57 protein-coding genes, 1 tRNA gene and 1 pseudogene (2 of these 59 only partly in view) are annotated in these 55,097 nt (G+C 67.3%); 37 read left to right on the forward strand and 22 right to left on the reverse strand.

Annotated elements, in window-relative coordinates:
- Positions 1-663, reverse strand: partial view of a Na/Pi cotransporter family protein gene (locus N5I32_RS13670; protein ID WP_261496429.1) — the beginning only. Its footprint begins 1,002 nt before the window's first position; only the first 663 of its 1,665 coding nucleotides appear in the window; the start codon lies at positions 661-663; the stop codon falls past the left edge of the window.
- 150 nt (positions 664-813) lie between these two features.
- Between N5I32_RS13670 and N5I32_RS13675 the strand changes: the two genes are divergently transcribed.
- The 7 genes from N5I32_RS13675 to N5I32_RS13705 all read left to right on the forward strand — a co-directional run bounded on the left by N5I32_RS13675 (position 814) and on the right by N5I32_RS13705 (position 7,780).
- Complete coding sequence (locus N5I32_RS13675) at positions 814-1,716, forward strand: LysR family transcriptional regulator (protein ID WP_261496430.1); 903 nt, start codon at positions 814-816, stop codon at positions 1,714-1,716.
- Between the two features lie 127 nt (positions 1,717-1,843).
- On the forward strand, positions 1,844-2,335 hold the full coding sequence (locus tag N5I32_RS13680; protein WP_261496431.1) for an ester cyclase: 492 nt from the start codon (positions 1,844-1,846) through the stop codon (positions 2,333-2,335).
- Between the two features lie 28 nt (positions 2,336-2,363).
- Entirely contained in the window at positions 2,364-3,518 is a 1,155-nt protein-coding gene (locus N5I32_RS13685) for an ABC transporter substrate-binding protein (protein ID WP_261496432.1), read from the forward strand.
- A gap of 85 nt (positions 3,519-3,603) precedes the next feature.
- Positions 3,604-4,596 carry an ABC transporter ATP-binding protein gene (locus tag N5I32_RS13690; RefSeq protein WP_261496433.1) on the forward strand — a complete coding sequence of 331 codons (993 nt, stop codon included), beginning with the start codon at positions 3,604-3,606 and terminating at the stop codon, positions 4,594-4,596.
- Positions 4,596-5,528, forward strand: a complete 933-nt coding sequence (locus tag N5I32_RS13695) for an ABC transporter permease (protein WP_261496434.1) — start codon at positions 4,596-4,598, stop codon at positions 5,526-5,528. Before N5I32_RS13690 ends, N5I32_RS13695 begins: the two co-directional genes overlap by 1 nt.
- A complete protein-coding gene (locus N5I32_RS13700; RefSeq protein WP_261496435.1) occupies positions 5,518-6,327 on the forward strand; it encodes an ABC transporter permease in 810 nt (269 codons plus the stop codon). Before N5I32_RS13695 ends, N5I32_RS13700 begins: the two co-directional genes overlap by 11 nt.
- A gap of 25 nt (positions 6,328-6,352) precedes the next feature.
- Positions 6,353-7,780: a gamma-aminobutyraldehyde dehydrogenase gene (locus N5I32_RS13705; RefSeq protein ID WP_439648203.1), complete on the forward strand. Its 1,428-nt coding sequence runs from the start codon at positions 6,353-6,355 to the stop codon at positions 7,778-7,780.
- 93 nt (positions 7,781-7,873) lie between these two features.
- Here the strand turns inward: N5I32_RS13705 and N5I32_RS13710 are convergent, their stop codons facing one another.
- The 3 genes from N5I32_RS13710 to N5I32_RS13720 are packed head-to-tail and all read right to left on the reverse strand — an operon-like array spanning position 7,874 to position 11,477.
- Positions 7,874-8,566 carry a CbiX/SirB N-terminal domain-containing protein gene (locus N5I32_RS13710; RefSeq protein WP_261496437.1) on the reverse strand — a complete coding sequence of 231 codons (693 nt, stop codon included), beginning with the start codon at positions 8,564-8,566 and terminating at the stop codon, positions 7,874-7,876.
- A 60-nt stretch (positions 8,567-8,626) separates the two neighbouring features.
- The gene (locus N5I32_RS13715) at positions 8,627-10,033 is read right to left on the reverse strand and encodes an amidase (RefSeq protein ID WP_261496438.1); all 1,407 of its coding nucleotides are present in this window, start codon (positions 10,031-10,033) and stop codon (positions 8,627-8,629) included.
- A gap of 4 nt (positions 10,034-10,037) precedes the next feature.
- Positions 10,038-11,477 carry an amidase gene (locus N5I32_RS13720; protein WP_261496439.1) on the reverse strand — a complete coding sequence of 480 codons (1,440 nt, stop codon included), beginning with the start codon at positions 11,475-11,477 and terminating at the stop codon, positions 10,038-10,040.
- Between the two features lie 186 nt (positions 11,478-11,663).
- Between N5I32_RS13720 and N5I32_RS13725 the strand changes: the two genes are divergently transcribed.
- From N5I32_RS13725 to N5I32_RS13745, 5 genes are all read left to right on the forward strand, one after another.
- Positions 11,664-12,299, forward strand: coding sequence for an ATP-dependent Clp protease proteolytic subunit (locus tag N5I32_RS13725; RefSeq protein WP_261496440.1), 636 nt, complete (start codon positions 11,664-11,666; stop codon positions 12,297-12,299).
- 130 nt (positions 12,300-12,429) lie between these two features.
- On the forward strand, positions 12,430-13,698 hold the full coding sequence (gene clpX / locus N5I32_RS13730) for an ATP-dependent Clp protease ATP-binding subunit ClpX (RefSeq protein ID WP_261496441.1): 1,269 nt from the start codon (positions 12,430-12,432) through the stop codon (positions 13,696-13,698).
- Positions 13,699-13,788: 90 nt separating this feature from the next.
- Positions 13,789-14,163 carry an NADH:ubiquinone oxidoreductase subunit NDUFA12 gene (locus N5I32_RS13735; protein WP_261496442.1) on the forward strand — a complete coding sequence of 125 codons (375 nt, stop codon included), beginning with the start codon at positions 13,789-13,791 and terminating at the stop codon, positions 14,161-14,163.
- 1 nt (position 14,164) lies between these two features.
- On the forward strand, positions 14,165-14,632 hold the full coding sequence (mlaD, locus tag N5I32_RS13740) for an outer membrane lipid asymmetry maintenance protein MlaD (protein WP_261496443.1): 468 nt from the start codon (positions 14,165-14,167) through the stop codon (positions 14,630-14,632).
- Complete coding sequence (locus N5I32_RS13745; RefSeq protein ID WP_261496444.1) at positions 14,629-15,009, forward strand: DUF2155 domain-containing protein; 381 nt, start codon at positions 14,629-14,631, stop codon at positions 15,007-15,009. Before mlaD ends, N5I32_RS13745 begins: the two co-directional genes overlap by 4 nt.
- Here N5I32_RS13745 and aat read toward each other — a convergent pair.
- Both aat and N5I32_RS13755 read right to left on the reverse strand, forming a co-directional pair.
- The gene (gene aat, locus N5I32_RS13750) at positions 14,955-15,602 is read right to left on the reverse strand and encodes a leucyl/phenylalanyl-tRNA--protein transferase (protein WP_261496445.1); all 648 of its coding nucleotides are present in this window, start codon (positions 15,600-15,602) and stop codon (positions 14,955-14,957) included. The genes N5I32_RS13745 and aat overlap by 55 nt on opposite strands.
- Position 15,603: 1 nt before the next feature.
- Complete coding sequence (locus N5I32_RS13755) at positions 15,604-16,446, reverse strand: LysR family transcriptional regulator (protein ID WP_261496446.1); 843 nt, start codon at positions 16,444-16,446, stop codon at positions 15,604-15,606.
- A 92-nt stretch (positions 16,447-16,538) separates the two neighbouring features.
- Here N5I32_RS13755 and N5I32_RS13760 point away from each other — a divergent pair, with 92 nt between their 5' ends.
- A complete protein-coding gene (locus N5I32_RS13760; protein WP_261496447.1) occupies positions 16,539-17,462 on the forward strand; it encodes an NAD(P)-dependent oxidoreductase in 924 nt (307 codons plus the stop codon).
- Positions 17,463-17,527: 65 nt separating this feature from the next.
- On the opposite strand, the gene accC is transcribed toward N5I32_RS13760, so the two are convergent.
- Both accC and accB read right to left on the reverse strand, forming a co-directional pair.
- A complete protein-coding gene (gene accC, locus N5I32_RS13765; protein ID WP_261496448.1) occupies positions 17,528-18,880 on the reverse strand; it encodes an acetyl-CoA carboxylase biotin carboxylase subunit in 1,353 nt (450 codons plus the stop codon).
- A gap of 7 nt (positions 18,881-18,887) precedes the next feature.
- Positions 18,888-19,388, reverse strand: coding sequence for an acetyl-CoA carboxylase biotin carboxyl carrier protein (gene accB / locus N5I32_RS13770; RefSeq protein WP_261496449.1), 501 nt, complete (start codon positions 19,386-19,388; stop codon positions 18,888-18,890).
- A 208-nt stretch (positions 19,389-19,596) separates the two neighbouring features.
- Between accB and N5I32_RS13775 the strand changes: the two genes are divergently transcribed.
- The 4 genes from N5I32_RS13775 to N5I32_RS13790 all read left to right on the forward strand — a co-directional run bounded on the left by N5I32_RS13775 (position 19,597) and on the right by N5I32_RS13790 (position 23,399).
- On the forward strand, positions 19,597-20,940 hold the full coding sequence (locus N5I32_RS13775; protein WP_261496450.1) for an NAD(P)-dependent oxidoreductase: 1,344 nt from the start codon (positions 19,597-19,599) through the stop codon (positions 20,938-20,940).
- Between the two features lie 139 nt (positions 20,941-21,079).
- Positions 21,080-21,481 (forward strand): DUF1036 domain-containing protein, encoded by a 402-nt coding sequence (locus N5I32_RS13780; protein WP_261496451.1) that lies wholly within the window; start codon positions 21,080-21,082, stop codon positions 21,479-21,481.
- 101 nt (positions 21,482-21,582) lie between these two features.
- Entirely contained in the window at positions 21,583-22,884 is a 1,302-nt protein-coding gene (gene preA, locus N5I32_RS13785) for an NAD-dependent dihydropyrimidine dehydrogenase subunit PreA (RefSeq protein ID WP_261496452.1), read from the forward strand.
- A 158-nt stretch (positions 22,885-23,042) separates the two neighbouring features.
- Positions 23,043-23,399, forward strand: coding sequence for a hypothetical protein (locus tag N5I32_RS13790; RefSeq protein ID WP_261496453.1), 357 nt, complete (start codon positions 23,043-23,045; stop codon positions 23,397-23,399).
- Here the strand turns inward: N5I32_RS13790 and N5I32_RS13795 are convergent.
- Both N5I32_RS13795 and N5I32_RS13800 read right to left on the reverse strand, forming a co-directional pair.
- A complete protein-coding gene (locus N5I32_RS13795) occupies positions 23,384-24,022 on the reverse strand; it encodes a TetR family transcriptional regulator C-terminal domain-containing protein (protein WP_261496454.1) in 639 nt (212 codons plus the stop codon). The two genes, N5I32_RS13790 and N5I32_RS13795, sit on opposite strands and share 16 nt — an antisense overlap.
- Before the next feature lie 115 nt (positions 24,023-24,137).
- A complete protein-coding gene (locus tag N5I32_RS13800) occupies positions 24,138-25,055 on the reverse strand; it encodes a LysR family transcriptional regulator (protein WP_261496455.1) in 918 nt (305 codons plus the stop codon).
- Between the two features lie 112 nt (positions 25,056-25,167).
- Between N5I32_RS13800 and speB the strand changes: the two genes are divergently transcribed.
- From speB to betA, 7 genes are all read left to right on the forward strand, one after another.
- On the forward strand, positions 25,168-26,139 hold the full coding sequence (speB, locus tag N5I32_RS13805; RefSeq protein WP_261496456.1) for an agmatinase: 972 nt from the start codon (positions 25,168-25,170) through the stop codon (positions 26,137-26,139).
- 3 nt (positions 26,140-26,142) lie between these two features.
- On the forward strand, positions 26,143-26,925 hold the full coding sequence (locus tag N5I32_RS13810) for an SDR family NAD(P)-dependent oxidoreductase (protein ID WP_261496457.1): 783 nt from the start codon (positions 26,143-26,145) through the stop codon (positions 26,923-26,925).
- Positions 26,922-27,626 carry an SDR family NAD(P)-dependent oxidoreductase gene (locus N5I32_RS13815; protein WP_261496458.1) on the forward strand — a complete coding sequence of 235 codons (705 nt, stop codon included), beginning with the start codon at positions 26,922-26,924 and terminating at the stop codon, positions 27,624-27,626. The genes N5I32_RS13810 and N5I32_RS13815 overlap by 4 nt, the downstream gene beginning before the upstream one ends.
- On the forward strand, positions 27,623-28,513 hold the full coding sequence (locus N5I32_RS13820; protein WP_261496459.1) for a polysaccharide deacetylase family protein: 891 nt from the start codon (positions 27,623-27,625) through the stop codon (positions 28,511-28,513). The genes N5I32_RS13815 and N5I32_RS13820 overlap by 4 nt, the downstream gene beginning before the upstream one ends.
- A gap of 64 nt (positions 28,514-28,577) precedes the next feature.
- A complete protein-coding gene (locus tag N5I32_RS13825; RefSeq protein ID WP_261496460.1) occupies positions 28,578-28,742 on the forward strand; it encodes a hypothetical protein in 165 nt (54 codons plus the stop codon).
- Between the two features lies 1 nt (position 28,743).
- Positions 28,744-30,213 carry a purine-cytosine permease family protein gene (locus N5I32_RS13830; protein WP_261496461.1) on the forward strand — a complete coding sequence of 490 codons (1,470 nt, stop codon included), beginning with the start codon at positions 28,744-28,746 and terminating at the stop codon, positions 30,211-30,213.
- A gap of 83 nt (positions 30,214-30,296) precedes the next feature.
- Entirely contained in the window at positions 30,297-31,991 is a 1,695-nt protein-coding gene (gene betA / locus N5I32_RS13835; protein ID WP_261496462.1) for a choline dehydrogenase, read from the forward strand.
- 241 nt (positions 31,992-32,232) lie between these two features.
- Here betA and N5I32_RS13840 read toward each other — a convergent pair whose 3' ends face one another.
- Positions 32,233-32,676 (reverse strand): Rrf2 family transcriptional regulator, encoded by a 444-nt coding sequence (locus tag N5I32_RS13840; RefSeq protein WP_261496463.1) that lies wholly within the window; start codon positions 32,674-32,676, stop codon positions 32,233-32,235.
- Positions 32,677-32,835: 159 nt separating this feature from the next.
- Between N5I32_RS13840 and N5I32_RS13845 the strand changes: the two genes are divergently transcribed.
- Positions 32,836-33,867 (forward strand): NAD(P)H-dependent flavin oxidoreductase, encoded by a 1,032-nt coding sequence (locus N5I32_RS13845; protein ID WP_261496464.1) that lies wholly within the window; start codon positions 32,836-32,838, stop codon positions 33,865-33,867.
- The gene (locus tag N5I32_RS13850) at positions 33,864-34,565 is read left to right on the forward strand and encodes a 5-formyltetrahydrofolate cyclo-ligase (RefSeq protein WP_261496465.1); all 702 of its coding nucleotides are present in this window, start codon (positions 33,864-33,866) and stop codon (positions 34,563-34,565) included. Before N5I32_RS13845 ends, N5I32_RS13850 begins: the two co-directional genes overlap by 4 nt.
- 29 nt (positions 34,566-34,594) lie before the next feature.
- Here the strand turns inward: N5I32_RS13850 and N5I32_RS13855 are convergent, their stop codons facing one another.
- On the reverse strand, positions 34,595-35,506 hold the full coding sequence (locus tag N5I32_RS13855) for a LysR family transcriptional regulator (RefSeq protein ID WP_261496466.1): 912 nt from the start codon (positions 35,504-35,506) through the stop codon (positions 34,595-34,597).
- A gap of 111 nt (positions 35,507-35,617) precedes the next feature.
- Between N5I32_RS13855 and cuyA the strand changes: the two genes are divergently transcribed.
- The 9 genes and pseudogenes from cuyA to N5I32_RS21425 all read left to right on the forward strand — a co-directional run.
- Positions 35,618-36,637 carry a D-cysteate sulfo-lyase gene (gene cuyA, locus N5I32_RS13860; protein ID WP_261496467.1) on the forward strand — a complete coding sequence of 340 codons (1,020 nt, stop codon included), beginning with the start codon at positions 35,618-35,620 and terminating at the stop codon, positions 36,635-36,637.
- Positions 36,638-36,639: 2 nt separating this feature from the next.
- Positions 36,640-37,845 (forward strand): DegT/DnrJ/EryC1/StrS family aminotransferase, encoded by a 1,206-nt coding sequence (locus N5I32_RS13865; protein WP_261496468.1) that lies wholly within the window; start codon positions 36,640-36,642, stop codon positions 37,843-37,845.
- Positions 37,842-38,558: a cysteate racemase gene (gene cuyB / locus N5I32_RS13870; protein ID WP_261496469.1), complete on the forward strand. Its 717-nt coding sequence runs from the start codon at positions 37,842-37,844 to the stop codon at positions 38,556-38,558. The genes N5I32_RS13865 and cuyB overlap by 4 nt, the downstream gene beginning before the upstream one ends.
- 42 nt (positions 38,559-38,600) lie before the next feature.
- On the forward strand, positions 38,601-39,587 hold the full coding sequence (gene tauA, locus N5I32_RS13875) for a taurine ABC transporter substrate-binding protein (protein ID WP_261496470.1): 987 nt from the start codon (positions 38,601-38,603) through the stop codon (positions 39,585-39,587).
- 60 nt (positions 39,588-39,647) lie between these two features.
- Positions 39,648-40,436, forward strand: coding sequence for a taurine ABC transporter ATP-binding protein (locus N5I32_RS13880; protein WP_261496471.1), 789 nt, complete (start codon positions 39,648-39,650; stop codon positions 40,434-40,436).
- Positions 40,433-41,341 (forward strand): ABC transporter permease subunit, encoded by a 909-nt coding sequence (locus N5I32_RS13885; protein ID WP_261496472.1) that lies wholly within the window; start codon positions 40,433-40,435, stop codon positions 41,339-41,341. The genes N5I32_RS13880 and N5I32_RS13885 overlap by 4 nt, the downstream gene beginning before the upstream one ends.
- 9 nt (positions 41,342-41,350) lie before the next feature.
- On the forward strand, positions 41,351-42,667 hold the full coding sequence (gene hisD, locus N5I32_RS13890; RefSeq protein WP_261496473.1) for a histidinol dehydrogenase: 1,317 nt from the start codon (positions 41,351-41,353) through the stop codon (positions 42,665-42,667).
- 676 nt (positions 42,668-43,343) lie between these two features.
- Positions 43,344-43,766, forward strand: coding sequence for a c-type cytochrome (locus tag N5I32_RS13895; RefSeq protein WP_261496474.1), 423 nt, complete (start codon positions 43,344-43,346; stop codon positions 43,764-43,766).
- 81 nt (positions 43,767-43,847) lie between these two features.
- Positions 43,848-43,931: pseudogene (locus N5I32_RS21425) on the forward strand (IS6 family transposase); the annotation flags it as partial.
- Here the strand turns inward: N5I32_RS21425 and N5I32_RS13900 are convergent.
- From N5I32_RS13900 to N5I32_RS13910, 3 genes are all read right to left on the reverse strand, one after another.
- Entirely contained in the window at positions 43,894-44,262 is a 369-nt protein-coding gene (locus tag N5I32_RS13900; protein ID WP_439648204.1) for a DUF6538 domain-containing protein, read from the reverse strand. The pseudogene N5I32_RS21425 and the gene N5I32_RS13900 overlap by 38 nt on opposite strands.
- Positions 44,263-44,362: 100 nt before the next feature.
- Positions 44,363-44,438, reverse strand: a tRNA-Ala gene (locus N5I32_RS13905).
- A gap of 156 nt (positions 44,439-44,594) precedes the next feature.
- Entirely contained in the window at positions 44,595-44,921 is a 327-nt protein-coding gene (locus N5I32_RS13910; protein WP_261496476.1) for a TIGR02300 family protein, read from the reverse strand.
- Between the two features lie 158 nt (positions 44,922-45,079).
- On the opposite strand from N5I32_RS13910, the gene N5I32_RS13915 reads away from it, so the two are divergent.
- Together N5I32_RS13915 and N5I32_RS13920 are read left to right on the forward strand one after the other, a co-directional pair.
- The gene (locus N5I32_RS13915; RefSeq protein WP_261496477.1) at positions 45,080-45,778 is read left to right on the forward strand and encodes a M48 family metallopeptidase; all 699 of its coding nucleotides are present in this window, start codon (positions 45,080-45,082) and stop codon (positions 45,776-45,778) included.
- Positions 45,779-45,810: 32 nt separating this feature from the next.
- Positions 45,811-46,461 (forward strand): GntR family transcriptional regulator, encoded by a 651-nt coding sequence (locus N5I32_RS13920; RefSeq protein ID WP_261496478.1) that lies wholly within the window; start codon positions 45,811-45,813, stop codon positions 46,459-46,461.
- 33 nt (positions 46,462-46,494) lie between these two features.
- Here the strand turns inward: N5I32_RS13920 and lpdA are convergent, their stop codons facing one another.
- The 7 genes from lpdA to N5I32_RS13955 form a co-directional block, all read right to left on the reverse strand.
- A complete protein-coding gene (lpdA, locus tag N5I32_RS13925; RefSeq protein ID WP_261496479.1) occupies positions 46,495-47,883 on the reverse strand; it encodes a dihydrolipoyl dehydrogenase in 1,389 nt (462 codons plus the stop codon).
- Positions 47,884-47,994: 111 nt separating this feature from the next.
- Positions 47,995-48,993 (reverse strand): glycosyltransferase family 2 protein, encoded by a 999-nt coding sequence (locus N5I32_RS13930; protein WP_261496480.1) that lies wholly within the window; start codon positions 48,991-48,993, stop codon positions 47,995-47,997.
- A 7-nt stretch (positions 48,994-49,000) separates the two neighbouring features.
- Complete coding sequence (locus N5I32_RS13935) at positions 49,001-49,396, reverse strand: MAPEG family protein (RefSeq protein ID WP_261496481.1); 396 nt, start codon at positions 49,394-49,396, stop codon at positions 49,001-49,003.
- Between the two features lie 89 nt (positions 49,397-49,485).
- Positions 49,486-51,021 (reverse strand): 2-oxoglutarate dehydrogenase complex dihydrolipoyllysine-residue succinyltransferase, encoded by a 1,536-nt coding sequence (gene odhB / locus N5I32_RS13940; RefSeq protein ID WP_261496482.1) that lies wholly within the window; start codon positions 51,019-51,021, stop codon positions 49,486-49,488.
- Positions 51,022-51,023: 2 nt separating this feature from the next.
- Positions 51,024-53,984 carry a 2-oxoglutarate dehydrogenase E1 component gene (locus N5I32_RS13945; protein WP_261496483.1) on the reverse strand — a complete coding sequence of 987 codons (2,961 nt, stop codon included), beginning with the start codon at positions 53,982-53,984 and terminating at the stop codon, positions 51,024-51,026.
- A 48-nt stretch (positions 53,985-54,032) separates the two neighbouring features.
- The gene (gene sucD, locus N5I32_RS13950) at positions 54,033-54,917 is read right to left on the reverse strand and encodes a succinate--CoA ligase subunit alpha (RefSeq protein ID WP_261496484.1); all 885 of its coding nucleotides are present in this window, start codon (positions 54,915-54,917) and stop codon (positions 54,033-54,035) included.
- Between the two features lie 30 nt (positions 54,918-54,947).
- Positions 54,948-55,097, reverse strand: partial view of a glycosyltransferase family 25 protein gene (locus tag N5I32_RS13955; RefSeq protein ID WP_261496485.1) — the final stretch only. 723 nt of this gene lie beyond the right edge of the window; only the last 150 of its 873 coding nucleotides appear in the window; its start codon lies beyond the right edge, outside the window; the stop codon is at positions 54,948-54,950.

Genomic DNA, 55,097 nt, shown 5'->3' on the forward strand with positions numbered 1-55,097 from the left:
CGCGCCCAGAACCATGGCCAGCCCCGCGGTCACCGGCAGCACGCCCTGCGCCGCAAGCGTCACGAAGAGGAGGACCGCGGCGACGGAGGAATGGACGGCCCAGGCGAAAAGCGCGCCGATCGCGAAAGCGGTCACCGGGTCGCCGCCAAGGTAGCGCATCGCCACCACAAGGCCCGGTGCGTCACGCAGCGGTTCGGTCGCTTCGCGGATCATGGAGAGCGACACGAAGACGAGCGCCAACCCGATCAGCACCCGGCCGGCCTGCCGGAACTCCTTCCGCTCGGCCTTGAGGAAAAGCCCAACCCCCGCCACCAGCAGGAGTGGCACGGCCCAGTCGGCGCGCGACAGGAGGATCTGCGCGACAACGGCCGATCCGACGTCGGAGCCGAGCAGGATCGCAAGGCCGGCCGCGGAGGCCAGCGTGCCGGCAGAGACGAAGTTGGAGGTGAGGATCGCCACCGCGGTGGAGCTTTGCAGAAGGATCGCCGCCCCGGTTCCCGACAGTGCCGCGATCCAGCGATTGTCACCCCCGCGCCTCAGCCAGCGGCGCAACTGCACGGACCAGCCGCGCTCCACCCCGGTGCGGACCAGCCGCACGGCCCAGATCAGCAGCGCGGCGGCGCCGGCGATGTGAAGGATGAAGAGAAGGGGGGAACTTTCCAACTTGCCTGACCTCGCTCGACCGCTTCGGGTTCCGTTACAGGGTTGTCATGAAAGCGTCACAAAAGGCCGCAGAACGCAAGGGCCCCGGCCGACATATCCATTGACCAAGACAGTCAGAAGACGCCTGATTGGGTGCAATGGGGGACAGCCTTGGCATTCACGCTCAGACAATTGCAGTTCTTTGTCGCCGCTGCCGAACGTGGCAGCGTTTCGGGGGCGGCGCGCGCGCTGTCGATCTCGCAATCCTCGGTGACCGAGGCGATCCAGTCGCTCGAGGACGATCTGGGCGTCGCGTTGTTCGAGCGCCGCGCGCGCGGGCTGGATCTCACGCACAAGGGGTCGCTCTTCCTGCGCCACGCGACGCAGATCCTCGGCGATGTCTCGAATGCCCGCATGGCCTTCCGGGAAGAGGTGGATGCGACCGGCGGGCGCCTGTCGCTGGGGGTCACGTCGCTGGTGGCGGGCTACGTGCTCTCCGACATCCTGTCGCGCTTCCGCCGGGCCTGGCCACAGGTGGAACTGTCCGCGATCGAGGACAACGGCGACTATCTGCAGCACCTCCTCATCGGCGGCGAACTGGATGTGGCGGTGATGCTGACCTCCTCGATCCGCGACCGCGCCGCGTTGAACGTGGAATCGCTTCTGGTGTCGCCCTACCGGCTGTGGCTTCCCCTTGGTCACCGCCTGTCGGACGCGGAGGTGATCACGCTTGACGACCTGGCGGGCGAACAGCTGATCGTGCTGATGGTGGACGAGATCGAGGAATCGACCCGCAGCCTGATGGGCGCGCTTTCGGTCAAGCCCGACATCGCCTTCCGCACCCGCTCGGTCGAGGCGGTGCGCTCGCTCGTCGCTACCGGGGCGGGGGTGGCGCTCCTGCCGTCGCTGGTCTACCGGCCCTGGTCGCTGGAAGGTGACAGGATCGAGATCCGCGACGTCTCGGGCGACCTGCCCTCGGTGCAGGTGGGTCTGGTGTGGCGAAAGGGGGCGCCCCTGTCGACGGTGGCGCGGAACTTCATCCGCTCGGCGCAGGGGGCCGTGCCCGAACGCTGATTTCCATCGGTTTTGCCGATACCACATTTCTTCCTTTTGATATTGCGAATGATGGCCGGCGGGCGCAGTCTCGCCCTCGGAGGCTGCCCGGGAGAGGGAGCCCCGTCCTTTGCTCAGGGGGAATATCATGTTCACGTCAGTTACGGCCGCATTCCGTGCCGCCGCCATCCCCGCCGCCATCCTCTGGAGCGCGACTGCCGCGCTCGCGCAGGACGCGCTGGCGGTGGTCGATGGCTACATGGCAGCCTGGAACGCCCATGACAGCGCCGCCGCCGCGGAATTCCTGGCCGAGGGGGCCGTCTATTACGATGCCTCGGTCGGCACCCCGGTCGAGGGTCGCGAGGCCGCGAAGACCCAGGTGATCGACGCCTTCCTGAACGCCGCCCCCGACGCGGCCTGGACGCGCGACGGCGATGCGGTCGTCTCCGGCAACTCGGTCGCCTTCGAATGGACCTTCGGCGGCACCAACACCGGCGCCTGGGCCGACGGCACCGCCGCGACCGGCAAGGCGTTCAGCTTCCACGGCATGTCCATGTTCCGGGTCGAGGACGGCAAGATCGTTCACCAGGCCGACTATTACGATGCGCTTGGCTTCTACAAACAACTCGGCCTGATGTGACAGGCCCGATCCAAACGGGAGGACCACGATGAAGACACTTCTCATTTCCACCACGGCGCTGGCGATGGCCGCCTCCAGCGTCTCTGCGGCAGAGATGCTGACGGCGCTGGGCACACCGGAAGGGCAGGTGAACATCGTCGCCTGGCCGGGCTACATCGAGCGCGGCGAAACCGACCCGGCCTTCGACTGGGTGACGAAGTTCGAGGAAGCCTCCGGCTGCAAGGTCAACGTCAAGACCGCCAACACCTCGGACGAGATGGTGGCGCTCATGAACGAAGGCGGCTTCGACCTCGTCACCGCCTCGGGCGACGCCTCGCTCCGGCTTGTCGCGGGCGGGCGCGTGCAACCTGTGAACGTCGACCTGATCCCGTCCTGGGCCTCGGTCGATGACCGCCTGAAGGATGCGCCCTGGCACACCGTCGAGGGCGTCCATTACGGCACCCCCTACATGTGGGGCCCGAACGTCCTGATGTACAACACCGAGGTGTTCAAGGAGGCGCCGACCTCCTGGAACGTGGTGTTCGAGGAAATGACGCTGCCCGACGGGCAGCCGAACAAGGGCCGCGTGCAGGCCTATGACGGGCCGATCCATGTCGCCGACGCGGCGCAGTACCTGATGTTCCACAAGCCGGAACTGGGGATCACCTCGCCCTACGAACTTAACGAGGACCAGTACAAGGCCGCACTCGACCTGTTGCGGGGGCAGCGCGAACTGGTCAGCCGCTACTGGCATGACGCCTTCATCCAGATGGACGACTTCAAGAACGAAGGCGTCGTCGCCTCCGGTTCGTGGCCGTTCCAGGTCAATCTGCTGAAGTCCGAGGGCCTGCCCATCGCCAGCGTCATCCCGCAGGAAGGCGCCACCGGCTGGGCCGACACCACGATGATGCATGTCGATGCCGCGAACCCGACCTGTTCCTACCTGTGGATGGAACACTCGCTGGCGTCGAACCTGCAGTCCGACCTGTCGGTCTGGTTCGGCGCGGTGCCGTCGGTGCCGGCTGCCTGCACCGACGGGCGCGGCATGCAGAACCAGGAAGGATGCGACGCCAACGGTCTGGCCGATTTCGAGAAGATCCGCTTCTGGACCACGCCGGTTTCGAACTGCGGCCAGGGTGAAGGGGCCTGCGTGCCCTACTACCGCTGGGTCAGCGATTACATCGGTGTGATCGGCGGACGCTGAGACAACCAGAAACGCCCGGATCAACCGGGGCCACCACTCAAACTTCCCCCGGCGTTCCGCCGGGGGCCTTACGGAAGTTTGCCGCATGAACGCCGCCGTCGAGTTCCTCTCCGTTTCCCGCCACTTCGGGCAGGTCCGCGCCGTCGACCGGGTCGACATGACCATCGCCGAGGGATCCTTCTTCGCGATGCTCGGTCCCTCCGGGTCTGGCAAGACCACGTGCCTGCGCCTGATCTCGGGGTTCGAGAAGCCTTCGGGCGGCGCGATCCGCATCTTCGGCGAAGACATGGGCGAGGTGCCCCCCAACCGGCGCCATGTGAACACGGTATTCCAGGACTACGCGCTGTTTCCGCACATGAATGTGCGGGACAACGTGGCCTACGGGCTGATGGTGAAGGGCGTTGATCGCCGCGCCCGTCATGGCAAGGCCGAGGAGATGCTGGCGCTGGTGAAGCTGGACGGTTTCGGTGACCGCAAGCCGGCGCAGCTTTCGGGCGGCCAGCGCCAACGCGTCGCGCTGGCGCGCGCGCTCGTCAACGAGCCGCGGGTCCTTCTTCTCGACGAGCCCCTTGGCGCCCTCGACCTCAAGCTGCGCGAGGCGATGCAGGACGAGTTGAAGGCGCTTCAGCAGCGTCTGGGCATAACCTTCGTCTTCGTCACCCACGACCAGGGCGAGGCCCTGTCGATGGCCGACCGGGTCGCGGTCTTCAACGAGGGGCGGATCGCGCAGATCGGCACCCCGGCCGAGGTCTACGACCGACCCGCGACCCGCTTTGTCGCAGACTTCGTCGGCTCGTCCAACGTGCTGCCGCCCGCACTGACCCAAGCCTTCGGCGGGCCCGCGCGCTGGGCCAGCCTCAGGCCCGAGGCGATCCGCCTGAGCACCGGGCCGGAGGCGCGTGCCAAGGGCCGTGTCACCGCGTTGCGCTATCTTGGCGCGGGCACGCGCGTCGCGCTGGAGACCGGCGGGCAGGAGATTGCCGTGCTGGTGCCCGCAGGCGTGCCGGTGCCCGAGGTCGGCGCGACGTCGGGCCTGACCTGGGACGCCTCCGCGCTCCATGTGATGGAGGAGGCGTGATGGACAGCGCCCATCCCGCCCGCGGGCCCGGCGACCGCCTGACCGGCCTGTTCTGGAGCCGCCCGAAGCTGCTGACCGCGCTGCTGATCGCGCCGCCGATCCTGTGGCTGGGCGTCGTCTACGTCGGTTCGCTCGCGGCGCTGCTACTGCAAAGCTTCTATTCCATCGACGAGTTTTCCGGCGTCGTCGTGCCGGAATTCACGCTCAAGACCTATGCCGAACTGCTGGTCCCGTCGAACTACGACGTGATCCTGAGGACGGTGGCGATGGCCGCCGCGGTCACGCTCGCCTCGGTCGCGCTGGCCTTCCCCGTCGCCTTTTTCGCGGCGCGCTACGCCAAGGGCCGGTGGAAGGCGGTCTTCTACCTCGGCATCATGCTGCCTCTGTGGTCCTCCTACCTCGTCAAGGTCTACGCCTGGAAGCTGATCCTCGCGAAGGAAGGGATCATCACCTGGGCGGCCGAGGGGATCGGCGCGGGCAACCTTCTGAACGCCGTGCTGGCGATTCCGGTGATCGGCGGCAACTCGCTCTCCACCTCCTACATCGGCACGTTCCTTGTCTTCGTCTACGTCTGGCTGCCCTACATGATCCTGCCCATGCAGGCCTCGCTGGAGCGGGTGCCGACCTCGATGCTGGAGGCGTCGGCGGACCTTGGCGCGGGGGGCTGGCGGACCTTCCGCAGCGTGATCCTGCCGCTGGCCCTGCCGGGCGTGGTGGCCGGATCGATCTTCACCTTCTCGCTGACGCTGGGCGACTACATCATCCCCCAGATCGTCGGGTCGAGCCGGTTCTTCATCGGCCAGGCCGTCTATTCGCTGCAGGGCACCGCGGGCAACATCCCGCTGGCCGCCGCCTTCGCGGTCGTGCCCATCGTCATCATGCTGGTCTACCTGACCGTCGCGCGGAAGATGGGGGCGTTCGATGCACTCTGACGCCCGCCCGCCCCTTGGCCTCACGCTCGCGGCGATCGGCGGGCTTCTCTTCCTGCACCTGCCGATCGTGCTGATCTTCCTCTATGCCTTCACGACGGAGGACCGGAGCTATCAGTTCCCGCCCCCCGACCTGACGACCAAGTGGTTCGGCGTCGCCTGGAACCGGGCCGATATCTGGCCGCCGCTTTACCTGTCGCTGCGCGTGGCGGCGATCTCCTCGGGCCTCGCGCTGGTCCTCGGCACGCTTTGCGCGGCGGCGATGGCACGGGCGCGGTTCTTCGGGCGCGATACGGTGTCGCTTCTGGTGGTGCTGCCGATCGCGCTGCCCGGCATCATCACCGGCATGTCGCTCAGGTCGGCCTTCGCCATCGCCGACATCCCCTTCTCGACCTGGACCATCGTTCTGGGGCACGCGACCTTCTGCATCGTCATCGTCTACAACAACGCCGTGGCACGGTTCCGGCGGCTGGGGTCGTCGATGCTGGAGGCGTCGGCGGACCTCGGCGCCAATTCCTTCCAGACCTTCCGCCATGTGATCCTGCCCAACCTCGGCTCGGCGTTGCTGGCCGGCGGCATGCTGGCCTTCGCGCTCTCGTTCGACGAGGTGATCGTGACGACCTTCACCGCGGGTCAGCAGTCGACCCTGCCGATCTGGATGCTGAACGAGCTGGTGCGGCCCCGGCAGCGACCCGTCACCAACGTGGTGGCAATCGTCGTATTCATGGCGACGTTCCTGCCCATCCTCGCGGCCTATTACCTGACCCGCGGCGGTGAAGAGACCGCCGGCGGCGGCAAATGAAAGGAGACATGGGATGACCATGCACATCGACACCTCGCTTCTCATCGGTGACGCGTTCGAGGCGGGACAGGAACGCGCGGAAAAGGTGCTGAACCCGAGGACCGGCGCACTGATCCTCGAAGTGCCGGAGGCTTCGACAAGCCAGGTCGACCGCGCCGTCGCCGCGGCGCGGCGCGCCTTCGACGGCTGGTCGCGCACGACGCCCGCCGAACGGTCCGCCGCCCTTCTGCGCATCGCCGACCGGATCGAGGCCGAGGCGGAGGGGTTCGCCGCGCTCGAGGCGCTGAACTGCGGCAAGCCGATCAATGCGGCAAGGGGTGACGAACTGCCGGCCGTCGTCGACTGCTTCCGTTTCTTCGCGGGTGCGGTGCGCTGCCTTCAGGGTGCGGTTGCGGGTGAATACCTGGCCGGCCACACCTCGATGATCCGGCGCGACGCGGTGGGCGTTGTCGCCTCCATCGCGCCCTGGAACTACCCGCTGATGATGATGGCGTGGAAACTCTGCCCGGCCGTGGCGGGGGGCAATGCCGTGGTCTTCAAGCCCTCCGAGCAGACCCCGCTGACGGCGCTGAAACTGGCGCACATCCTGGCGGAGGAGCTTCCTTCGGGCGTGGTCAACGTCATTCCCGGCCGCGGCGAGACGGTCGGCAACTACCTGATCAACCACCCCGGCGTCGACATGATCAGCCTGACGGGCGATGTGGCCACGGGCAAGAAGATGCTCGACGCGGCGGCGAAGTCGGTCAAGCGCACGCATCTGGAACTGGGCGGCAAGGCGCCCGTTGTCGTCTTCGACGATGCCGACGTGTCTGCCGTGGTCGAGGGCATCCGCGCCTTCGGCTTCTACAACGCCGGGCAGGACTGCACCGCCGCCTGCCGCATCTACGCGGGCCGGAAGGTCTATGACACCCTCGTCGCAGACCTCAGCGCGGCGGTGTCGACGATCCGGCTTGGCAATGCCGATGACACCACCAACGAGATCGGGCCGCTGATCAGCCCGCGTCAGCGGGACCGGGTGGCAAGCTTTGTCGAGCGTGCCCGCGAGCAGAGCCACATCGAGGTGACGGCGGGCGGCGCGCTTCTGGGCAACGAGGGGTTCTATTACAAGCCCACCGTCATCGCCGGCGCCCGGCAGGAGGACGAGATCGTGCGGCGCGAGGTCTTCGGCCCGGTCGTGTCGGTGACGCCCTTCTCCGATGTCGATCAGGCGGTGGCCTGGGCCAATGACAGCGACTATGGCCTGGCCTCCTCGGTCTGGACGCGGGACGTGGGCCGGGCCATGTCCACGGCGGCACGGCTGCGCTACGGCTGCACCTGGATCAACACGCATTTCATGCTGACGAACGAAATGCCGCATGGCGGCCTGAAGCAGTCGGGTTACGGCAAGGACATGTCGTCCTACGCGCTTGAGGATTACACGGTTGTGCGGCATGTGATGGTCAAGCACGGCTGACGTGGCGTCGGCCTGCAGCAGAACGCCGACGGGTCGGAGCAGCCGCGCGCCCTCGGCGCGGGGCGCGTTCCGGTGGAGCGGACGCGCCCCGACCTAACCCCGAATCGCCGCCGCAAGGATCGCCGGAACCCCGGGCAGGGTGCCCAGCGGGGGCAGGCTCGGCCCGCTGAACCCGGCAGCACCCAGTTCCGCCGGCAGGTCGGCGACGACATGGCCCCAGCGCGCGACGAACAGCGGCAGGCAGATCGCCTTTGCCCCCGCGTCGCGGGCGGCGTCGGCGACCGAAGGCGCCTCCTCGATGAAGCCGAGCCGGATCGCGCGGAAGGGCAGCGCTTCGGCGATCGCGTCGCGGATGCGGCCCGCCGCCTCGGAGGGTGCGCGGCTGCGGCCCGATCCATGCGCGGCCAGGACCAGCGTCGTTTCCTCTGTGCGCCAGTCCTGTTCCCGCACGGCTTCGCCGGCTGTGCGGGCGGCCAGCGCCGCGGCTTCCGGCATCAGTCCGAAGGCAGGAAGGGTGGTGAAGCCCTCAGCCCCCGCCGAGGCAAGCCGCCGGGGCAGTTCGGTCCGGGTGAACCAGCCATCCGCCATGAAGAACGGCAGGACCCGCGCGGCCGACAGACCGCGCACCGCCTGGTCGAGCGCGCCCGGCGCGGCCAGCGTCACCGCCCGCACCCGCCAGCCCGGCAGCAGTGCCGCGACCGCCTCGCCAAGGCGGGCCATGTCGGCCTCCGCCGGGGCGGGGTCGGAGGGCTGGCCATGCGCGACGATCAGGGCATCGTGAGACATGCCGCCCGTGCTATCGCAAGGCGGGCCGGGCGTCCAGCGCGGCGGTCAGAACAGGGGCGATCACAGCGGGGGCGGGCGGCGTGCGGGCCAGTCGGTCGCGCGATGATAGGTTTGGCCAAGGGCCAGTATCGCCGCGTCCGCGCCATGCGGGCCGATCAGTTGCATCCCCATCGGCAGGCCGGCCTCCCCGAACCCCGCGGGAACGCAGAGTGCCGGCAGGCCGATCAGGCTGGCGGGGATGACGACCTCCATCCAGCGATGGTAGGTGTCCATCCTCCGTCCCGCGATATCTTCCGGCCAGCGCCAGTCGGCGGGGAAGGGCCAGACCTGTGCGGCCGGCAGGGCGAGCGCGTCGAAGCGGGTGAACAGCCGGTGCGCGGCGGCGTACCACTCGGAGCGGGCGACACTTGCGGCATAGGCAGCCTGCGCCGACAGCCCCAGACCCTGTTCGATTTCCCAGACCGCTTCGGGCTTCAGGACCGCGCGCTTGGCTGCATCGTCGTAGAGCGAGCGCATGGAATTGCCGTTCAGCATCGCGCGGAGCCGCACCCAGGCATCCCAGAGCCGTTCGGCGGGGAAGGGCGGTGCGAGCGGCTCGACCACCGCGCCGAGACGCTCCAGCACCTCAAGCGCGCCTTCGCAGGTTTCCAGCACGCCGGGCTCCATCGCATAGGCGCCGCCCCAGTCCGAAAGCCAGCCGATGCGCAGGCCCTTGACGGGCCGCTCCAGCCGGTCGGCGAAGGTCTGGGCCGGCAGGCAGAAGGGGGTTTCCGGGTTCGGCCCGGCGATCACCTCCAGCAGGCGGGCAAGATCCTCGACGGTGCGCGCCATCGGCCCCGCGGTCGAGAGCGTGTGCAGGAAGGTGTCGCCCTGTGCGTCATGCGGGACGCGCCCGTAGCTTGGGCGGAAGCCGTAGACGTTGCAGAAGGCCGCGGGGTTGCGGAGCGAGCCCATCATGTCCGACCCGTCCGCCACCGGGACGAGCCGGGCCGCCAGCGCTGCCGCCGCCCCGCCCGAGGACCCGCCTGCCGCGCGCGTCGGGTCGTAGGGGTTCACGGTCGCGCCGAAGACCGGGTTGAAGCTGTGCGACCCCAGACCCCATTCCGGCGTGTTGGTCTTGCCGATGAAGATCGCGCCCGACGCGCGCAGCCGCGCGGCCAGCAGGTCGTCCGCCTCGGGCACATGGTTCGCAAAGATCGGCGAGCCGTGGGTGGTGCGCAGGCCCTTCGTTTCGGTCAGGTCCTTGACCGCGAAGGGGACGCCATGCAGCCAGCCCCGCCGCGGGGTTGCATCCGCTGCGCGCGCCTCGGCCATGAGGTCGTCGCGCGGGCGCAGCGACACGATGGCGTTGATCTTCGGGTTCACGGCCTCGATCCGGTCGAGCACGGCGGCCATGACCTCGGCGGCGGAAACCTCTCGGGCGGCGAGGCGCGCGGTCAGTTCGGTGGCGCTCAGGTCGGTCAGCATGGCGTCACGCGAACAGGGGCGGGCGGCGATGGGCCCAGGGGCGGGCGGCTTCCAGTTCTGCGCAGAGCGCCATCAGTTCCTCGTCGGCGCCGAAGCGGGCCGCCAGATGGGCACCTATGGGCAACCCGCCGTCGCTCCAGTAAAGCGGCAGCGAGGCTGCGGGCTGGCCAGAAGCGTTGAAGGCCGCGCAGAAGGGCGAATAGTCGAAGACCATGCCCGCGCCGGTGCGGAAATGGACGAAATCGCGGTCGGTGTGGGCGAAGCGGCCAACCAGCGCGGGCGGTTCGGCCAGCGTCGCGGTCAGAAGGATGTCCCAAGGCTCGAAGAAGGCAGACAACTCGCGGCCGAAGGCGTGGATCTTGCCGACCGCGGCCAGATAGTCCGCCCCCGACACCGCCACGGCGCGGTCGATGGCGCCAAGGGCCACGTTCTCCACCTCTCCCGGCTCCAGTGGCCGGCCCCGCGCGGCACATTTGGCGCGGATCGACAGCGCCGTGCCGCAGGCGACGATGTCGGTCCAGGCACGCATCATGCCCGCGATGTCCACTTTCGGCCGCGCGGGTTCGACATGGTGGCCGAGGTCCGCGAGGAGCCGCGCGGCATCATGGACCGCCTTCCGGCAATCCTCGTGGATGGGCCGGCCGTCCAGCATGGTATCGCAAAGGGCCACGCGCATCCGCCGGGGCGGGCGCCGGATCGCGGCCAGGTGGCCCTCGCCCAGCGGGGGCGCCCAGTAGGGCGCGCCAAGGTCGGCACCGGCGCAGGCGTCGTGCAGCGTGGCCGCATCGCGGACCGACCGGGTCAGGAAACCGTCGATCGCCATGCCCGCCCAGCCTTCGCCGACATAGGGGCCATCGGGAAAGCGTGCCCGCGTCGCCTTGAAGCCGAAGAGCCCGCAGGACGAGGCCGGGATGCGCACCGATCCGCCGCCGTCCGATCCATGCGCCGCCGGCACGATCCCCGCAGCCACCGCCGCGCCCGCGCCTCCCGACGACCCGCCCGGCGTGCGCGTCAGATCCCAGGGGTTGCGCGTCGGCCCGCCGTAGACGGCCGATTCCGTCGCCGGCCCCACGCCGCCCTCGGGCGCGGTCGTGCGGCCGAAGGCCACCACGCCCGTTGCCCGGATACGCTCCCAGATCGCGCTGTCCAGGCCGTAGCGGGTGTCGGCGAAAAGCCGCGATCCGTTGTGCGAGGGAAAGTCCACCGCCTCGCAACCGAGGTCCTTGAGAAGGAAGGGTACGCCGTGGAACGGCCCGTCCGGAAGCCCGTTGCGGATCGCGGCGCGCGCGATCTCTTCCTGCACCAGAACCACCGCGTTGAGGGCGGGGTTCAGCCGGTCGACCGCCGCCAGCGCGGCATCCAGCAGTTCTTCGGCGCCCACCTCTCGTTTCGCGACCAGCGCGGCCAGCGCGGTTGCATCCTGTCCGGCGAAATCGCCAAGCATCGCTTCCTCCCCGAGGCTATTGCGCGCACAGTGGCGTCAAACCGGAGCGAACGCCAGTGCGCTCCGCAACGGAACCTTCGAATCCGCGAAGGCCGGCAGCCCTTGCAGCCCCCGGCACGCGCCACTAAGACTCGCTCAAGGAATTGAGGACAAGACTTCCCCCGGGAACAGCGAGAGGCAGGACGGATGAAGGACCCCATCGATCTTTACATGAACACGCTCGTGCCGATGGTCGTCGAACAGACCTCGCGCGGGGAACGGGCCTATGACATCTACTCGCGCCTCCTGAAGGAGCGGATCATCTTCCTGTCCGGCCCCGTCCACGACGGCATGTCGACGCTGATCTGCGCGCAGCTTCTGTTCCTCGAGGCGGAAAACCCGTCGAAGGAAATCGCGATGTACATCAACTCGCCCGGCGGCGTGGTGACATCGGGCCTCTCGATTTACGACACCATGCAGTATATACGCCCCAAGGTCTCGACCCTGGTGATCGGGCAGGCGGCGTCGATGGGTTCGCTCCTGCTGACGGCGGGGGAAAAGGGCATGCGCTTCTCGCTCCCGAACAGCCGGATCATGGTTCACCAGCCCTCGGGCGGCTACCAGGGCCAGGCGACGGACATCATGATCCACGCCCAGGAAACCCAGAAGCTCAAGACCCGCCTGAATGAGATCTACCACCACCACACCGGCAAACCCGTCAAGGACGTGGAGGCGGCGCTGGAACGGGACAACTTCATGTCGCCGGAAGACGCGAAGGACTGGGGCCTGATCGACGAGATCCTGTCCAGCCGCGACAAGGCGACGGACGACGCGAAGTCGTGACATTGTTTCCTGCCGCGAGGACAGGAAAGGCGATTTCGCATTGTGATGACGGTGGGCCTGCCCTAATCTTGACAGAAAGGGCGGTTCCAAGAATAGCCGGGCAAGCCCGGAGCGGCCTCAGAGGATGACGATGGCGAACAATTCAGGCGGCGACAGCAAGAACACCCTCTACTGTTCGTTCTGCGGCAAGTCGCAGCACGAGGTGCGCAAGCTGATCGCCGGCCCGACCGTGTTCATCTGCGATGAATGCGTCGAGCTTTGCATGGACATCATCCGCGAAGAAACAAAGACGACCGGGCTCAAGTCCACCGACGGGGTGCCGACGCCGCGCGACATCTGCAAGGTGCTGGACGACTATGTCATCGGGCAGGTCCATGCCAAGCGCGTGCTGTCCGTCGCCGTCCACAACCACTACAAGCGGCTTGCCCACGCCTCGAAATCCGCCGACATCGAACTGGCGAAGTCGAACATCCTGCTGATCGGCCCCACCGGCTGCGGCAAGACATTGCTCGCACAGACGCTGGCTCGCATCCTCGACGTGCCCTTCACAATGGCCGACGCGACCACGCTGACCGAGGCTGGCTATGTCGGCGAGGATGTGGAAAACATCATCCTGAAGCTGTTGCAGGCGTCCGAATACAACGTCGAGCGCGCGCAGCGCGGCATCGTCTACATCGACGAGGTCGACAAGATCACGCGCAAGTCCGACAACCCCTCGATCACCCGCGACGTCAGCGGGGAAGGGGTGCAGCAGGCGCTCCTGAAGATCATGGAGGGTACCGTGGCGAGCGTGCCGCCACAGGGCGGGCGCAAGCATCCGCAGCAGGAATTCCTGCAGGTGGACACGACCAACATCCTGTTCATCTGCGGCGGCGCCTTCGCGGGGCTTGAAAAGATCATCGCGCAGCGCGGCAAGGGCACCGCCATCGGCTTTGGCGCCGAGGTGAAGGACCCGGAGGCGCGCGGCGTCGGCGAACTGTTCCAGGAGCTTGAGCCGGAAGATCTGCTCAAGTTCGGCCTTATCCCGGAATTCGTCGGCCGCCTGCCGGTCATCGCCACCTTGACCGACCTTGATGAGGCCGCACTTGTCTCGATCCTGACCGAGCCGAAGAACGCGCTCGTCAAGCAGTATCAGCGCCTGTTCGATATCGAGGGTGTGAAGCTGACCTTCACCGCCGACGCCCTGACCGCCATCGCCAAGCGTGCGATCAAGCGCAAGACCGGCGCCCGTGGCCTCAGGTCGATCATGGAGGACATCCTGCTGGATACCATGTTCGAACTTCCCGGCATGACCTCGGTCGAAGAGGTCGTGGTGAACGAGGAGGCGGTGGATTCCGGTGCGAAACCGCTGCTCATCCATGTCGACAAGAAGGGCGAAAAGACCGCCACAGCCGGCTGACGGCTGTGGTACCCGGCTTGCCGCGAGGTGGGGTATGGACCTTGCCCGCGCCTTGGCTATAAGGGGGCAGGTCTGCCCGGAGGTTGCCCGATGAAATTCCTGCTGCGTCTCTTGACCTGGTGGAACAGCCAGACGCTCAACACCCAGATCTACACTTGGCGCAAGGGCGTCAAGGTGGGCGAGGACGCCGAGGGCAATACCTTCTACCAGACCCGGGACGGCAAGCGCCGCTGGGTCATCTACAATGGCGAATCGGAGGCAAGCCGCGTCTCGCCCGACTGGCACGGATGGCTGCACCACACCTGGGACCAGCCGCCGACCGAAAAGGCGCTGGCGCACAAGGTCTGGGAAAAGCCGCATCTGGAAAACCTGACCGGCACGGATGCGGCCTACGCCCCTCCGGGGTCGATCCGGCGTGACGCCCCGGCGGAGCGCCGGGACTACGAGGCCTGGGTGCCAGAGTAACATGGCCGAGAATACCGCAGAGGTTCTGACCGGCGCCGCCGTCCTTGCGGCGGCCTTGGGCTTTCTCGTCTATGCCGGCCAAGGGTCGGGCCTTGCGCCCACCGCCGGCAGCTATCCGCTCAAGGCCAGCTTCCGCTCGGTCGAGGGGATCACCGTCGGAACCGACGTGCGTCTGGCGGGCGTCAAGGTCGGCACCGTGACCAGCCTGTCGCTGAACCCCCAGACCTTCTTTGCCGACGCAACCATCTCGGTGAAAAGCGATGTCCTCCTGCCCGACGACAGCGCCATCCTGATCAGCTCCGAGGGCCTTCTGGGCGGCTCGTTCGTCGAGTTGCAGCCCGGCGGCAGCCTCGAGAATTTCGCGCCCGGTGCCGAGATCGAGGATACCCAGGGCGCGGTGAGTGTCGTCAACCTCTTGTCCAAGTTCGTGGCCAGCGGCTCCGGTGGAGAAGGGGAGACCGCGCCGTGAGGCGCGCGGCGCTGATCGCCTGTCTCTGCGCCCTGCCGGCGATGGCGCAGGAGGCCCCGGAGGCGACAGGGGCGCCGGGGGCGATCCTGCGCGCGCTCGACAAGGTGTCGGGCCTGACGCAGGATATCGAAGTCCACAATGGCGAAAGCGCATTTTTCGGCCGGATCGAGATCACGCTGGACGATTGCCGCTATCCGACCGACGATCCCGCCTCAGACGCCTTCGCCCGTCTGCGGGTCTTCGATACGACCGCGCAGGTCACGGCCTTCGACGGCTGGATGGTGGCCTCCAGCCCCGCACTCTCTGCGCTCGACCATCCGCGCTACGATGTCTGGGTGATGCGATGCCTCATCCCCGCGACGAGTTCGGACGGCTGAGGCGTTTCGGGGGCCGCAAATTCCGCCTCACCGGCCAGGGCCTCTTCCAGCCGCCGCCGGTACTCCGCGCGCGGGATTTCCACGGCGCCCAGCGTGGCGAGATGGGGGGTCAGGAACTGCGTGTCGAACAGCGTGAACCCGGCGCGGCGTAGCCGGTTGACAAGATAGGCCAGCGCGATTTTCGACCCGCCGGTGCGCGCCGAAAACATGCTTTCGCCGAAATAGGCCCGCCCGATCGTGATGCCGAAAACGCCACCGGCCAGCGCACCGTCCTGCCACACCTCTAGGCTGTGCGCGTGCCCGGTCGCGTAGAGATCGTCGTAAAGGCGTAGCAGCTCATCGTTGATCCAGGTCTCGTCGCGTGCGGCGCAGGCCTCCACGACCGCTCGGAAGGCGGTATCAATGCGGACAGTGTAGCCGCCCCGCAGGATCTGGCGCCCGAGCGAGCGCGAGATGTGGAATCCGTCCAGGGGAAAGACGCCGCGAAACCGCGGGTCGATCCAGTGCAGCGTGCCGGAGGCCCGGCTTTCCGCCATCGGAAAGATGCCCCGGCGATAGGCGCGCAGCAAGTCCTCGCCCCGGACCTGTCGCATCTCAGGCATGCGCCAGCAGGCAGGACTTCAGGATATCCGCCGCCTGGCGGGCGGGCCGCGCAGCATCCGGCGCAAGGATCAGATGCACCGCGACATCGGGCAGCGCCGGCAGGTTCGCTCCGGACGCGATCGGCAAGAGGCCCGGCGGCTCGGCACCCTGCAGGACCGCCGTCACCGCGCGGCCGGAACGGACGGCGGCGAAAATGCCGGCCTGGGAGCGCGACTGAACGCCCACGCGCCACGGCACGCCTGCCCGGTCGAGCGTCTGGGTCATGGCGCGGCGAAAGACGCAGCCTTCCGGATAGGCGGCCAGGACCGCTTCACCCGGCGTGCGGTCGGGGTGGACCAGCCAGACAAGCGGCAGATCGACGGAGTGGATCGCCTGCACCGGCCGCGCGGCGGTTGTGACCAGCGCCAGCTCGATGTCCCGGCGTTCGAGCGCCGCCATGAGGTTGGCCGACAGATCGCACGTTACCTCGACCTCCAGGCGGTGAAGATCGCGACCGAGCGCGCGCATCAGTGCGGCGAGCCAGCCGGACGCATAGTCATCCGGCATTCCGATCCTGAGCCGGTTGCGCGGCGGCCGGTGACGGGTGACAGACATCATCTCGTCATAGGAGGACAGGACGCCAAGCGCCTTGGCATAGAACTCCGCCCCGCGCGGCGTCGGCACGAGACCGCCCGGGCGGCGCAGGAACAGCGGTGCGCCGATCTCGGTCTCCAGCATCTTCAGGCGCATCGACATGGCCGCCTGCGTGCAGGCCATCCGCTCGGCGGCGCGGCTGATCGATCCCGACTCGTGGATCGCCACGAATGAGCGCAGCAGGCGAAGTTCGATGTCCATCGCATAATCCCGGCTGATGGCCACATCACGGCCATTTGTTGGACTGCTAGCACGCGGCGGGGCAGGCTCCAAGTGATCGACGGGAGGACTGCATGAAGATTGGATTCATCGGCCTGGGCACAATGGGCAGGAACGCGGCTGCCAACGTTCGCAGGGCAGGCTTCGACATGGTCGTTCACGACCTTAGGGCGGAGGCGGTCGCACCCCTTCTGGCCATGGGCGCAGAGGCGGGCACCGACCCAGCCGATGTGCTTGCGCGGTCCGATGTGGTCGTCACCATGGTCTTTGGCCCGAAGGAGGTTGCCGAGGTCATCCGGGGCTCGCGCGGATTTCTGTCCGGCGATCCAGCTGGCAAGGTCTGGATCGACATGACAACATCCTCGCCCTTCCTCATGCGCGACCTTGCGGCCGAGTTCGAGACCCGTGGCGGCCGTGCGGTCGATGCGCCCGTGACCGGCAGCGTGGACGCGGCGATCCGGGGTGACATGCCGATGTTCGTGGGCGGCGACGACGCGGTGATCGAGCGCGTGCGGCCGGTGATCGAGGCCATGGGCCAGCTTCGCAAGGTCGGAGCTTATGGCAATGGCTACGTCGCGAAGCTGGTGAACAACCAGCTGTGGAAGATCCATGCTGCCGCCATCGGCGAGGCGATGGTGACAGCCAAACTGGCCGGGCTTGATCCGCTGACATGGTGGAACGTGATGAAAGGCGGAGCGGCCGACAGTTTCGTGCTCAGCCACGATGTGCCTTCGATCTTTGCCGGCCACTACGACCCGTCTTTTCCGATTGCGCTCTGTCTCAAGGACCTTGGCCTGATCAAGGAGTTGATGGACGCTGTCGGCACGACCGCCACCCTGACCGAGGCGACGCACGACCGCTTCCGCGAGGCCGGGCGCCGCTACGGCGCGGGCGCGGGCGAGATGACCGTCTGCAAGGTGATCGAGGACGATGCCGGGATCGATCTCAGGGTCGAGGGGGACTGGTTGAAGCCCTGGGAAGTCACCCGCCCGGCCTGATCGGACTGCCGGACCGCAAGGGATGCCGGCCGGCGCGGCTGTCGCCTCACCAACCGGCAACGTGCTCAGCCGTAGGTCCGCGCCAGCCACTTTTCGAGCCAGTGGATCGAATAATCGCCCTTCTGGATGTCGGGTTCGGCCAGAAGCGCGTGGAACAGCGGAACCGTCGTCTCCACGCCCTGACCGTCCACGATCAGTTCCGACAGCGCCCGCTTCAGTCGTGCCAGCGCCTCGGCCCGGTCGCGCCCATGCACGATCAGCTTGCCGATCAGGCTGTCGTAGTAGGGCGGGATGACGTAGCCGTCGTAAAGCGCGGAATCCATCCGCACGCCCAGCCCGCCGGGGGCGTGGAATTGCGTGATGCGGCCCGGACGGGGCGCGAAGTCCGGCACCTTCTCGGCGTTGATCCGGACCTCGATCGCGTGGCCGCGCACGTTCAGGTCGTCCTGCCGGAACTCCATCGGCAGGCCCGCCGCGACGCGGATTTGCTCGCGCACGAGGTCAACGTCGAAGATCGCCTCGGTGACGGGGTGCTCCACCTGGAGCCGCGTGTTCATCTCGATGAAATAGAACTCGCCGTCCTCGTAGAGGAATTCGATGGTGCCCGCGCCGATGTAGCTGATCTGCGCCACCGCATCGGCGCAGATCTGGCCGATCCGGGCGCGCGTGGCCGCGTCGATCACCGGGCCCGGCGCCTCCTCAAACACCTTCTGGTGGCGGCGCTGCAGCGAACAGTCGCGTTCGCCAAGATGGACGGCATGGCCCTTGCCGTCGCCGAAGACCTGGATCTCGATGTGCCGCGGCTTCTGAAGGTATTTCTCGATATAGACCTCGTCGTTGCCGAACGCGGCCTTGGCCTCGCTCCGGGCGGTGCGGAAGGCGACTTCGATTTCGTCTTCGCTCCGCGCGACCTTCATCCCGCGACCGCCGCCGCCGGCGGTCGCCTTGATGATGACCGGATAGCCGATCTCCTCGGCCACGCGCCGCGCCGCCGCGATATCGGGCACGCCGCCATCCGACCCCGGCACCACAGGAATCCCCAGCCGCTTGGCGGTGTCCTTCGCGGTGATCTTGTCGCCCATGATGCGGATATGCTCGGCCGAGGGGCCGATGAAGGTGATGCCGTGATCTTCGAGAACCTGCACGAAGGCCGCGTTCTCGCTCAGGAAACCGTAGCCCGGATGGATCGCCTGGGCGCCCGTGATCTCGCAGGCGGAGACGATCGCGGGGATCGACAGATAGCTCTGGGAGGAGGGGTTGGGCCCGATGCACACGCTTTCGTCGGCCATGCGCACATGCATCGCATCGGCATCGGCGACCGAATGCACGGCGACCGACTTGATCCCCATTTCCTTGCAGGCACGGATGACGCGAAGCGCGATCTCGCCCCGGTTGGCGATCAGGATTTTCTCGAACATCGCCGCCTCACTCGATGATCAGGAGGGGGGCTCCGAACTCGACCGGCGTGCCGTCCTCGACCAGGATGCGCTTCACCGTCCCGGCGCGGGGGGCCGGGATGTGGTTCATCGTCTTCATCGCCTCGATGATGAGGACGGTCTGACCCTCCTTCACCTGCGCGCCGACGGTCACGAAGGGGTCCGCCCCCGGCTCCGCCGCCAGATAGGCGGTGCCGACCATCGGCGAGGTCACCGCGCCCGGATGGCTTGCCGGATCGGCGGCGGCGGTCGCCGCGGGTGCCGCGGCCGGGGCAGAGGCCGGCGCGGCCGCGGGCGCATGCGCCACGGCCGGCGCGGCATGATAGGCGGCCACAGGCGCAGGGGCCGCGAACTTCGACACCTTGACGTTCAGACTGTCGTTTTCACCGTACTCGCGCTTGACGCTCAGCTCGGCCAGGTCGTTCTTGTTCAGAAGCTCCGCCAGGGCCTGGATGAAGGCCACATCGCTTTCGTGCGGGGTTTTGGTCATTGCTGTCCTCGATCGGTCCCGTCTGGCCACCCGTCTTTCCATGCGGGCCCGGCCTTGTCCAGCCGCTTATACGCGCAGGGGCGCCCGCTGCCTAGCCGCGATGGTCCGTCGGCGCCGCGCTCGCAACATTGTGCCAAAAAATTTTACCGCTTGATAAAAAAATGATTCGATGGCAGCGTTTCATTCAAGGGAAATAGGGGAGGTCACGATGACCAACAGCCAGCTGACGCCGGGCGTGGCCGCCGGGCGGCTCGGTGCAGAGGATTACGCCCGCAACTTCGCGGACATCGCGCCCAGGTTCGCACCGCACGAGGCGCGCGTCGCCGCCGACCGCTGCTATTTCTGCCATGATGCACCCTGCATCACTGCCTGCCCGACGTCGATCGACATTCCCCTGTTCATTCGCCAGATCGCGACCGGCACGCCCGAGGCGGCGGCAAGGACGATCTTTTCCCAGAACATCCTTGGCGGCATGTGCGCCCGCGTCTGCCCGACCGAGACGCTGTGCGAAGGCGCCTGCGTGCGAGAGACGGCCGAGGGCAAGCCGGTGGAGATCGGGCGCCTTCAGCGCTACGCCACCGACACGCTGATGGAGGCGCCGTCGCATCCCTTCGCCCGCGCGGCCGCGACCGGCAAGCGTGTGGCGGTGGTGGGCGCGGGGCCGGCGGGACTTGCCGCCGCGCACCGGCTGGCGATGAAGGGCCATGACGTCACCATCTACGACGCGCGCCCCAAGGCCGGCGGGCTGAACGAATACGGCATCGCCAGCTACAAGGCCGCAGGCGGCTTTGCGCAGGCCGAGGTCGACTGGCTGATGCAGATCGGCGGCATCGTCGTCGAACATGGCAAGGCGCTGGGCCGGGACTTGACGCTGGAGGGGCTGCGCGCCGGGTTCGACGCGGTCTTCCTGGGCATGGGGCTGGCCGGCGTGAACGCCCTGCGGGCCGAGGGCGAGGATAAGGACGGGGTCGCCAACGCGGTCGATTTCATCGCCGAACTGCGCCAGGCGTCCGACCTTTCCAGGTTGCCCATCGGGCGCGACGTCGTGGTAATCGGCGGCGGCATGACCGCGGTGGACGCCGCGGTGCAGTCCCGGCTTCTGGGGGCGGAGAACGTCACCATCGTCTATCGCCGGGGCAAGGCAAGGATGGGCGCCTCAGAACATGAACAGGACCACGCCACCCAGTCGGGCGTCCGCATCATCCACAACGCAGCCCCGGTGGCTGTGCACGGCAACGGCGCGGTGCGCGAGATCGAGTTCGCCTATACGCAGGACACGCCCGAAGGGCTGAAGCTGACTTCCGAAACCTTCCGCCTCCGGGCCGACCAGGTCTTCAAGGCCATCGGCCAGACGCTGAAGGGCGCGCCTGACGGGCTTGCGATCGAGGGTGGAAAGATTGCCGTGACCGGGCCGGGGCGGACCTCTCTTCCCGGCGTCTGGGCCGGCGGGGATTGCGCGGCCGGGGGCGAGGACCTGACCGTCACCGCGGTCGCGGAGGGGCGTGACGCGGCCGAAGACATTCACGCAGCCCTCGTCGGAACCGGCGGATGACCAGTTCTGCCGATTCTGCGGCGACGGAGGCGGGAGAACAGCAGATTCCAGTACCGTCCTGCGCGAATCGCGTCATTCTGACCCGGCGCGGCTGCCGGCTTTGCGGGGCCGCGTCAACGCGGTTCTCAGGAGCGATAGCATGAAGACGGCATTCGGCGTGATTTCGATACTTGCACTTGCGGGAACGGCAGGCCCGGCGTTCGCCGGCCTCGAGGTCTGCAACAAGAGCGGACAGACTGCCTACGTGGCGGTCGGCTATCCCGATGGCGACAACTGGGTGGCCGAAGGGTGGTGGGAAATCGGGGCGGCGGACTGCACCACGATCATCACCGGCGATCTCAGCAGCCGCTACTACTACGTCCGCGGAGAGGGCGAGGACGACCTGGTGTGGGAAGGCGATCACTACTTCTGCACCACCAGCACCAAGTTCACCCTGGTTGACGACTCCGAGTGCGAATCCGGGACGGTGACGCGCAAGGCCTTCTTCCAGGTCGACACCGGCGACAGCCGCGATTGGACCACCAATCTGCTGGATGAGTGATACGGGCGGCAGGCGGGGCTCCGACCGCATGCCGCGTCCCGACCCTGCGGAGCGATAAGGACGTGCCTGACCGGGGCGCGTCTCGGGAAAAGGAACGAACCATGGCCAATCTCGCATCGACCTTCGTCGGCATAAAGTCACCGAACCCGTTCTGGCTTGCCTCGGCCCCGCCCACGGACAAGGAATACAACGTGCGCCGGGCCTTCGAAGCGGGCTGGGGCGGCGTGGTCTGGAAAACGCTCGGTTCCGAAGGACCGCCCGTCGTCAACGTGAACGGCCCGCGCTACGGGGTCGTCTACGGCGCCGACCGGCGGGTTCTGGGCATCAACAACATCGAACTGATCACCGACCGCCCGCTCGAGGTGAACCTGCGCGAGATCAAGTCGGTCAAGCGCGACTATCCCGACCGGGCGCTTGTCATCAGCCTGATGGTGCCCTGCGACGAGGACAGCTGGAAGGACATCCTCAAGCGGATCGAGGATACCGGGGCGGACGGGGTGGAACTGAACTTCGGCTGCCCGCACGGCATGGCTGAACGCGGCATGGGCTCGGCCGTTGGTCAGGTTCCGGAATACATCGAAATGGTCACGCGCTGGGTGAAGAAATATAGCCGCATGCCCTGCATCGTTAAGCTGACGCCGAACATCACCGATATCCGCCGCCCGGCCGAGGCGGCCAAGCGCGGCGGTGCGGACGCAGTGTCGTTGATCAACACCATCAACTCGATCACGAGCGTCAACCTCGACACTTTCGCTCCCGAGCCGACGATCGACGGCAAGGGCACCCACGGCGGCTACTGCGGCCCCGCGGTCAAGCCCATTGCGCTGAACATGGTCGCCGAGATCGCGCGTTCGCGCGAAACCGCCGGCATCCCGATCAGCGGCATCGGCGGGGTGACGACCTGGCGCGACGCGGCCGAGTTCATGGCGTTGGGCGCGGGCAACGTTCAGGTCTGCACGGCGGCGATGACCTACGGCTTCAAGATCGTGCAGGAGATGATCTCGGGCCTGTCGCAGTACATGGACGAGAAGGGCATGACCTCGACCGCCGAGCTGGTCGGCCGGGCGGTGCCGAACGTCACCGACTGGCAGTACCTGAACCTCAACTACGTCACCAAGGCGGTCATCGACCAGGACGCCTGCATCAAGTGCGGCCGCTGCTATGCCGCCTGCGAGGACACGAGCCACCAGGCCATCACCATGTCGGCCGACCGCACCTTCTCGGTCAAGGAGGAGGAATGCGTGGCCTGCAACCTCTGCCTTGACGTCTGCCCTGTCGAGGGTTGCATCACCATGCGCGAACTTGCGGTGGGGGAACTGGACCAGCGGACCGGCCGCAAGGTCGCTACCTATGCCAACTGGACGACGCATCCGAACAACCCGGCCGCGCAGGCGGCCGAGTGACGGGGATCTGATGCGCCGGGGCTGTTTTCGGCGGCCCCGGCGCCTGACCCTTGATGCGCCCTTCGCGCCGCTTTGGCGCCTGCGGCGCGATCACCGACCCGTGCGTTGACAGCCGCCGCCCGCGATGGTCCGCTGACGGAAACCTGACCGGAGGCCGCATGCCGCGCACACTCGCCCCGTTCGTCGGACTCCTCGCCCTCGCCCTGCCGGCAGCGGCGATGGAGTGGACGCTGAAACCCGGCGACCAGCCCTACGCACCCGCCGACCTTGCCGCACGGCTCGATGGCCAGACGGTCAGCTTCTACGACGGGGGTCGGTCGGAATACGGGCCGGGCGATGCCTATGCCTATGTCTATTCCGATGACGACAGGGTGCCGGGCACTTACAGGATCACCGACTCGGGTGAGGTCTGCGTCGAATTCGTCTACGGCGCACGGCGCTGCGATCTTTACGTCCGCAACAACGGCCGCGACATCCTGATCGACGAGAAGGGCGACCGCTATCCGGTCCGCTGAGCGGGAGCGATCAGCTTGGTGAACAGAAGGTCGAGGAAGTCATGCGCCTCGGCATAGGGATCATGGCCTTCGCCCAGAACCGCGCGCACCTGCACCTCGAAGTCCGCGTAGTGCTGCGTCAGCGCCCAGATCGCGAAGATCAGGTGATGCGGGGGCAGGTCGGCGATCCGCCCCTCGGCCGCCCACTGCCGGAGCACCGCCGCCTTTTCATCGACCAGCGATTTAAGCTCCCCCCCCAGAAGCTCCATCAGCCGCGGCGCGCCCTGAAGCACCTCGTTGGCAAAAAGCCGGCTTTCGCGGGGGTAGTCGCGCGACAGGTCGAGCTTGCGGCGGACGTAGGCGAGGATTTCGCGCGTCGGATCGCCGGCGGGGTCGAGCGTGCGCAACGGGTCGAGCCAGGTATCGAGGAGCCGCGACAAGAGGTCGAGATGGATCGCCTCCTTCGAGGGGAAGTAGTAAAGCAGGTTGGGCTTGGAAAGCCCCGCCCGCTCGGCGATCTGGTCGAGCGTCGCGCCCCGGAACCCCTGCTGGGAAAAGACGTCCAGCGCCGCCTCGCGGATCAGTTCGCGGTTGCGTTGCTGGATGCGCGTCCGGGCGCGCGGCTTGTGGCGATCCTCGTTCAAACCCCCTCCACCCGGTCGCGCGGCCGATCAGGCTCCCATCCCTGCTAGCTTGGCGCCATCCTGAACGCAACCGCGAATGGCGCCGGATGGGGCAGCGGGCAGGCCGTTCCCGACCCTAGGCGTCCTGGACACGCTGACAGCCAATGATCGCCCGCGCCAGAAGATCGGCCGCACGCGTGGGCCGCTTTCTCGGATAGACGATCTGGAAGGTGTCGAAAAAGGTAATCCGGTCCCGTGCGAGTGTGCGTAGCCGGCCACTGCGGACCTCGGGGGCTGCATAGTGGTCCGGCAGAAAGCCGATGTAGGCGCCGGACAGGACCAGAAGCAGCGTGCTTTCCATGTGGGCCGACACGGCCCGCCAGTTGAAATCGACCCCGCAGATCGGAACCTGCGGCATGTAGGTGCGTCCGGCGAAGTCCTGGCGGGCAAGAACGGCATCCGTGACGGATGCCTCGGCGGCCGGAAACAGCGGATGCCCCTGCCCGCAATAAAGGTTCTGCCGTTCCTCGAACAGGTCGACGACATGCATCTGGCCCAGCGGTTGTTGCGCGGGCATCAGAACGACCTGATAGCGCCCGTTGAGGATCCCCTGCGACAGCGCCTGCGGTGCCGCGATGTCGATGGACAGGCGGACCTGCGGTGCCAGCCCCGCGAATTGCGCCACCGCGCGGTCAAGCCCAAGCGCCCGGTTGGTCAGCATCGCGTCGACCGTCCCGAAGCTGAGGTCGCCCGAAAGCTCACCCTGCGCTTCCAGCACCACGTTCTGGAAACGGTCGATGGAGCCGAAGAGATCGAGGATCGCGGAATGGACCTGCCGCCCCTCCTCTGTCAGATAGAAGCCGCCGCGCCCCCGTTCGCACAGGCGCACCGCAAGCCGTTCCTCCAGATGCCGCATGTGTGCCGAAATCGTTGCCTGCGTCATCCCGAGGCTGGCCTGCGCTGCGGAGAAGCCGTTCGCCTGAACGATTTCCGCGAACACGCGCAAGAGCCGCAAGTCGATGTCCGTCAGCCCGCGTTTTCGCCCGATGCGCACGTTTTCCGATCCCATACATTGAATATTTCACAAGTGAACGTAGAAACATAGATATTTTACGGTGATACAGGCCGTGTTTTCCTGACCCGTGGGCTACAGCGGGAGGGAAACGATGTCAGGCAACGCATACGACCGGGGAAGGCTCGATCTGCCGTTCGTCGGCATCTGCACCTTTGGCAAGCGTCCCTACGTCGCCGACTGGGACGCGATCGAGGCCGATGTCGCCATTCTGGGCGCGCCCTTCGACTTCGGCACCCAGTTCCGCGCCGGCGCACGCTTTGGCCCGCGCGGCATCCGCGAGGCGTCCACGCTTTTCGCCTTCGGCCACGGCGGCGCCTACGACCATGAGGACGATGTTACCTATCTGCCCGCCGACCGGGTGCGGATCGTCGACCTCGGCGATGCCGATATCGTCCACACAGACACGGGCCAGAGCCACGCCAACATCGCCCATGGCGTGCGCACGATTCTGGCCGCGGGGGCGCTGCCGGTCGTCCTGGGGGGCGATCATTCGATCAACATCCCCTGCATCGACGCCTTCGAGGACGACTGCGCCAGGAACGGCCCCATCCATATCGTCCAGATCGATGCGCATCTCGATTTCGTCGATGTCCGCCACGGGGTCCGGTTCGGCCACGGCAACCCGATGCGACGCGCCTCGGAAAAGGGCTGGGTCGCGGGACTGACGCAGCTTGGCATCCGCAACGTCTCCTCGACCTCGCGCGAGGGGTATGAGGCCGCCCGCGCGGCAGGGTCCGACATCCTCTCGGTGCGCCAGATGCGCGCGCTTGGGACCGAGGCGGTGCTGGGGCGGATCCCGGACGGCGCGCGGGTTTACCTGACGATCGACATCGACGCCTTCGACCCGTCGATCGCGCCCGGCACCGGCACGCCGAGCCACGGCGGCTTCCAGTATTACGAGGTGCTGGAACTGCTCGCCGGGCTTTGCCGCCGGAACCGCATCGTCGGTGTCGACCTGGTCGAGGTTGCCCCGGACTACGACCACTCGGGCTGCACCTCGATCCTTGCCGCACAACTGCTTCTCAATCTGATCGGCCGCATCATGCATGCGCGCGAGGCCTGAGCCATGGGGCGCGTGGCCTACGACTTCTCCGGCGAGGCGGTGCTGGTCACCGGGGCAAGCCGCGGCATCGGCCGGGCAGTGGCGCGGGCCTTCGCGCTGGCCGGGGCCGAGGTCGCCGTCCTTTCCTCGGGCGAGGGGATCGTCACCGCCGCGCGCGAGATCGCGGAGGAGACGGGGCGCCCGGTGCGCGCGCTCGTCTGCGACATCACCGACAGCGCCGCGGTTCGGGACGCGTTTGCCACGCTCGGGCGGATCGACGTTCTGGTGAACAACGCGGGGCTCGAGGAGATCACGCCCCTGCTTGAGGACGGCGACGAGGTCGAGGCGCGCTTTCGCCGCATCACCGACATCAACACCCATGGCACCTTCCTGGTCACGCGCCACGCCGTGCCCAGGATGCGCGCGGGTGGGCGGATCATCCTGACCGCCTCGATCTGGAGCCGCGTCGCGGTGGCGGAGTTTGCGGCCTATGTCGGGTCCAAGCACGCCAATCTGGGTTTCACACGGGTGGCGGCGAAGGAACTCGGCCCCCGCGGCATCCGGGTGAACGCGGTCTGCCCGGGCTGGGTCCGGACCGAGGCGGCGATGCGCTCGCTCGCCGAAATGTCGCGCCGCACCGGCCGCAGCGAAGGCGACCTTCTGGCCGAGATCACTGCCGCGCAAGTCCTGCCGGGGCTTCTGGAGCCGGACGATCTTGCCGCGCCCTATCTCTTCCTCGCCTCCGAAGGGGCGCGCGACATGACCGGGCAGGCGCTGATGCTCGACCGCGGCGAGGTCATGGCATGAGCGCGCGGGTCCTGGTCACCGGCGCGGCGCGGGGCATCGGTGCGGCCTGCGCGCACGCCTTTGCCGAGGGTGGCGCGCTGGTCGCCGTAGCCGATCTGGCCGCGCCTTCCTGGGACGGCCCGGCATTCGCCTGCGACGTCGCGGAGGAAGCTGCGGTCGCTGCGATGGCCGGCAGGCTGAAGGCGGAATGGGGCGGGCTGGACGTGCTTGTCCACTGCGCGGGCATCATCCACGAGGCGCCGCTGCTCGACACCCCGACCGAGGATTTCGACCGCGTGATCGCCGTCAACCTGCGCGGCAGCTTCCTGGTCGGCCGCGCCGCAATCGGGTTGATGACGCCCGACCCGGAAAACCCGCCGCGCGTCCTGATGATCGCCTCGGACATGGCGCATTGCGGCCGTGAGACGTTTTCGCCCTATGTCGCCTCGAAGCACGGCGTCCTGGGCCTCGTGCGCAGCTGGGCGAAGGAATTCGCGCCGGGCATCCTGGTCAACGCGATCTGCCCCGGCCCCATCGACACCGAGATGCTGGGCGCCACGAACATGAGCGCGGAGTGGCGGGCGCGGGAACTTGCGATCCCGCTCGCCCGCTTCGGCCAGCCGGAGGAGGTCGCCGCCCTCGCCCTTTTCCTCGCCGGAGAAGGCGGCCGCTTCTTCACCGGCCAGGGCATCGGCCCCAATGGCGGGAGCGTGATGTCATGATCGCCAATCCGATCCCCTGGCCCGATGGCGCGAAGTGCGCGGCCTGTGTCAGCTTCGACATGGACGCCGACAGCCTGATCCACATTGCGCATCCCCAGGACGGGCACAGCCGGGTCGCGGCCATCTCGATGCTGCGCTACGGCCCCGAGGTCGCGATCCCGCGCATCGTCGAAAGCTACCGCCAGCTTGGTATTCGCCAGACCTTCTTCATCCCCGCCTGGTGCATCGAACAGTATCCGCAGGCGGTGGAGACGATCCTGCAGGGCGGGCACGAGATCGCGCACCACGGCTTCCTGCACGAACATCCGCGCGAACTGACCGACGACGAGGAGGCGCACTGGCTCGACCGCGGCATCGAGGTGATCGTCAGGGCCACCGGCCGGCGCCCGCGCGGCTGGCGCGCGCCGCTTTACAATTTCTCCCACCGCTCGGCCGATCTGCTGGCCTCACGCGGATTCGCCTACGATGCCTCGCTGATGGGTGACGACCAGCCGTATCTGATCGACTGCGCCGCCGGGCGGCTGGTCGAGTTGCCGTCGCACTGGGGCCTCGATGACTGGCCGCAATACGTGCAGTCGATGGATCTCGACTACATGATGCCGATCCGTGCGCCGGGCGACGGCTTCCGCGCCTTCGCGGAGGAGTTCGAGGCGGCCTATGCCCACGGCGGGCTGTGGGTGCCTGTGGTGCATCCCTTCGCGACCGGGCGGTTGGCGCGTTGGCAGGTCGTTCATCGCTTTCTCGCCGCCGTGATGGAGCGCGGCGACGTCTGGTTCGCGCCGATGGAGGAGATCGCGGCGCATGTGCAGTCGGTGGTGGCGTCGGGCGCGTGGGTCCCGCGCATCGACCGGCTGCCCTACTACGCCGGCCCGGTCCGGGTCGGATGACATCGCCGCCATGGCGTGGCGGCGGCAACGGGCCGCAAGCGGCCGCAAACGGGAGGGCAAGGCAATGGATGGCAACGAGGCCCGGTGGCTGGCCGAAATCGAACGCCGCGCGGCGATCTACGACGCCGAGGGGGATACGCGCGAGGGGCGGCTGGTTGCCGCCGACTACCTCGGGATGGCGGCGCTGATGCTGGCGCTGACTGTCGGCTTCTGGATGTGGGCGGTGTGACATGACGACGAAATCCGCATCGGAAACGTTGGAGCGGCGGTCGGGTCCGGCCGCGGGATCGCAAGGCTGGAGTGCCGCGGCCGAACGCGGCGACGCGCCGCTTCTGCCCTCCGAAAGGCTCTGGGGCTTCAAGGAGTTCACCTTTGCGAACTCCGCGCTCGCCATCGCCACCTGGGCCTTCCTGATCGGCGGCGCCGTCGGCCTGTTCGTCGGCCCGAAGGAAGGCATCGCCGCCATCGTCATCGGCAACATCTTCGGCGTCGTCCTGACGGCGCTCGCGACCACGGTGATGGCCGGGCGCTACGGGGTCGAGCAGTTCGTAGCACTCCGCAGCCAGTTCGGCTACAACGGCAGCCGGCTGGTCTACCTGCTCGCCGTCATCGTCCTGACGATGGGCTGGCTTGCCGTCCTTGCGATGATGTTCGGCCGCTCCATCGACGGGCTGACCGCGCTGGCCAGCGGGGGGGAGGCATCGCCCCTCGGGATCAAGGTCGCCATCGCCTCGGTCGGTGCGATCCTGCTGACCTGGTTCATCGTCGCGCGCGGCCCGACCTCGATCAAGGTCTTCAACATGATCGTCGCGCCGGCCCTCGTGCTTCTGATGGTCGCGATGCTCTGGCTCATCCTCAGCCGGCACAGCTTCGGCGATCTGATGGCGATGGAGGCGCTCGACCCGCCGTTCGAGGACAGGCACCTGAACTTCATCATCGCGATCGAGATCAACATGGCGGCGGGCTTTTCCTGGTGGCCCTACATCGGCAACCTCGCCCGCCTGACCCGGAACGAGCGGACGGCCTTCTGGCCGAACATCCTCGGCATCTTCGGGGCCGCCGTGCTGGGCGAGATCGTGGGACTGCTGGCGGCGGTCGCGCTGGGCGACAGCGATCCGACGATCTGGATGACGCAGATCGCCGGCGTTGCTGTGGGGGTCGTTGCGCTGGGTTTCATCGCCTTCGCCAACATCACCTCGATGGCGAACATCCTCTACACCTCGATCGTCGGGCTGCGTCAGGTCGGCACCGAGGGGCTTCGCCGGCTTGGCTGGGGAACGATCCTGTTCGGGTTCTGTATCATTCCCCTGATCCTGGTTCTGGCCTACCCGCAGATGTACGACGGCTTCTTCATCTTCCTCGTCTGGACCTCGGCGCTCAATTCCGCGCTCGCCGGGATCGGGATCGCCGACTACTTCTTCCTGCGCCGCCAGCGGCTTGACCTCCGGGCGCTGCACGGGCCGCAGGAACACGGAAGCTACCGGTTCATCGGAGGCTTCAACCCGATCGGGCTTGTGGCGCTTGCCATCGGGTTCCTGACCTATGTCTGGCTCTTCAACCCCCAGACGCTCGATAACGTCGCGGCCTTCCGCTACCTGACCGCGTCGCTGCCGTCCTGCGTCATCGCGGGGCTTGTCCACTACGTCCTGACGCGGCTCTTCGCACACGGCCGGCATTGGGGCGATTACCCGCGCGGCTGACACCCCAACGGCAGGCGCCTCGTGTGCGCCTGCCGATCATCCCGAAACCATCATCACATCCCGAACGACAGGGAGGGAACGCCATGAGCAAGTCCTTCGACTACATCATCATCGGTGCCGGTTCGGCCGGATGCGTCCTTGCGAACCGGCTGAGCGAAGACCCGGCGACGCGCGTTCTGGTCCTGGAGTACGGCGGTTCGGACAAGTCGATCTTCATCCAGATGCCGACGGCGCTGTCGATTCCGATGAACGGCACCAAGTACAACTGGAAATACATGACCCTGCCGGAACCCGGCCTCGACGGGCGGCAGGTGCATTGCCCGCGCGGCAAGGTGCTGGGGGGGTCATCCTCGATCAACGGGCTGGTCTACATGCGCGGCCATGCCCGCGACTTCGACGAATGGGAATTGCTCGGTGCAAGGGGCTGGGGCTATGCGCATTGCCTGCCCTACTTCCAGCGTGCCGAGGCCTGGAAGGGCGGCGGCGACGAATGGCGGGGGGGCGGCGGCCCCCTGGCCACGAACGCCGGCAACGAGATGCGCAACCCGCTCTACCGCGCGTTTGTCGAGGCCGGGCGCGAGGCGGGATACGTCACCACCGACGATCCCAACGGCCATCTGCAGGAAGGCTTCGGCCCGATGCACATGACGGTGAAGGACGGCCGCCGCTGGTCGACCGCCAATGCCTATCTGAAACCCGCGATGAGCCGGCCGAACCTGACCGTCCTGACCCATGCCATGACGCGGCGGGTGATCCTCGAGGGCAAGCGCGCCGTCGGGGTGGAGTACGATCACGACGGCCAGCGCCATGTCGCGCGGGCCGCGCGCGAGGTGCTGATCGCCTCCGGCCCCATCGGCGCGCCGCATCTTCTTCAGCGGTCCGGCATCGGCCCCGCCGAGGTGCTGCGCAAGGCTGGGGTCGAGGTCCTGCACGACCTTCCGGGCGTGGGCGAGAACCTTCAGGACCATTCTGAGGTCTACATCCAGTATGCCTGCAAGGAGCCGATCACCCTGAATGGCAAGATGGGGCTTTTCAGCCGCTTTCTCATCGGCGCCGAATGGGTGCTGTTCAAGCGCGGGCTTTCGGTGACGAACCATTTCGAAAGCGGCGGCTTCATCCGCTCGGACGCGTCGCTGGAATGGCCGGACATCCAGTTCCACTTCCTGCCCGCAGCGATGCGCTACGACGGCAAGAAGCCGCTGAAGGGCCACGGCTTCATGGTCCTGACCGGGCCGAACAAGCCGAAGAGCCGGGGCCATGTGCGCCTGCGCTCGGCCGACCCCTACGAACAGCCCGACATCCTGTTCAACTACCTCTCGCGCGAGGAGGACCGGGAAGGGTTCCGCCGCTGTCTGCGCCTGACGCGCGAGATTGTCGCCCAGCCCGCCTTCGACCGCTTCCGCGGCGAAGAAATCGCCCCCGGACAAGAGGTGCAGAGCGATGACGAGATCGACGCCTGGGTGCGTGAGACGATGGAAAGCACCTATCACCCCTGCGGCACCTGCCGGATGGGCGAGGACGCGATGGCGGTGGTGGACAGCACGCTGAACGTGCGCGGGATCAAGCGGTTGCGGGTGATCGACAGTTCGGTTTTCCCGACCGAGCCGAACGCCAACCTGAACGCCCCGACGATCATGCTGGCGGAAAGGGCGGCCGACATCGTGCGCGGGCGCCCGCTTCTGGCGCCGTCGAACGCGCCGGTGGGGCTGGCCCCGGGCGCGGGGAAGACCCAGCGCAGCGGTGCCCCCGTCCGGGCAGGACAGGTGCCGCGCCGCTGAGCTGCCTCCAGGCCGGAAGGCCGGAAACGGAATGGGCGCTGACCGCGAAGGCGAAGGCTGCGAACAGCCCGCCCACCAGCGGCCTGTCGCGATCAGCGCCCATCCCCCGAGGGGGCGTCGGCGCATCGCTGCGTGCCTCGGTCGCCCCGGGGAAGGGTGAAAGCCCGCGGATGCGGGCCAGGAAAGGATCGGGCGCCCTTGGCCTTGCGGATCCTCCGTTCCGTCATGGTCAGGGAAGCCGTCATGAGGCTTCAGCCGTTTCGAGCGTGCACCCGCCCGCCCCCAAGCGCAGCGCGACATCGGCCAGCGTGGACCGGTCGAGATCGGCGAGGAAGGCGGCCTCGGCCGACCGCAGTCGCGCCTTGAGGCGGCAGCGCCCGTCGATCGAACAATCGCCGCCGCCGGTGGCAAAGCATTCCACCAGCGGCTGCCCGTTCTCCAGAAGGCCGATCAGCGTGCCAAGCCTGATCTCGCTTGCGGGCCGCGCCAGCGTCGCCCCGCCGCCGCCGCCGCGCCGCGTGGCGACGTAGCCGGCCTGGGCAAGCCGCTGCATGATCTTCGTCAGATGATGGCGCGACAGGCCGAATTCCTCAGCCAGTTCGGCGGTGGAGAACCCGCGCTCGGGCGCGCCCGCCATGCGCATCATCATCCGCAGTCCGTAGTCGGTGAAGGAAGTCAGGCGCATGGTGCGGCGTCCCGGGTTGAATAAGTATTTACAATACCAATTAGCAGGATTAGACAGGATTGCAAGCGGAACCGGACCGTCGGCGGGCCTGCCCGCCCGAAGGCGCGGCCCGGCGGGCGAGGAATCCGATCAAGGCACGCGATGGGGGAGGGCAGGGGAATGACCGAAGGCATCGCAGGTTTGCGTACGCCGCTATGCGATCTTCTCGGCTGCGACGTGCCGATCCTTCTCGCCGGAATGGGGGGCGTGGCGCGGTCCGAACTGGCGGCGGCGGTGGCCAATGCGGGCGGCTTCGAAATGCTGGGCATGGTGCGGGAAAGCCCGGCGCTGATCGCCGAGGAGGTCCGCGCCCTGCGTGCCCTGACCGACCGGCCCTTCGCGGTCAACGTGATCCCCTCGGCCACGGACCCGGCACTGCTCGAGGCGCAGATCGGGCGCTGCCTCGACCTCGGGGTGCGCGCGTTCACCTTCTTCTGGGACGTCATGCCGGAGGTGGTCGCCCGGATGAAGCGCGAGGGCTGCCTGGTGCTGCATCAGGTCGGCACGGCCAAGGCCGCGCGGCAGGCCGAAGACGCCGGGGCCGACGTGATCATCGCGCAGGGGATCGAGGCGGGGGGCCATGTCCATGGCCGCACCGGCACCTTCGCGCTGGCCGAGGCGGTGATGGACGCCGTCCGGGCTCCGGTCGTCGTCTCGGGCGGGATCACCACGGGCCGGGGGCTGGCCGCCGCGCTGGCGATGGGGGCGCAGGGGGTGCAGTGCGGCACCGCCTTTCTCGCTACAAGCGAATCCTTTGCCCACGACTACCACAAGTCCCGCGTGGTCGACGCCACGGGCGAGGATACCGTCCTGACCGATGTCTTCGTGCTGAACTGGCCCAAGGGCGCCGCAGTGCGCGTGATCGCGAACAGCATCACCGAAGGGCTGGAGGGGCGCCTTCTCGGCCATGACCCCGCGACCCTTCCGCGCGTGCCGATCGCACGCGACGGCGACACCCCGCGCCTGCGCTTCAGCACCGATTCCCCGATGCGAACGACGACCGGCGCGCTGGAGGAGATGGCCCTTTACGCCGGTCAGGGCGCGGGGGCGATCCGCGATGTCGTGCCCGCCGCCGAACGCATCCGCCGCATGGTGCGGGACGCGGAGGACTGCCTTGCCCGCCTGGTCTCGCCCGTCGGAGGCCGCCCGTGACCCGCGATCCCGATGCCTCCGCGGGGCGCTATGCTTCTCCTCCCTGCATGGCGGCAGAGGTCGATCCGGCCTATTTCGACCCGCTGGCGGTCGATCCCGAACAGGCGCGCGATGTCGCACGCTGGCGCAAGGCCGAACGCGCCCGTCTGCGGGGCGAACGCGACCGGCTGTCGGTCGCCGACCGCCAGGCGGCCGGGGCGGCGCTGTGCCGGCATCTGGCGGCGCTGATCGGCAAGAGGTTCGGCGGCGCGCGCGGACGGGTGTTTTCCGCCTACTGGCCGATCAAGGGAGAGCCCGACCTGCGCCCCCTGATGGCGGAACTGCATCATGCCGGCGTCCTGATCGCCCTGCCGCTGGTCGAGGTGAAGGCGGCGCCGCTGGTCTTTCGCCGCTGGACGCCCGATACCCGGATGGTGCGCGGCGACTGGAACATCCCGGTTCCCCCGCCCGAGGCCGAGGCTGTCACGCCCGAGATCGCGCTTGCCCCGCTAGTGGGCTGGACCCACGACGGCTACCGCCTTGGCTATGGCGGCGGCTACTTCGACCGCACCCTTGCGGCACTGTCGCCGCGCCCCTTCACGATCGGCGTCGGGTTCCAGACGGCGCGGCTGGAAACGATCTATCCGCAACCGCACGATATCCGGCTGGACCTGATCGTGACGGACGCGGGGCCCCGGGACGGCGGTGGCGGAGCATGAGGCCCCAAGCGGTCGCGGGCGCGTCCGGTTTAGCTCACGTCTTGCGGATGCAGCGAGCGCAAGACCTCCCAGACGGCAACCTCGGCCCGCCCCGCCGCGCCGGCCAGCCGTACCGCGGTCACCTGAAGATCGCAGGACGGCAGCCGGGATGACAGGTCGACAAGACCGCCGCGCTGCACATGCGGCGCGGACAGCGACGCCGGCACCCAGGCCACGCCTATTCCCACGGCCGCCATCTCCAGCGCGGCAAGCGTCAGCGCGGTCTCGACCTTCGGCACCACGCCCGCGGCCAGGCCCAGACGTGGCATGATCTCCCTCTCGAACACCTGGCCGAAGAAGACTTCGGCCGGATAGGCGATGACGGGAAGCCCCTCCGGCAGGCGCGCAGTCTCGATAATGCCGACGGCGGCGCGGCTGCAAACGGGGATCAGCCGGTCCATGCCGACCGGGAGCGTTTCGATATAGTCGGCTTCGATCGGATGCTCGTTGCCGTGAATGCGGTAGACCAGCGCGATATCGGCCTGTCGTGCCAGCAGCATCGCAAAGCATTCATCGAGGTTGGCGGAGCGCAGGCGGACGAAAACATCCTCGTGCCGGGCCTGGACCGACTGGAGGATGGCCGGGGTCAGGGCGGTCGTCAGGGCATGCTGGCTTGCGATGACAAGGCGGTTCGCGCGGCGGCGGTCGCCGCGACGCAAGTCCGCCAGAAGCTGACGCAGAAGCGAGGCCGCAAAGACGATACGCTCGCGCTGGTCCTCGGTCGTCGGGCGCAGTTGCACCGGCTTGCGCGCCCGGTCGAACAGTTCGGCCCCGACGTAGTCCTCGATGATGCGGATCCTGCGCGAGAAGGCGGACTGCGTCAGATGGCGCCGCTCCGCCGCTTCGGAGAATGATCCCGTCTCCGCAACCGCAAGGATGTCTTCCAGCCATTCCAGCCGCATCTCGCCCCCTCTAACTTGCACAACTTGCAACATAGATCAAAAATTTCGAATTTGCATTGCACAATACGGGGTGCGAACCTTGAAACACGCAAGTTGCAGAAGGACAGCACCATGCACCTCGCCCGGTTTCCGCGTATCTTTCTCGCCCACCTGCCGACGCCGCTCGAACGTCTCGACCGCCTGTCGAAGGAACTTGGCGGGCCCGAAATCTGGATCAAGCGCGACGATTGCACCGGCCTGTCGACGGGCGGAAACAAGACCCGGAAGCTTGAGTTCCTGATGGCCGAAGCCGAGGCGATGGGCGCTGACGTGGTGATGACGCAGGGCGCGACCCAGTCGAACCACGCCCGCCAGACCGCCGCCTTCGCGTCGAAGCTGGGGATCAAGTGCCACATCCTGCTCGAGGACCGGACGGGGTCCAAGGATCCGAACTACACTGGCAACGGCAACGTCCTGCTCGATCACCTGCACGGCGCCACCACGGAGACCCGGGCGGGCGGCCTTGACATGAACGCCGAGATGGAAGCCGTGGCCGACCGGCTGCGGCGCGACGGCAAGAAGGTTTACACCATCGTCGGCGGCGGATCGAACCCGACAGGGGCGCTGGGCTATGTCAACTGCGCCTTCGAGCTTGTCGGCCAGGCCAACGACCGCGGGCTTGCCATCGACCACATCGTCACCGCGACGGGCAGTGCGGGAACCCAGGCCGGGCTTGTGGTCGGCCTCAAGGCGATCAACGCGGGGATCCCGCTGACCGGCTTCGGCGTTCGCGCGCCGAAGGCCCGGCAGGAGGAGAACGTCTTCAACCTCGCCCTGACGACGGCAGAGAAGCTCGGCTGTCCCGGTGTCGTTTCGCGTTCGGACGTGGTGGCCGATTGCGACTATGTCGGCGCCGGCTATGGCATCCCGCGGGAGGATACGATCGAGGCGATCCGCATGTTCGCGGAGCTTGAGGGCATCCTGCTCGACCCGGTCTATTCCGGCAAGGGGGCGGCAGGGCTGATCGACTATTGCCGGAAAGGGCGGTTCCGCAAGGGCGAGCGTGTCGTGTTCCTGCACACCGGCGGGGCGGCGGCGCTGTTCGGTTACGATTCCGTCTTTTCCCAAAGCCGGCGGATCGCGGCGGAGTAGCCATGGCGCCCCCCAGGTTCACTGGCAGCTTCACACAGCAGGAACCGATCCCGGAGGCGGGGATCGAGGCCGCGGTTGCGGTGATGCGTTCGGGGCGGCTGCATCGTTACAACGTGGCCCCGGGCGAGGCTTCGGAAGCCTCGGCGCTGGAGCGGGAGTTCGCGCTCTGGCAGGGCGCGCGCTATTGCCTGGCGGTCGCCTCGGGCGGTCAGGCCATGCAGATCGCCCTGCGCGCCGCGGGCGTCCGGCCGGGCGATCCGGTGCTGACCAACGCCTTCACCCTGGCGCCGGTGCCAGGGGCCGTCGCGGCCGCGGGGGCGCAGCCCGTGCTGGTCGAGATCACCGAGGATCTGGTGATCGACCTGCAAGATCTGGGCGCCAAGGCGCGGTCGTCGGGCGCGCGGCATCTGCTCCTGTCGAACATGCGCGGGCATCTGTGCGACATGGAGGCGCTGATGGCCATCGCCGCCGCCGAAGGTGTGACGGTGATCGAGGATTGCGCCCACACGATGGGCGCGACCTGGAAGCGGCGCAAATCGGGCGGTTTCGGCCTGGCCGGGTGTTTCTCGACGCAGACCTACAAGCACATCAACTCGGGCGAAGGGGGGCTGCTGACGTCGGACGACGCCGAGTTCATCGCGCGCGCCACGATTCTGTCGGGCAGCTACATGCTTTACGAACGTCATGGCGCGGGGCCCGCTCCGGAAACCTATCAGGACATCCGCCTGGATACGCCGAACATGTCGGCGCGAATGGACAACCTTCGCGCCGCGGTTCTGCGTGCCCAGTTGCCCCTGATCGACGACAGGATCGACCGCTGGAACCAGCGCCACGATCGCATCGCGCGGCATCTGTCCGGCCACAACGCGATCCGCCTTCCGCACCGCCCGGCCGCCGAAGGCTACGTCGGCTCCTCGATCCAGTTCACGGTCCCGGGCATCCGCCCGGAAGCAGCCCGCGCCTTCCTTGCGGAGACGGCCGCCAGGGGTGTCGAGGTCAAGTGGTTTGGCGCGGCCGACCCGGTCGCCTTCACCTCGGCGCACAGCAGCTGGCGGTACGTTCCGCGCCAGTCGCTTCCGGCGACCGACCGGATCCTGTCGGGCCTGTTCGACATGCGCCTGCCGCTGACCTTCAGCCTTGAGGATTGCGACCAGATCGCCGGCCACATTCTGGAGGCCGCCTCCGTCGTCCTGGAAGACACGGCATGAGGCGCGTCGGCATCCTCGGCGGAATGGGACCAGAGGCGACGGTGCTTCTCATGCAGAAGTTGCTGGCGGCGGTACCCGCGGCCGACGACGCCGATCACGTGCCCCTGATCGTGGACCAGAACCCCCAGGTCCCCTCGCGCATCCGCTTCCTGCTCGAAAGGGGCGGCGAGGATCCGGGCCCGGTGCTGGCCGGGATGGCGCGGCGGCTGGAACAGGCCGGGGCCGAGGCGCTTGCCATGCCCTGCAACACCGCGCACCACTTCGCCCCCGCCATTCGGGCTGCGACGCGCCTGCCGTTCCTTGACATGGTCGCGCTTTCGGTTGACCGTGCGGCCCGGTTGGCGGGGAAAGGGGGTCGGGTCGGCATCCTCGCGTCCCCCGCGGTGCAGAAGGTCGCGCTTTTCGAGGGTCCGTTCGCGGCGGCGGGCCTGACACCGGAATACCCGGAAGATCAGGCGGCCCTGCTGGCGGCGATCCGGCGGATCAAGGCCGAGGGCCCCGCCGAGGACGCGCGGAACACCCTGCGCGCCGCATCCCGGGACTTGCTTGCCAGGGGCGCGCAGGTCCAGATGATCGCCTGCACCGAGTTTTCGCTGATCGCGGACTCGGTGGCAGAGGGGGCACAGGTCTTCGACACGCTCGATGTTCTGGTCGAAGCCATCAGGGAATTCGCGATCGGCAACAGCGCGAAGAAACGGCAGGCGGCGGGATGACCGCCTGACGGCGAGACAACACTGACAAGGAGGGAAACAACCATGTTGAAGACACTCAAGTATCTTGCGATCGGCGTTTCGGCTTCCGCGCTCATGGCGGGGTCTGCCCTGGCCGAGAAGATCATCATCGGGCATTTCGGCAACCCGACGCCGATGCAGCTGCTCGCGTCCTCGGACGCCCTGCAGCAGGAAACCGGCTGGGAGATCGAGTGGCGCAAGTTCGCCGCCGGAACCGACGTCATCGCGGCGATGGCATCGGGCGATGTCGTGCTGTCAGAACTCGGCTCCTCGCCGCTCGCCATCGCGGCGAGCCAGGGGGTCGATCTGCAACTCATCGCGTTTTCGGACGTCATCGGCAAGGCAGAGTCGCTGATCGCGCACGAGGGCTCGGGCATCGCAAGCACCGCCGACCTGAAGGGCAAGCGCATCGCGGTGCCGGTCGGATCGACCGCCCACTTCTCGCTCATGGGGGCGCTTCAGCACGAAGGCATCGCCGAGGCCGATGTCACGATCATGAACATGCCACCCGACCAGATCGCCGCCGCGTGGGAACAGGGCGTGATCGACGCGGCCTGGATCTGGCAGCCGGTCCAGTCCGAGATCCTGAAGACGGGCACGTTTGTCCTTGGCGCCGACCAGACGGCGGAATGGGGCTTTCCGACGTTTGACGGCTGGGTGGTGGATCGCGAGTTCGGCCAGGCCAACAAGGACAAGATCGTGGCCTTCCTGAAGGCGATCGACCAGGCCAACGCCTCATACCTGAAGGATCCCGCGGCCTGGACGGTCGACAGCGCCGAAGTGGAGACGCTGGCCACCGCGACGGGTGCCGACCCCGCGCAGGTGCCGGAAATCCTCGAAGGTTTCACCTTCCTGCCGATGGCGACGCAGGTCAGCGATACCTGGCTTGGCGGCGCCGGCGCGACCATCAAGGGAACGGCCGACTTCCTCAAGTCTGCGGGCCGCATCGACGCGGTTGTCGACGACTATTCCGGCTTCGTAAATGCCGAGTATGCTGAGGCTGCGAAGTAGGATCGCAGGTGCCCGGGCCCCGCTGTCGGGGCCCGGGACCGCCGAGGAAAGGACACGCGCATGGGGCTGACCATCAACCAGGCCTCGGTCGTCTATCCCGCCGCGGATGGCCGCCCCCCGGTCGAGGCGCTGAGCCGGATCGACCTTGCCATCGACAACGACGATTTTGTCGTCGCACTCGGCGCTTCGGGATGCGGCAAGTCGACACTTCTGAACCTGATCGCAGGCTTCCTGTCGCCGACTTCCGGCGAAATCCTGCTGGACGGGCACAGGGTGCAGGGGCCGGGCGCCGACCGGGCGGTGGTCTTCCAGAAGCACGCGCTCCTGCCCTGGCTGAACGTCATCGACAACGTCGCCTTCGGCCTGAAGCTGCAGGGGGGCGCCGAAAAGGCGCGTTACGAGATGGCGGGAAGGTTCATCGCCCTGCTCGGGCTCGACGGTTTCCAGAACTCGCCGGTCTACAAGCTCTCGGGCGGGATGCAGCAGCGCGTCGGCATCGCGCGGGCGCTCACCTGCGACCCGAAGGTGCTGCTGATGGACGAACCGCTGGGCGCGCTCGACGCGCTGACGCGCGAGAAGGCGCAGGAACTGATCCTGCGGATCTGGAGCGAGACGCACAAGTCGGTGTTCTTCATCACGCACTCGGTCGAGGAGGCGCTGTTCATGGGGACCAAGCTTATCGTGATGTCGCCGCGTCCGGGGCGCATCGCGCACCGCTTCGACCTTTCGTTTTCCCGTCAGTTCCTGGCCGGGCAGAGTGCCAGGCAGGTGAAGGCCTCGCCCGAGTTCATCCGCCTGCGCGAACAGGTCCTGGAGATCATCTTCGCCGATGAGGAGGACGCCGCATGAGCGAGCGCGCCAGCAAGGAGACCGTACCCGGAGCCGGTGCGCCCTCAGCACCGCCCCCCGCCAACGCGCGCGCCGGGGCATTCTCCCGGCTGACCCGGTCACGCCCCACCCGCCCCGGCGAGGTCTACGGCGTTCCGGGCCAGGGCGACGCCTTCTGGCTTTCGCTGGGTTCCATCGCCTTCATCATCTTCCTGTGGTGGCTCGTGACCTTCCTGGGCTGGGTAAAACCCCTCTTCGTGCCTTCGCCGGGTGCTATCATCGCCAAGTTCGTGGACGTCTGGCAGAACGGCTTCACCAACACCTCGTTCGTCGAACACGTCTGGATCTCGACCGCGCGCGTCTTCGGGGCGTTCCTGCTGGCCTGCGTCGTCGGCATTCCGCTGGGCATTGCGATGGGGATGAGCCCCACGGTGCGCGGGATATTCGACCCTCCGATCGAGTTCTACCGGCCGATCCCCCCGCTGGCCTATCTGCCGCTGATGATCATCTGGTTCGGCATCGGGGAAACATCCAAGGTGCTGCTGATCTTCCTCAGCGTCTTCGCGCCCGTGGCCCTTGGCTCGCGCTCCGGCGTGCGGTCGGCCGCGATCGAGCAGATTCACGCGGCCTACTCCTTCGGCGCCACGCGCTGGCAGGTCATGCGGCACGTCATCCTGCCCTCGGCCCTGCCGGAAATCCTGACCGCGATGCGCATCGGGATCGGGTTCGGCTGGACCACGCTGGTCGCGGCGGAAATGGTCGCCGCGACCAAGGGGCTTGGCTACATGGTCCTCTCGGCCAGCCAGTTTCTCCAGACCTCGACTGTCATCATGGGCATCGTCGTGATCGCCGCGATCGCCTATGCCTTCGACCTCCTCATGCGCTTCGTGGAGCGCAAGGTTGTGCCCTGGAAGGGCCGCATGTGAGCTACGACCATGACCGTGACCTATCTGAAGAAGGCGGGGCGCACCGCTGAAACCGACCAGCCGGACGTGCGCGCCGCGGTAGAGCGGATGCTGGCGGAGATCGCCAGCGGCGGCGATGACGTGGCCCTGCGGCTGGCGCGGGACCTGGACAAGTGGGACGGGGAGATCGTCGTCACGCAGGACGACATCCGCGCCGCCAGAGATCGCGTGCCCGAAAAGCTCAAGGCAGACATCCGTTTTGCCCACGACAACATCCGGCGGTTCGCCGAGGCGCAGCGCGCCACGATCCACGACTGCAGCGTCGAGATCCTGCCGGGGCTGACCGCTGGCCAGCGCCAGATCCCGGTGCAGGCCGCGGGATGCTACGTGCCGGGCGGGCGCTACAGCCATATCGCAAGCGCGATCATGACGATCACCACCGCCAAGGTCGCCGGTGTTGCGCATGTGTCGGCCTGCTCCCCCCCGCGACCCGGCGCGGGCATCCCGCCCGCGATCCTCTACGCCATGGACCTCTGCGGCGCCGACACCGTCCTGAACCTCGGCGGCGTGCAGGCGGTTGCGGCGATGGCCAACGGTCTTTTCGGTCTCCCGAAGGCCGACATCCTGGTCGGCCCCGGCAACCAGTATGTCGCCGAGGCGAAACGCATCCTTTACGGCCAGGTCGGGATCGACATGTTCGCCGGCCCGACCGACTCCATGATCGTCGCCGATCGGGGCGCCGATCCCGTCCTTGTCGCCTGGGATCTCGTCGGTCAGGCGGAACACGGCTACAACTCGCCCGTCTGGCTGGTGACGACGGACCGCGCGCTGGCGGAGCGGGTGATGGCCTTGGTTCCCGGCCTGATCGCGGAACTGCCCGAGGTGAACGCCCGCAACGCCCGCGCCGCCTGGGAAAGCTACGCCGAGGTGATCCTGTGCGACGCCGACGAGGAAATGGCAGGGGTCGCCGACGCCCATGCGCCCGAACATCTTCACGTTCAGGCCGCCGACCTCGACTGGTGGCAGGGCCGCCTGATGGCCTACGGCTCGCTCTTCCTCGGCGAGGAAACGACCGTGGCCTACGGCGACAAATGCGCAGGGCCGAACCACGTCCTGCCCACCTCGGGGGCCGCGCGCTATACCGGCGGGCTGTCGGTCCACAAGTTCATGAAGACCGTCACCTGGCAGCGGGCAACGCGCGAGGCGTCCCGCGCGCTCGGCATCGCCACCGCACGAATTTCCCGGCTGGAAGGGATGGAGGGGCACGCCCGCACGGCCGACGTGCGCCTGGCCAAGTTCTTCCCGGGCGAGACCTTCGATCTCGGCCCCTCCGACGACCCGACCTGACGGGCGCGACCCGCACCTGACGCCGCGCCTGGCCCGGGACGGGGGATTCCACCCGGCTGCGGCCGAGGTTCGCTTGCCTTGGTCTCTTGCGGGCTGCATTGGCGACCTGCCATCCTCTGATCGCTCAGATGCACGGTGGATGTTTTAAAACTGGAAGACCGTGCTTGATTGGCTCGAGGCAAGGACGGGGCGCACTCCAGATGACCCGTTCCGCATGTTGGCCGACATCAATCACTCGCAACCATCCGCGATCAGGCGACAGATTCGGGCTTGGATGCAGGAGCGTCCCACGAAGGTTGCAGTTGGCGAGGATTTGATTTCAGCCATCCAAGCCTTATTTGAAGCAGCTTGGAGATGTTCCTCATCATCCATTACGCTATCAAGGTCGTTCATCTCGGGAGAGGAAGGCATCGAGTGACCGGACGGTCAGCGCCCGCCCAGGCTGCCGCATGCCATTGCCCTTAGTGGACGTCAACGCTCATCTGAGCAATTCCTAGACCGTACGTTCCGCGAAACATAGAGAAGCGCTCGGTCTCGGCAGCGTCGTGGTAAGGCTGGGCTGTGCGAGAAGCCGACACTTGGGCAGATTGATTGAAATCAAGGGCAATCGGTTGCCGTGGTCGCATCCTTCGGGGACCTGTTCAGATTCGGGCAGCGTTGGAGGGGAGAGTTCGCAATGGGTAGACTGGGTTTCGCAGCGATGGTCGCTCTGGCAAGTCTCGGCGCGTCGGCCAGTGCGCAGGATGCGATGAGCATCGGTCAGTTCGAATTCGCAAACAGTTGCGTTCAGTGTCACGGTCCCGCGGGCAAGGGTGACGGTCCGCTTGTGTCCTTCATGACGGGTTCGATGCCGGACATCACCCAGCTGCAAAAGAACAATGGCGGGATCTTCCCGGTCGCCCGGGTGTTCAACTCCATCGACGGCAGCGCCAAGGTCGGGGCGCATGGCACCTCGGAGATGCCCGCCTGGGGGCAGCGCTACCGGGCCGATGCTGCCGAATGGCTGAGCTACCAGGGCGCCCCCGGAGAAGCAGAGGCTTTGGCTCAGTTGCGGGTCCTGGCGCTTGTCGAATATGTCTCGAGCCTGCAGGAGCAATAGGCCACCTTCGGGCAGAAGTGGCCGGGGTTCTGTCAAAGCAAATTCCTTGAGGTGGGCCTGTTGGTCGCCTAGCTTTCCCAAATGACGCAGCGCAGCCGCTTCCGCCACCTCAATACAAGCCCTGAGATCATACGTCTGGCAGTGATGATGTATGTCTGGTTACCATCCGTCGCTCCGCCGACAAGGTTAAGCACGTTACGTGCGAGGCGCTGAGCAGATGATGCAGGTAAGTGGCCTTGAAGGTGGAAATCTGCTCAGGTGTCAGTTCCGATAGCACGGGACGCTGCTGGCGAGTCAGTCTGAGCCGATGCTCATCGAGCTTTCTATCCACTTCGACGGCAGCAACCCTGACCCGGCGAAGAGCTTCGGCGTGGTCACGGGTCTTCAGCGAGAAGGTTTCCTCTCGCTTTCCGTAGGTGGCGACGATGTCTTGTGGGACGGCTGCGCGGTGGTAGTAGACTGCTCCGCGACGGTAGAGTCGGGTGTGTCCGGGCATCTTCGTCAGGCGCTCCACTGTAACACCTCAGCGTAACACCCTTGGAAAATAGCTCTTCATTTTCAGCAAGTTATTGTTCTTGTTGATCTATGAGGAGATTTGGTGGAGCCAAGGGGAGTCGAACCCCTGACCTCTTGAATGCCATTCAAGCGCTCTCCCAACTGAGCTATGGCCCCACCGGAGGTCCGGGCGCCAGGCGCCCGCGTGAGGGGCGATATAGGCAAGGGCGCCGGGTACTGCAAGCGGAAAATCGCGACCGCCCGGGCAAAAAGCGAAGGGGTGCGAACCGCAATCCGCACCCCTGCCCATCCTGTCCTGCCGGGATCGCGCGGTCAGACGTCCTCGTCGCCGCCGGCCACGTCGGCGATGTCGTCGAGCGAGACGTTGTCGTCGTCGTCGTCCTCGAGCAGGTCGTCGTCGAGATCGACATCGCTCGAATCGTCGTCGAGATCATCGGCGTCGAGCACGTCGAGATCGGCCTCGGTGTCCTTGTGGCTCGTCTTCTCGGCGATCAAGGTCCGTCCGCGGCCGGCGACCAAGCTTTCGGCGGTGAAGCTGTGGCCGCATTCCGGGCAAGTCATCGGGTCGCGCTTCAGGTCGTAGAAGCGGCTTGCGCAATGCGGGCAAAGGCGCTTGGCGCCCCATTCGTCCTTCGGCATGGAAAACTCCGTCCAGTGCACTGATCTTCGCGAGTCGCAGCCAACTGCCACAGTTGTGCGGGGCTGTCAAAGGCTTTCGCCCGGCCTGGCGGCCGGGGTCGTTTCCGGCTTTCTCCCCGGGCGGCGCGCTGTATTGTCCGGCTCGGAGGACCGCCTGCATGACCCGCCGAATCCTGCCCGGAACACCGCCTGTCGAAATCACCCTGCGCCGTTCGGCGCGGGCGCGGCGCTATTCGCTCCGGGTGTCGCGGGTCGACGGCGCGGTGACGCTGTCCTTGCCCCTGCGCGCACCCGAGGCTGAGGCGCTGGCCTTCGCGCGGGAAAAGGCCGACTGGATCCGCGCGGCGCTTTCTGCCGCCCCGCTGCGCGAGGCGGTCGGGGCGGGGACCAGCCTGCCGGTCGAGGGCCGCCTGCTGCGCGTGTCCCCGGCCCCGGTCAGGATGCCGCAGATCGTTGCGGACGAACTGCTGGTGCCCGAGCGTGCGGGCCGTGTGGCGCGTCAGGTCGAAAGCTTCCTCAAGGTTCGCGCGCGTGACCGGCTCGCCGCGGCCTGCGATGGCCATGCGCTGCGTTTGGGGCGCGCCTATCACAGCCTGAGCCTCAGGGACACGCGGTCGCGCTGGGGCTCCTGCTCGGCTTCGGGGCGGCTCATGTTCTCCTGGCGCCTGATCCTCGGCCCGCCCGAGGTGCTGGACTATGTCGCCGCGCACGAGGTCGCCCACCTTGCCGAGATGAACCATTCGGAGGCGTTCTGGCGGGTTGTCGCGCGCCTTTGCCCCGACTACGGGCAGCGCCGGTCCTGGCTGCGCCGCCACGGCCAGTCGCTGCACGCCTACGATTTCGCATCCCGGGATTGACGGCGCGCGGGAAGGCGTGATCACATAATCCGATGCTTCTCCAGAACCGCCCGTCCGACCCCGGAACCGCCGCGCATGACCGGATCTATCGGCTGCTGCGGCAGCAGATCATGCATGGCGAACTGGCGCCGGGCGTGGCGCTGACGGTGCGGGGCCTGGCCAAGGCGCATGGCGTCTCGATGACCCCCGCGCGCGAGGCGCTGAGACGGCTTGCGGCGGAAGGGGCGCTGACGCTGTCGTCGTCGGGCCGCGTCACCACCCCCGACCTGACCAACGAGCGGTTGGAGGAACTGGCGACGCTTCGCGCGCTGATCGAGACGGAACTGGCCAGCCGTGCCCTGCCGCGGGCGCATTTCGCCCTGATCGAGCGGTTGCAGACCATCAACATGGCCAATGCGGAAGCCGCGGTGAAACGCGATGCCGTCGCCTATATCCGCACCAACCTGGAGTTTCACCGCACGCTCTACCTGCGCGCCCAGGCGCCGGCGATGCTGGCGATCGCGGAGACGGTCTGGCTGCAGCTTGGCCCGACGATGCGCATGGTCTATTCGCGGATCGTGCGTTCGGAACCGCCCCAGCACCACCGCATGATCATCGCCGCGCTGAAGGCGGGCGATGAGCCCGCGCTCAGGCTTGCGGTCAGGGCCGACGTGACGCAGGGCCTGCGCCACCTTACCGGCTAGCGCGTCGGCCCCCGCCGCGATCAGGTGCCGCGCTCAGGAGTGGATCGGCCCGTCGCCGCAGGCAAGGGCCGCCTCGCGCACGGCCTCGGAGAAGGTCGGATGCGCGTGGCAGGTCAGCGCGATGTCCTGGGCCGAGGCGCCGAATTCCATCGCCACGCAGATCTCGTGGATCAGCTCCCCCGCGGCGGGGCCGATCAGATGCGCGCCAAGGACGCGGTCGGTGTCCTTGTCGGCCAGGATCTTCACGAACCCGTCGCCCTGGAACACCGCCTTGGCCCGGCCATTGCCCATGAAGGCGAACTTGCCGACCTTGTAGGCGCGGCCTTCCGCCTTCAGCTGTTCCTCGGTCTTGCCGACGCTGGCCACTTCGGGCGCGGTGTAGATGACGCCGGGGATGACGTCATAGTTCACATGTCCGTGCTTGCCGGCCATGACCTCGGCCACCGCCATGCCCTCGTCCTCGGCCTTGTGGGCAAGCATCGGTCCGATGATCGCGTCGCCGATGGCATAGAGGCCGGGGACGCTGGTGCGCCAGTGGCTGTCGACCCGGACCTGTCCGCGCGGCTCCATCTCGACCCCCAGCGCGTCAAGCCCGAGGCCGGCGGTGTAGGGCTTGCGCCCCGTCGCGACGAGCACGCAATCGGCCTCCAGCGTATGTTCGCTGTCATCCTTGCGCAGCTTCCAGGTGACAGTCGCCTTGCCCTTCTTCACCTCCGCCTTCTGGACGGCAGCGCCCATGACGAAGTCGAGCCCCTGCCGTTTCAGCAGCCTCTGGAAGGTCTTCTGCACCTCGCCGTCCATGCCCGGCGTGATTGCGTCCAGGTATTCGACCACCGTCACCTTGGCGCCAAGCCGCGCGTAGACCGAGCCAAGCTCAAGCCCGATGACGCCCGCGCCGATCACCACCATGTCCTTCGGAACCTTGGGCAGCGTCAGCGCGCCGGTCGAGGTGACGATCACCTTTTCGTCGACCTCGACACCCGGCAGGGACGCGGCCTCAGACCCCGTGGCGATGACAATATGCTTTGCCGAGTGCACTTCGTCCCCGACCTTCACCTGACCGACGGCGGGGATGGAGCCCCAGCCCTTCAGCCAGGTGATCTTGTTCTTCTTGAAGAGGAACTCGATGCCCTTGGTATTCTGGCCGATGACCTCGTCCTTGTAGGCCAGCATCTTCGCCCAGTCGACCTTTGGCGCCGTGCCGATCAGGCCCATCTTCTCGAAATTGTGCTCCGCCTCGTGCAGAGAGTGGCTTGCGTGCAGGAGCGCCTTCGAGGGGATGCAGCCGACGTTCAGGCAGGTGCCGCCCAGCGTCTCGCGGCCCTCCACGACGGCCGTCTTCAGGCCCAGCTGGGCGCAGCGAATGGCGCAGACATAGCCGCCGGGGCCGGCGCCGATGACGATGACGTCGAACTCAGCCATGAGTTCCTCCTTGGGGTTCGGTGTGTCGTGCAAGCGTCGGCACTTCGTCTGCCCAGCGTAGGGCAAACAGTCCGACGGGTGAAGCATGTGGCAGCGCTGGGGCGGGGGGCGTCATGCCTGCGCCTCCGCCGTGCGTGTCCAGAGGGCGCGTGTCTCAGGCGTCAGGATCGCGGTGCGACGTTCGGCGAACCAATCCAGGCAGTGCCTTTCGAGCTGGGCGGTTTCCGGATCGTCGCGCAGGTCGACCAGGCGCGCCGACGTCTCGGGCCAATGGCGCAGGATCGCGCGATCCTCCACCTCGTTGCGGTTGGCAAGCAGGTGCCAGTTGCCGCCCAGCACATACTTGACGCCGGCGGGCTTGCCCTGGCCCGATCCGCGGTCGTTCCTGAGCAGGAAGCGATCCTCGGACTTGACTGCGTAGTGGTTGATGCGTGCGGTGCGCACGTTGCAGGCGCGTTCGTCGGGGCGGAACCGCGACGAGCGCGCATTGTACAGCGTCCGGTTCATCAGCGGCTTGCCGTCGGGCGTGACCACGCGCGGGTCAGAGACGAGTGGCTCAAGCGGGTTGTGGTCGGTCGCGCGTGCAAAGCTGGCAAGCCGGAACAGGCACTTGAAGCGTGTCACACCGGGGATGGGTCCGAACTCTGCGCGCGTGTTTTCCTCAAGCACGTTGGCGCCGATGCGCCAGTCGGTCAGTCCGGCATCGCCGAACATGCGCCAGGGCAGGGCGACCACGTCGGCCCCCGCGACCCGTGCCATCAGGTCCGCGATCCGACCGTCCCCGGCCTCGATCAGCAGGAATTCGTCGCTGTCGATGTGAAGCACCCACACCACGCCCTCGCGCCGGAGCCGCGCCATGGCCAGCGACATGCCATGGTCCTGCGGCGGCGTTCCGGCTGGAACCGTCTGGCGGATGTGGGTCACGATGCCCCGTTCCTGAAGACGGTCGAGAAGCGCATCCGATCCATCGGTGCAATCGTTGGTGACGACCACGATCCGGTCGAACCCGAGTCCCATGTGATAGGCCAGCCATTCCAGCAGGAACATCCCCTCGTTGCGCATGCACGCGACAAGGGCGGCCGGTTCGGACTGATGGGCGGGGAGGGTCATGGGTGGGTCAGGCGGCCATCAGCGCGATGAGGTACAGGACGATGGTTGCGGCGAACCCGGCCAGCCAGATCGCGGTGCGCACGCCAGTCAGGCCCAGCGCATAGGCCGGGACGTAGAGGACACGGGCGATCAGGAAGACCTGGGCGGCTGTCAGCGTGCCGGGGCCGAAGGCGTTCAACTGGCCCAGGACCAGAACCGCCGGCGCGAACAGGATCATTGCGGTCGAGGAGTTGGTCAGCGCCCGGTCGAGCCGAGCGGTGATACCCTTCAGTTCCCGCTTCTCGTCGCGCGCCGACATCAGGTAGCCGATGCCCAGCTGTCCCATCGCCCCCGTGGCTTTCAGAAACACGAGGAGGCACAGGAAGAGACCGTAAAGGGCGAGAATCGTCAGTTCGCCGGACATGTTCAAGCCTCCTGCCAGGGATGCCCGCCCGAAGGGCGGGACTGACCCATGCTACACCCTTTGCGCCGGAAGGGAAAAACCCGCGCCGGTCAGAGATCCATCAAGAGCCGCCGCGGGTCTTCCAGCGCTTCCTTGACCCGCACGAGGAACGTCACCGCGCCCTTGCCGTCGACGATCCGGTGGTCGTAGCTGAGCGCGAGATACATCATCGGGCGGATGACGATCTGGCCGTTCACCACCACCGGGCGGTCCTGGATCTTGTGCATGCCGAGGATGCCGGACTGCGGGGGGTTGAGGATCGGCGAGGACATCAGCGAGCCGTAGACGCCGCCGTTCGAGATGGTGAAGGACCCGCCCTGCATTTCTGCCATCGACAGTTTCCCGTCGCGGGCGCGGACGCCAAGTTCGGCGATCTTCTTCTCGATCGCGGCAAAGCCCATCTGGTCGGCGTCGCGCACCACCGGCACGACGAGGCCCGAAGGGGTGCCGACGGCGACGCCCATGTGGACGTAGTTCTTGTAGACGACATCGCCGCCGTCGATCTCGGCGTTGACCTCGGGCACTTCCTTCAGCGCGTGGCAGCAGGCCTTCACGAAGAAGGACATGAATCCCATCTTCACGCCGTGCTTCTTCTCGAAGGCGTCCTTGTAGGCGTTGCGCAGGTCCATGATGCCGGACATGTCCACCTCGTTGTAGGTGGTCAGCATCGCGGCGGTGTTCTGCGCGTCCTTGAGGCGCCGGGCGATGGTGGCGCGCAGGCGGGTCATCTTCACCCGTTCCTCGCGCGCGGCATCCTCGGCCGGGACGGGCGCGCGCGGTGGCGCGGCGGGGGCGGGCACGGCAGAGGCGACAGCGGGCGCGGCCTCGGCCTTGCCGGCAACGGCGCGGGCGACGTCCTCCTTCATGATGCGGCCGTCGCGGCCGGTGCCGGTCACCTCGGCGGCGGTGAGGCCGGCCTCGGCCATCGCCTTCTTGGCGGCGGGCGCATCTTCCACATCCGCGCGGGCGGCCGGGGTGGCGGCCGGGGCAGGGGCGGCGGCTGTGGCCGCCGGGGCGGCGGGCGCCGGGGCGGCAGCGGCGGCGCCTTCGGCCACGACCGCGAGGCGCGCCTTCGCGTCGACCGTGGAGCCTTCCGGCGCAAGGATTTCCGTCAGGACGCCGGCGACGGGCGAGGGCACCTCGACCGAGACCTTGTCGGTTTCAAGCTCGCACAGCATTTCGTCCACCGCGACCGCATCGCCCACCTTCTTGAACCAGGTGGATACGGTCGCCTCGGTCACGCTTTCACCCAGCGTCGGCACCATCACGTCGGTCATCTTGCCCTCTTCGGCTTTCGGCGCGGCCTTGGGCGCCGGTTGTTGGGTGGGTTGCGCCGTGGCGGCCTCGGCGCCCGCGGCAATCTGTGCAAGAAGGGCATTGACGCCCACGGTCGCGCCTTCGGGCGCGACAATCTCGGCAAGCCGGCCCGCTGCGGGGGCGGGAACCTCGACCGTCACCTTGTCGGTTTCAAGCTCGCAGAGCATCTCGTCCTGCGCGACGATGTCGCCTGGCTTCTTGAACCAGGTCGCCACTGTCGCCTCGGACACGCTTTCGCCCAGCGTCGGGACACGTACTTCGATCGTCATCCTCAGGTCCCCACCGTCAGTGCTTCATCGACCAACGCTTCCTGTTCGGCCTTGTGGCGCGAGGCAAGCCCCGTCGCGGGCGAGGCAGAGGCAGTGCGCCCGACATAGCGCGCGCGCTTGTGCTTCGCGCCGATCCGGTCCAGCACCCACTCAAGGTTCGGCTCGACGAAGAACCAGGCGCCCTGGTTCTTGGGTTCCTCCTGGCACCAGACGATTTCCGCGCCCTTGAAACGCGTCAACTCATGCGTCAGCGACTGCGCCGGGAACGGATAGAACTGTTCCAGCCGTAGCAGATAGACGTCGTCGATCCCGCGCTTGTCGCGTTCGGCGAGAAGGTCGAAATAAACCTTGCCCGAGCAGATCACCACGCGGCGGATCTTCTTGTCGGTCGCCAGCTTGGTGTCCGAATGCCCCTTCTGCGCGTCGTCCCAGAGCACGCGGTGGAAGCTGGAGCCGGTGGTGAAATCCTCCGCGTCCGAGATGCAGAGCGGATGGCGCAGAAGCGATTTCGGCGTCATCAGGATCAGCGGCTTGCGGAACTGCCGGTGGATCTGGCGGCGCAGGATGTGGAAGTAGTTCGCCGGGGTCGAGCAGTTGGCGACGATCCAGTTTTCCTGCGCGCATTGCTGCAGGAAGCGTTCCAGCCGCGCGGAGGAATGTTCCGGCCCCTGTCCCTCGAAGCCGTGCGGCAGCAGGCAGACCAGGCCCGACATGCGCAACCATTTGGATTCGCCCGAGGAAATGAACTGGTCAAACATGATCTGCGCGCCGTTGGCGAAGTCGCCGAACTGGGCCTCCCACATGGTCAGCGCGTTCGGTTCGGCCAGCGAATAGCCGTATTCGAAGCCGAGGACTGCATACTCCGACAGCATCGAATCGATGACCTCGTAGCGCGCCTGCCCCGCCCGGATGTGGTTCAGCGGGTAATAGCGTTCCTCGGTCGACTGGTCGACAAAGGCCGAATGGCGCTGCGAGAAGGTGCCGCGGGTGCAGTCCTGGCCCGATAGCCGGACCGGGAAGCCCTCGGTCAGGAGCGAGCCGAAGGCCACCGCCTCGGCCGTGGCCCAGTCGAAGCCCTGGCCGGTCTTGAACATCTGCGCCTTCGCCTCAAGCTGGCGCAGCACGGTCTTGTGGATGTCGAAGCCCTCGGGCGCGCGGGTCAGCGCGGCGCCGATCTCCGCCAGCGTCTTCTTGGCGATGGCGGTCTTGCCGGGCGTGTATTCGGCGCCCTCGCGGTCCAGGTGCGACCAGCGGCCGTCGAGCCAGTCGGCCTTGTTCGGCTTGTAGGCCTTGCCGGTCTCGAACTCCTCGTTCAGCGTCGCCTGGAAGGCCGCCTTCATGTCCTCGATCTCGCCTTCCGGGATCAAGCCGTCCTTGACCAGCCGCTCGGTGTAAAGCTGGAGCGTGGTCTTGTGGGTCTTGATGGTCTTGTACATCGCCGGGTTGGTGAACATCGGCTCGTCGCCTTCGTTGTGACCGAAGCGGCGGTAGCAGAAGATGTCGATGACCACGTCCCGCCCGAACTTCTGGCGGAACTCGGTCGCCACCCGCGCGGCGTGGACGACTGCCTCCGGGTCGTCGCCGTTCACGTGGAAGATCGGCGCCTCCACCATCAGCGCGATGTCCGTCGGATAGGGCGAGGAGCGCGAGAAGTGCGGCGCGGTGGTGAAGCCGATCTGGTTGTTGACGACGATGTGGATGGTGCCGCCGGTGCGGTGGCCGCGCAGACCCGACAGGCCGAAGCATTCGGCCACGACGCCCTGGCCCGCGAAGGCCGCGTCCCCGTGCAGAAGGATCGGCAGCACGGCGCGGCGATCGGGGTCGCCCCACTGGTCCTGCTTGGCGCGGACCTTGCCGAGGACGACGGGGTTCACCGCCTCAAGGTGGCTGGGGTTCGCGGTCAGGCTGAGGTGCACGGTGTTGCCGTCGAAGGTGCGGTCCGACGAGGCGCCGAGATGGTATTTCACATCGCCCGATCCGTCCACGTCCTCGGGCTTGAAGCTGCCGCCCTGGAATTCATTGAAGATCGCGCGGTAGGGTTTGGCCAGAACGTTCGCCAGAACCGAGAGGCGTCCGCGGTGCGGCATGCCGATCACGATCTCCTTCACGCCGAGGCCGCCGCCGCGCTTGATGATCTGCTCCATCGCGGGGATCAGCGCCTCGCCGCCGTCAAGGCCGAAGCGCTTGGTGCCCATGTACTTGACATGCAGGAACTTCTCGAAGCCCTCGGCCTCCACGAGCTTGTTCAGGATGGCGCGGCGGCCGACCTTGGTAAAGGAAATCTCCTTGCCGTAGCCCTCGATCCGCTCCTTCAGCCAGCCGGCCTGCTCGGGGTCCGAAAGGTGCATGTACTGAAGCGCGAAGGTGCCGCAGTAGGTGCGCTTCACCATGTCGAGGATTTCGCGCATCGAGGCGTGTTCGAGGCCCAGAACCTTGTCGATGAAGATCGGGCGGTCCATGTCTGCGTCGGTGAAGCCGTAGCTTTTCGGGTCAAGCTCCGGGTGCGGCGCCTCGCTGCGCATGCCGAGCGGATCGAGGTCGGCCACCAGATGACCGCGGATGCGGTAGGCGCGGATGATCATCAGCGCGCGGATGCTGTCGAGCACGGCACGCTTGATCTGGTCTTCCGAGAGCGCCACCCCAGCCTCGGCCGCCTTGGCGCGGATCTTGTCGCCTGCGCCCTTCACCTCCTTCGCGGCCGCCGGCCATTCGCCGGTCAGCGCGGCGGTCAGGTCGTCGGCCGGGTGCGGCGGCCAGTCGGGCCTGTCCCAGGAGGCGCCGCGCGCCTCGTTGCGCACGTCGCCTTCCGCGTCGCCAAGCGAGCGGAAGAAGGCGGCCCAGGTCGCATCGACCGCGGCCGGGTCATTGGCGAAGCGAGCGTAAAGCTGCTCGACATATTCGGCGTTGGCGCCTTGCAGGAAGCTGGAGGCGTGGAACTGGTCGTTCTGGGGATGGTCGGTCATGGGATCACCTCGGGGAGGGGAACGGGGCGGAACTGCCGCCCCGGCTGGTCATTTGCCGATCGCGGTCAGCACGGCCTGGCCAAGGCCCGCGGGGCTGTCGGCGACGATGATGCCGGCGGATTTCATCGCCTCGATCTTCGATTCCGCGTCACCCTTGCCGCCGGCGACGATGGCGCCCGCGTGGCCCATGCGGCGGCCCTTCGGGGCGGTGCGCCCGGCGATGAAGCCCGCGACCGGCTTCTTGCGGCCGCGCTTCGCCTCGTCCTTCAGGAACTGCGCCGCCTCTTCCTCGGCGCTGCCGCCGATCTCGCCGATCATGATGATCGACTGCGTCTCGTCGTCGGCGAGGAACCATTCGAGGACGTCGATATGTTCCGTCCCCTTGATCGGGTCGCCGCCGATGCCGACACAGGTCGACTGGCCGAGGCCCACGTCGGTCGTCTGCTTCACGGCCTCATAGGTCAGGGTGCCCGAACGCGACACGACACCGACCGATCCGCGGCGGTGGATGTGGCCCGGCATGATCCCGATCTTGCAGGCGCCGGGCGTGATCACGCCGGGGCAGTTCGGCCCGATCAGGCGGGATTTCGACCCTTGCAGCGCGCGCTTCACCTTCATCATGTCAAGGACCGGGATCCCTTCCGTGATGCAGACGATCAGTTCCATTTCAGCGTCGATCGCCTCGAGGATCGAATCCGCCGCGAAGGGGGGCGGCACGTAGATCGCGGTGGCGTTGGCTTCGGTCGCCGCCTTGGCCGCGTGCACCGAGTCGAAGACCGGCAGGCCCAGATGCTCGGTCCCGCCCTTGCCCGGCGTCACGCCGCCGACCATCTTCGTGCCGTAGGCGATCGCCTGTTCGGAGTGGAAGGTGCCCTGGCTGCCGGTGAAGCCCTGGCAGATGACCTTGGTGTGTTCGTTGACGAGTACGGCCATGCGCGTGGTCCCTTTCGCTTTCGCGTGCGTTCATGACGAGTGGGCGGGGGCGGTGACCCCGGCGCCCGTGTGATCGAGGTAGGTGACCTTGACGAGCCGCGCGCCATGCGCCGCCATCTGCCAAAGTTGCAGCGGCAGAAGCCGCAGTTCCGTCGCGCCGCGATGCAGTTTCTGGGCCAT

The organism is Albidovulum sediminis, from assembly GCF_025380365.1.
Taxonomy (GTDB): Bacteria; Pseudomonadota; Alphaproteobacteria; order Rhodobacterales; family Rhodobacteraceae; genus Albidovulum; species Albidovulum sediminis.

Bases quoted from the DNA above. Each gene is read 5' to 3' on its own strand.
- N5I32_RS13680 (WP_261496431.1), top strand. From the start codon at position 1,844: ATGTTCACGTCAGTTACGGCCGCATTCCGTGCCGCCGCCATCCCCGCC.
- N5I32_RS13685 (WP_261496432.1), top strand. From the start codon at position 2,364: ATGAAGACACTTCTCATTTCCACCACGGCGCTGGCGATGGCCGCCTCC.
- N5I32_RS13690 (WP_261496433.1), top strand. From the start codon at position 3,604: ATGAACGCCGCCGTCGAGTTCCTCTCCGTTTCCCGCCACTTCGGGCAG.
- N5I32_RS13695 (WP_261496434.1), top strand. From the start codon at position 4,596: ATGGACAGCGCCCATCCCGCCCGCGGGCCCGGCGACCGCCTGACCGGC.
- N5I32_RS13700 (WP_261496435.1), top strand. From the start codon at position 5,518: ATGCACTCTGACGCCCGCCCGCCCCTTGGCCTCACGCTCGCGGCGATC.
- N5I32_RS13710 (WP_261496437.1), bottom strand. From the start codon at position 8,566: ATGTCTCACGATGCCCTGATCGTCGCGCATGGCCAGCCCTCCGACCCC.
- N5I32_RS13715 (WP_261496438.1), bottom strand. From the start codon at position 10,033: ATGCTGACCGACCTGAGCGCCACCGAACTGACCGCGCGCCTCGCCGCC.
- N5I32_RS13720 (WP_261496439.1), bottom strand. From the start codon at position 11,477: ATGCTTGGCGATTTCGCCGGACAGGATGCAACCGCGCTGGCCGCGCTG.
- N5I32_RS13725 (WP_261496440.1), top strand. From the start codon at position 11,664: ATGAAGGACCCCATCGATCTTTACATGAACACGCTCGTGCCGATGGTC.
- clpX (WP_261496441.1), top strand. From the start codon at position 12,430: ATGGCGAACAATTCAGGCGGCGACAGCAAGAACACCCTCTACTGTTCG.
- N5I32_RS13735 (WP_261496442.1), top strand. From the start codon at position 13,789: ATGAAATTCCTGCTGCGTCTCTTGACCTGGTGGAACAGCCAGACGCTC.
- mlaD (WP_261496443.1), top strand. From the start codon at position 14,165: ATGGCCGAGAATACCGCAGAGGTTCTGACCGGCGCCGCCGTCCTTGCG.
- aat (WP_261496445.1), bottom strand. From the start codon at position 15,602: ATGCGACAGGTCCGGGGCGAGGACTTGCTGCGCGCCTATCGCCGGGGC.
- N5I32_RS13755 (WP_261496446.1), bottom strand. From the start codon at position 16,446: ATGGACATCGAACTTCGCCTGCTGCGCTCATTCGTGGCGATCCACGAG.
- N5I32_RS13760 (WP_261496447.1), top strand. From the start codon at position 16,539: ATGAAGATTGGATTCATCGGCCTGGGCACAATGGGCAGGAACGCGGCT.
- accC (WP_261496448.1), bottom strand. From the start codon at position 18,880: ATGTTCGAGAAAATCCTGATCGCCAACCGGGGCGAGATCGCGCTTCGC.
- accB (WP_261496449.1), bottom strand. From the start codon at position 19,388: ATGACCAAAACCCCGCACGAAAGCGATGTGGCCTTCATCCAGGCCCTG.
- N5I32_RS13775 (WP_261496450.1), top strand. From the start codon at position 19,597: ATGACCAACAGCCAGCTGACGCCGGGCGTGGCCGCCGGGCGGCTCGGT.
- N5I32_RS13780 (WP_261496451.1), top strand. From the start codon at position 21,080: ATGAAGACGGCATTCGGCGTGATTTCGATACTTGCACTTGCGGGAACG.
- preA (WP_261496452.1), top strand. From the start codon at position 21,583: ATGGCCAATCTCGCATCGACCTTCGTCGGCATAAAGTCACCGAACCCG.
- N5I32_RS13790 (WP_261496453.1), top strand. From the start codon at position 23,043: ATGCCGCGCACACTCGCCCCGTTCGTCGGACTCCTCGCCCTCGCCCTG.
- speB (WP_261496456.1), top strand. From the start codon at position 25,168: ATGTCAGGCAACGCATACGACCGGGGAAGGCTCGATCTGCCGTTCGTC.
- N5I32_RS13810 (WP_261496457.1), top strand. From the start codon at position 26,143: ATGGGGCGCGTGGCCTACGACTTCTCCGGCGAGGCGGTGCTGGTCACC.
- N5I32_RS13815 (WP_261496458.1), top strand. From the start codon at position 26,922: ATGAGCGCGCGGGTCCTGGTCACCGGCGCGGCGCGGGGCATCGGTGCG.
- N5I32_RS13820 (WP_261496459.1), top strand. From the start codon at position 27,623: ATGATCGCCAATCCGATCCCCTGGCCCGATGGCGCGAAGTGCGCGGCC.
- N5I32_RS13825 (WP_261496460.1), top strand. From the start codon at position 28,578: ATGGATGGCAACGAGGCCCGGTGGCTGGCCGAAATCGAACGCCGCGCG.
- N5I32_RS13830 (WP_261496461.1), top strand. From the start codon at position 28,744: ATGACGACGAAATCCGCATCGGAAACGTTGGAGCGGCGGTCGGGTCCG.
- betA (WP_261496462.1), top strand. From the start codon at position 30,297: ATGAGCAAGTCCTTCGACTACATCATCATCGGTGCCGGTTCGGCCGGA.
- N5I32_RS13840 (WP_261496463.1), bottom strand. From the start codon at position 32,676: ATGCGCCTGACTTCCTTCACCGACTACGGACTGCGGATGATGATGCGC.
- N5I32_RS13845 (WP_261496464.1), top strand. From the start codon at position 32,836: ATGACCGAAGGCATCGCAGGTTTGCGTACGCCGCTATGCGATCTTCTC.
- N5I32_RS13855 (WP_261496466.1), bottom strand. From the start codon at position 35,506: ATGCGGCTGGAATGGCTGGAAGACATCCTTGCGGTTGCGGAGACGGGA.
- cuyA (WP_261496467.1), top strand. From the start codon at position 35,618: ATGCACCTCGCCCGGTTTCCGCGTATCTTTCTCGCCCACCTGCCGACG.
- N5I32_RS13865 (WP_261496468.1), top strand. From the start codon at position 36,640: ATGGCGCCCCCCAGGTTCACTGGCAGCTTCACACAGCAGGAACCGATC.
- cuyB (WP_261496469.1), top strand. From the start codon at position 37,842: ATGAGGCGCGTCGGCATCCTCGGCGGAATGGGACCAGAGGCGACGGTG.
- tauA (WP_261496470.1), top strand. From the start codon at position 38,601: ATGTTGAAGACACTCAAGTATCTTGCGATCGGCGTTTCGGCTTCCGCG.
- N5I32_RS13880 (WP_261496471.1), top strand. From the start codon at position 39,648: ATGGGGCTGACCATCAACCAGGCCTCGGTCGTCTATCCCGCCGCGGAT.
- N5I32_RS13885 (WP_261496472.1), top strand. From the start codon at position 40,433: ATGAGCGAGCGCGCCAGCAAGGAGACCGTACCCGGAGCCGGTGCGCCC.
- hisD (WP_261496473.1), top strand. From the start codon at position 41,351: ATGACCGTGACCTATCTGAAGAAGGCGGGGCGCACCGCTGAAACCGAC.
- N5I32_RS13895 (WP_261496474.1), top strand. From the start codon at position 43,344: ATGGGTAGACTGGGTTTCGCAGCGATGGTCGCTCTGGCAAGTCTCGGC.
- N5I32_RS13900 (WP_439648204.1), bottom strand. From the start codon at position 44,262: ATGCCCGGACACACCCGACTCTACCGTCGCGGAGCAGTCTACTACCAC.
- N5I32_RS13910 (WP_261496476.1), bottom strand. From the start codon at position 44,921: ATGCCGAAGGACGAATGGGGCGCCAAGCGCCTTTGCCCGCATTGCGCA.
- N5I32_RS13915 (WP_261496477.1), top strand. From the start codon at position 45,080: ATGACCCGCCGAATCCTGCCCGGAACACCGCCTGTCGAAATCACCCTG.
- N5I32_RS13920 (WP_261496478.1), top strand. From the start codon at position 45,811: ATGCTTCTCCAGAACCGCCCGTCCGACCCCGGAACCGCCGCGCATGAC.
- lpdA (WP_261496479.1), bottom strand. From the start codon at position 47,883: ATGGCTGAGTTCGACGTCATCGTCATCGGCGCCGGCCCCGGCGGCTAT.
- N5I32_RS13930 (WP_261496480.1), bottom strand. From the start codon at position 48,993: ATGACCCTCCCCGCCCATCAGTCCGAACCGGCCGCCCTTGTCGCGTGC.
- N5I32_RS13935 (WP_261496481.1), bottom strand. From the start codon at position 49,396: ATGTCCGGCGAACTGACGATTCTCGCCCTTTACGGTCTCTTCCTGTGC.
- odhB (WP_261496482.1), bottom strand. From the start codon at position 51,021: ATGACGATCGAAGTACGTGTCCCGACGCTGGGCGAAAGCGTGTCCGAG.
- N5I32_RS13945 (WP_261496483.1), bottom strand. From the start codon at position 53,984: ATGACCGACCATCCCCAGAACGACCAGTTCCACGCCTCCAGCTTCCTG.
- sucD (WP_261496484.1), bottom strand. From the start codon at position 54,917: ATGGCCGTACTCGTCAACGAACACACCAAGGTCATCTGCCAGGGCTTC.